Source organism: Selenomonas sp. oral taxon 478 (assembly GCF_001189555.1).
GTDB lineage: Bacteria > Bacillota > Negativicutes > Selenomonadales > Selenomonadaceae > Centipeda > Centipeda felix.
In genome coordinates, this window is record NZ_CP012071.1 from 1,950,036 (window position 1) to 2,007,706 (window position 57,671).

The following is a 57,671-nucleotide window of genomic DNA, read 5'->3' on the forward strand; positions in this document are numbered from 1 at the left end:
CTGATGCGGCATCCCGATGGACAGGCATTGATGGAGGGAGTCGAGGGCATCGAGCTGCGGGAATGGAGCGATGAGAAAGCGCGATTCGCCGTGCGGATTGAGAAAGTAGATGTACGCACATCACGCAGTGAGGAGGAGAGCGCGGCAGATGCCGAACTTTCTGCCATTCGCAGTGGAGAGCCGCTTCCGCCGGGAGTACGTGCACCGTATGTCGACTCTATTCTCAGTTGGACGTATGACAGCAGGGGAACGGAACAGATCCATGCAAAGACCAGCGTAACGGAACTCAAGCGTGAGAACTTCCCCGATGAGGAGGTTCTGCCGTCCTTTGCGCCTGCTGTTGGAGCGGGGGTAGGCGGGCAGGAATGGGAAGTGCCGCGTTTTTTGCGCACGGCAAAGCGTGCTGCCTTGAGTCCGATGGAACGCGGCACGGCCATGCATGCACTCATGCAGCATCTTGATTTTGCGGAGGTGCCTGACATTGCGGCCATTGAGCGTCAGGCACGATCCCTTTTCGATCAGGGAATCCTGACCGAAGAAGCATATCAGAGCCTCGATGTCCGCAATGTGTGGCGGTTCGTTTCCTCGGCGCTCGGACGCCGTCTGCGTGAGGCGAAGCGTGTATATCGTGAGCTGCCGTTCGGGCGGCTCCTGCCGGCGAAGAAATACTATAAGGAGGCACAGGACGACGCAGATCGCATTTTCCTGCAGGGTATCATCGACGTCCTCTTTGAGGAAGAAAACGGCGATTATATTCTTCTCGACTATAAGACGGATCGTCATATTTCCCCGCAGGATGCACGCACACGCTATCAGTTCCAGATTGACCTATACTGTGATGCCGTAGAGACGATCCTTGGGCGACCAGTGAAGGAATGCTACCTGTTTTTGCTGGATACAGGTCGTGAAGTACGCATGGAGCGTCAGGCGGCCAGTGCATAGGAGGAAAATTCTTCCTCGCGTCGAATCCTGTTGATATCAGCGATTCCTTGAAAGGAAGTGAATTACATGGCAGATTGTATTTTTTGCAAGATTGCACAGGGAGAGATTCCGTCGACCAAAGTCTATGAAGACGATACGGTGCTTGCATTTCGCGACCTAGACCCGCAGGCACCGGAGCATGTACTCATCATACCGAAGAAGCATATCCGCAGCGTTCTGGACTTTGGCGCGGAAGATGGAGCTCTGGCGGCACATATTCTTACAGAGGTCGTTCCGCAGCTTGCCCGCAGCCTTGGCGTGGATGGTGAAGGATTCCGTCTCGTCACTAATACAGGGGAAGACGGGGGACAGACTGTCGGGCATCTGCACTTTCACCTTCTCGGCGGACGTGCATTTGCATGGCCGCCCGGCTGAGAAGTGTATGTATTTTACCATTAAAGGGTATTATGGTTTCATAAATAATGAAACTGTAATGCCCTTTCTGTTTAAGGTTTACCTCGAAATGCCGATATTAAAGATGAGATCGTAAATAAGAATATAAGGAGGTGTCAGCAATGGTAGAACGAGTTGAACGTGTCATGCGCATTAAGCGCGTCCGCTTCAATAACGATGAGCTCTTTGAGCGCAGAAAAGGGTTTGAAGAGCGAGAAAAGGATGAATCCTTTTCCTCTATCTTTGAAGATGAGGTAGAAAAGAAGAAAAAGAGACAGATGAAGCAGGAGGATTCCGAGACGGCATATCATCTGGAGATCGGGCGTGCAACGCAGTCCCTGTTTTATCAGGGAAAGGCTGACATTTCCGATGCAAAGAGAAAACTGCCTCATGCCGGATGATCTTCATGGCATGCGCCTCGCCTTGGAAGAGGCGAAGCGTGCCTATCTATGCGGAGAGGTTCCCATCGGTGCTGTCATCCTTGATGATGCAGGCAGTGTCATTTCGAGCGGATACAATCTCCGTGAGACGGAGCACGATGCCACAGCACATGCAGAGCTGATCGCGATCCGCCGTGCCTGTAAGGCACTGGGACGGTGGCGACTGACGGGGCTGACGCTCTATGTCACCATCGAGCCGTGCCCCATGTGTGCTGGTGCGATTGTGATGAGCCGCATCAGCCGTGTCGTTTACGGGAGTGCAGACAGCAAAGCAGGGGCGTGTGAATCCCTGTTCAATATCACAGGCTGTTCGGGACTGAACCATCAGCCGGATGTGTGTGCCGGTGTACTGGCCGAGGAGTGTGCCGCTCTGCTCAAGAACTTCTTTCGAGAGCGGCGAATCAAAATCACCAGTTGAATTGGTGGCCTGAACAGGTCCTAATGCCCAGTTGTTACTGCCAATCGTTCAGATTCATTGTAAAATGAAATCGGACACATAACAAAGTAGAACGTACAGAATCGATTTGGTAAGATATCTTTGCCAAAACACCACTAGGATATTCTGTATGTTCTACGCACATTCTACCACAAAACGCCGTACCGCAAGAACTTCGTAAAGCCATTCAAGCTCAATGTAACACTGGATTTTATTTGATATGTAGAAGGCGAATTCTTAAAGGCAAGCACTCCTTGATGCGATCTGCGGACATACCAGACATACGCATATATTTGATGGTCAGGTTGCATGAAGACCAGCTGCAACTTCATTGCGATTGGACTGCTAAAGGTCAAAAACATTGATCTGTGTCAGAAGGTACACCTAAAGCACAAACAAGAGAAGAAGACCAGCGACATCAACAGAGTCTTGGTAAGAGTATCGATCAACGCGATCCGCTTCTTGATGAGCGCAGTACCTTTGGCAATTTGATCCTGCAACTTAGGACGCACTTTGCGCAGAGAAAGGGATACGGCTGAGAAGAGCAGCGCAGCAGAGCGCAGCCGATGCGGTGCACACTTGAAGTGCGAGACCGTCCACATAGGCGGCGGGAGAGCTGAGGGATGCACCGTCTCCCATGAGAAACTCACCTGCAAGCACAATCCCAAGCGCACCCGCAAGCTGCTGTCCCGTCGTCAGGATGGCACCGCCGACACCCGCGTCCTCCATCGGCAGATAGCGCAGGACAACACCCGTTGCAATGGGAATCACTGTGCCATTGCCGACACCGAGGACAAACAGCGCGAGGATGACAAAGGGAATCGTAGTGGCCAGCCCCGTGATCGAGCCGAGCAAGACGGCGAAGATGCCCGCGCTGGTACAGATTGTTCCGCAGATCAGTACGCGCGGCGGCGCGAATTTCCGCATGAGTGCAGGACCTGCGGACGAGGCGAGGACGAACCCCGTGCCGACCGCCATAAAGACGAGCCCCGCCGTCTGCGGTGTGAGTTCACAGATATTCTGCAGGTAGAGACCGAGCACGACAAAGAAGGGAACAATGGCGGCGTACAGGCATACGTTGAGAAAAATTCCGACCGTATATCCACGATAACGAAAGAGCCGAAGAGGATTTCCGAGCTGCTTTTGGTGTGCCCCATGTGCAGCGTTTGGGCATGTGGGCAGCGACCTGCAGCCAATGCCGGCGATTAGGCAGATCGGCATGTTGGCGAGGAAAATCATGCGCCAACCGAGTCCGAAGAAATCCCATGCGGGAATCCAGCCGCCGAGTACCTGCCCCATGATCTGTCCGAGTCCAATGGACACGCCAAATGCAGATAGTGCCTGCACACGTGCATTATCTTCGTATGAGACACGAATCAGAGCGAGTACCTGCGGCACCATGACCGCACCCGAAAGCCCCTGCAGAAGGCGTGCGACAACAAGCTGCGGTGCCGTCTGAGCAGTACCGCAGAGCACCGAGGTCACGGCAAAAAGAAAAAGCCCAAGACGGTAGATACGCCGCCGTCCGAAACGGTCGCCAAGGCGTCCGCCGACAATCAGCCCCACGCCGTAAACGAGCGCATAGCCGCTCATAATACCCTCGAATTCTGCCGCCGACGGATGTAAGGAGAAAATGATGGCGGGGGCGGCGACATTGATAACGAACTGGTCGAAGATGGACAGAAACGAGCCGACCAGGATAAAGGGCAGAATATAAAGTGAGGCGGATACCTTTGTGCTCGTTGAAGCAATGCTGTTTTTCCTATCCACGGTCATCTCTCCTGTGATATAATACATACAATTATTATGTTAGACTGCCTATTGTATGATTTCAACAGTAAAATTGTATGTATGACAATGTTGCAGGAGATGTTATATGCCCATCAATTCGTTCGATGATTATCCGATGACGTGGCGTCCCGTACGCGCGGGGCTTCATCCTCCGCTTTATCGTGCGCTTGCCGTTCAGCTTGAACGTGACATTCTGAGCGGACTCTTGCCACCGCATACAAAACTCCCGCCGCAGCGGGAGCTTGCCGACTACCTCGATCTCAATCTGAGCACGGTGACGCGTGCCTTTCGTATGTGCACGGACAAGGGGCTCGTCTATGCGGTCATTGGGCGCGGGACGTTCGTCTCGCCGAATGCAGCGTTGTCGAATACAACAGGAGATACGAAAAAGTCTCTTATTGAACTTGGCAGCATTCATCCGTACGATTCACTTAGCGAGATTCTTGCGGATACCGCGCGGAAGATCCTGCGCGGCAGGGATGCAGCGCGGCTCTTCACGCTTCTCGGTGCGCAGGATGAGGACCGTCATGCACGGACTGCGTGCCGCTGGCTCGCGCGTTTTTCTCTCACGGCAGAGCCGACGAATCTCCTCCTTACTGCCGGAGCGCAGAGTGCACTTGCAATCGTACTCACTGCGCTGTTCGATGCAGGGGATCGAATTGCAGTGGACGGATATACGTATGCGAATTTCATCAGCCTTGCAAAACAGCTGAACATCCGCCTCATCCCCATCGAGGGAGATGTGGACGGAATGCTGCCGGATGCGCTCGCACAGCAGCATCAGCAGATAAGCATCAAGGGTGTCTATCTTATGCCATCCTACACGAATCCGACCGGCATCGTCATGCCTGAGGAGCGGCGCAGGGATATTGCAGCAGTGCTTCGTAAGCACAACATCCTTTTGATTGAGGACGATGCCTACGGCTTTACGGCACGCGAGGACGCTGCGCCCATGACCGTGCTCCTCCCGCGGCAGTCCGTTTATCTGCACAGCCTGTCAAAACTTACCTGTCCCGGACTGCGTGTTGCATACATGCTTGTTCCATCGCATTTTAGGCAGCGCATTCGGAGAGCGGCGCGCAGCATCAGCATGGCGATCCCGCCGCTGAGTGCGGAGATCGCATCAGAGCTGATTGAAAGCGGCGCAGCGGAGCGTATAATGCGGGAGAAATGTCGGATGTCAGAGGAGCGCAATCACATCTTTCGAGGGATCTTCCCTGCACATACGGGGAATACACGCAGCTTCTTCCAATGGATGCCGCTGCCTGTGGGATGCGGTGGGGCGAATTTTGAGGCGCAGGCGCAGCATCGCGGTGTGCGTGTCCTCTCGTCGGATCACTTTGCCGTCGGCAGCGCGGCGGAGCATTCCTTTATCCGTCTTGCTCTCTGCTCGCCGCCAACGAATGAGGAGCTGGCGCGCGGACTGCGGATTGTTCATGATTTGATGGAGGAAAATACGATCCCGCCGCAGACGGAGACGTTGATCTTTTAGGCAGAATAAAGCAAGAGTGCAGTGAATTGTCCTCCCTACAATTTCTACCTTGTCATGACGGACGGGCGGTGCTATCGTAATGGAAGAGGTGATACAATGAAAACAATAGGGCTGATCGGTGGTATGAGCTGGGAAAGCACCGTGACATACTATCAGGTCATCAACGAAACGATAAAAAAGCAGCTGGGCGGTCTGCACTCTGCAAAATGTATTCTATACAGCGTCGATTTTGATGAAATCGAGAAATATCAAGCGAGCGGGGAATGGGATAAGAGCGCAGATGTTTTGTCTGAAGCCGCACAAGCATTAGAACGGGCGGGTGCGGATTATATCGTAATATGCACCAATACGATGCACAAGGTAGCGCCTGAAATCGGCAGGAGAATTCATATCCCCATCCTGCATATTGCGGACATGACCGCTGTACAGCTAAAGAAACATGGCATCCGAAAAGTCGGCCTGCTCGGCACGAAATATACCATGCAGCAGGATTTCTATAAGAACGTTCTGATCAGACAGGGGATTGAGGTCGTCATTCCAAATGATGATGTCGATGTCGTCAATCGCATTATTTACGATGAACTGTGCCTCGGAAAAATTTTTGAGAAGTCCAAAGCCGCATATCTGGACATTATTCATGAACTCGCACGAAACGGGGCGCAGGGCATCATCCTAGGATGTACTGAAATCGGACTTCTTATCCAGCAATCCGATACCGATATTCCACTCTTTGATACCACACGCATTCATGCGAAGCAAGCAGCACTCAAATCACTGGAACAATAAAAATGCGAATCAAAACCACCAGTTGAACTGGTGGTTTGAACAGGCCCTATAAGGGCCAAATGCTTGTGGTAGCACCTTAAAAGGTGCATCGAACGGGTTCTGACAACCACACTATTATCACGGGCAGCCCCCTACTCGGGGGCATTTTTATTTGCCTTTCTCACTCCTGCTACCCGTAAACGGGTCAACAAACTCTTTTAGACTTAGTTGGTCTGCCATAATATCCTCCTGTAACTGATTCTTGATATAATCCTTGATTGCATTTTCATATTTCCCAACGGTATCGACATAATATCCGCGACACCAAAAATGTCGATTTCCGTATTTGTACTTCAGGTTCGCGTGTCGATCAAACACCATCAAGCTGCTTTTACTTTTCAAGTAGCCCATAAACCCAGATACACTCATATGCGGCGGTATGGTTACCAGCATATGGATATGGTCCGGGCAACACTCTGCCTCCAAGATTTCCACACCTTTGCGTTCACACAGATCTCGTAGGATCTTTCCGATGTCGACCTTAATTTGGTTGTAGATTACTTGCCGTCGATATTTCGGGGCGAACACGATATTATATTTACATCTCCATTTACTGTGTGATAAACTTTTTACGTCATTCATTGACAAGCGCCTCCTATGCTATTCTTTATTTGTGGTTGTCAGGCCACTTCTAGTTTAGCATAGGAGGCGCATTCCTTTTCTATAAGATTTTTTCTCTACCCCCAGTTGAACTGGGGGTTTTATCATGCCTATTCGGCGACCAAAAAAGAGATTCCATTCGTCCGATTGACGTTTGGAATCTCTTTTTTTACAGGTACTGATGCAGTAGTTATAATATGCAATATCAACAAGAAAAAGAGCATCCGTTATGCGGAAATGGAAAGGAAATTACTATGCAGGAACCGAAACGCAGTCTGTCCTTTATGATGATCCTAAGTGCCTTTATGGCATTCGCCTCGCTGTCGACGGACATCTACCTACCCGCGATGCCCGCAATGCAGGATGACCTCGGCGGTGCAGTGGCTCTGACGATCACGAGCTTTCTCGTCGGCTTTGCCATTGCCCAGCTCGTCTGGGGACCGATCAGCGACCGTATCGGACGTCGGATTCCGCTTGCGTTGGGAGCACTCCTCTTCCTCGTCGGCTCGGTCGGCTGCGCGCTCGCTCCGTCGATGGAGATGGTCATTGTTTTCCGCGTGGTGCAGGCGGTCGGTGCATGCGTCGGCCCGATGCTCAGCCGCGCGATGGTGCGTGATCTCTGCACGAGCAGTCAGGCGGCAGCAATGCTCTCGACACTCGTCCTCATCATGGCGGCGGCGCCGATCGTGGGACCACTGCTCGGTGCATTTCTCATGGGCGCCGGTGGTTGGCGCATGGTTTTCTGGCTGATGGCTGCGATTGCCGTACTGCTCTTTTTCTCCGTGCATTTCCTGCCGGAGACGCTGCCGCACGAAAAACGCTCTGCCGAGAGCCTCGGTGCGGCATTCAAGAGCTATGGGAGGCTCGTACGGATGAAATTCTTCATGATGAATACCCTCAGCGTGACGTTCTTCTATGTGGCGGTGTATGCCTTCATTACGGAGTCGCCTGTCATCTACATCCGTCATTTCGGTATTGATCCGCAGTACTATGGGCTGTTCTTCGGTGTCAACATCATCGGCGTTGCGGCGGTGAGTTACTTCAACCGCATGTTTGTGACACGTTTCTCCCTCTCGCGGCTGCTCAAGGCAGCAACGAGCATTGCCGCACTCTTTTCTCTCTGGCTGCTCGCGGATGGACTGACGGGTATGCTCGGTCTGTGGGGGATCGCCATTCCCATGTTCTTGGTATGCAGTACAAATGGTATTATTACCGCCTGCTCCAATGCGGCGGCGCTCTCTAAAGTTCCGGATGAGATCACGGGTTCTGCGGCGGCACTCATCGGCGCACTCCAATACGGCAGCGGCATGATCTCCTCCGCTCTCCTCGCCGTGTTCTCGGACGGCACGCCCGTCGCCATGTGCTACATCATCACTGGCTTTGTTTTGCTCGCCGCTGTCTTTGCATTCGTGGCAGGAAAATTTGTGCGTGCATGATGGGGATAACACCATTCTCCGGTTAGGATAGAGATTTCCATTCGCCCTACCTAGCGTTTGGAATCTCTTTTCTACTTCATCGGATACGGTATTCTATTTGTAATTATTCCATCATGCGAGACAGTACATTGGCAACTATGGGGAGTGTTGTCACGCCGTCAGCGTCCAGATAGTGCCTGCCCGTCTTGGTCTCATAAAAGACTGCGTCGAATCGTTCGGCAAATGAACGGCTGAACTCGTGGGGGACAATCGGATCGTCTATGGCGGAAACAACAGCTCTGTTTGGGATTATTCTTGAAAGCATTTTATAGTTTGGGATTGTAGCGGTGAATTCATCGAGGAACGAAAAGTCTGGAATCGGCTGATCGAATCCGGAGACGAGCACAGTGCCGCCGATTGGTGCAGCAACTGTTTGTAAATATCGCAGCGTTGTAATGCATCCCAGACTATGGGCAACAAAATAGGTGTTTGATGTTACGCTCGTGAGATGCTCTGAGAGAAATGATATCCATGTTTTGCAGTTCGGCTGTGCCGGTGTCGGCATATCGATGGATTCAGTGGTAACACCTTTGTCTGCCAGAAATTTGTTCAGCCAGGGGAACCAGTGCCGCGTGGATGATGCGTCAAACCCGTGAATGATATATACATTCTTATCATGTGCCTGCTTACTCATTTCATTCTCCTTTGCAGTATTATATGTCGTAAAACGCTTGATTTATATTACTGCCTGTCGGAGACTGGCACAAGTAGGCACTTTTTAGTGAGTGCCGAATGAGCTGTTGCTGGGATACGCTTTTCCCCAATCGCACATTGCATTGATGATGGGGACGAATGTTTTTCCTTTATCGGACAGGGAGTATTCGACCTTTGGGGGAACCTGTGGATATTCCTTGCGGATAATCATGCCATCTTTTTCAAGCTCCTTCAGCTGCGTACTCAGCATTTTGTGCGTAATAGGAGCCAGATTTCGTTTCAGAGCGCCATATCGTAAAATGGAATCACATGAAAGCTCATAGAGGATGCGCATTTTCCACTTGCCCCCGATGACCGCTAAGGTTGATAAAAACGGAGCCTCTTTGCTGCGGCAGAGATTTTGAATCATGTAATTCTCTCCTTTTGGATAGTATCTTACAAATTAGTGCGTACTATATTGAATGGTATACAATGATTATAATGATGCTGACAAAAATAGCAAGATTTAGGAGGGAGTCATGTATGAGCAATATTTTTTCATCCTATCAGATCAAAAAAGTGATGTTCAAAAACAGAATCGTTATGGCGCCGATGGTACGGTTCGAATTTCCTTGCAGTGATGGGATTATGGGAGATATGCTTATCCGCGAATACCTTGAATATTGCGATCAAGAGATTGGGCTTCTCATCAGCCAGTCTCTGAGCGTATCAGCATCAGACGATCCCATGGCGAGTTCTGCCGGAACATCTGGTGGAGCAGGAGCGTATTCAAAGCGACATATTCCATATCTGCAGCAACTTGCAGATCGTTGTCATAGGTGCGGAAGCAGGTTCTTTGTACAGCTGGGCAAAGGTGGATATGATTTTTTGGCATTTGATTCCAAAGATGTCAACACGCTGACAATAGCAGATTTGGAGCGCATACGAGATGATTTTATAAATGCCGCATATATTTGTTTCTGTGCGGGAGCAGATGGTGTCGAACTACACGGCGCACATGGTTTTTTTCTGAATATGATGACCTCTGCCGAGGCGAACCGACGCAGCGACAAATATGGAGGAGATCTGTGTGGGCGGCTGACGCTTGCCCGAGAGATCGTGGGCGGTATTCAGAAATTCGCCGATGACCATTTCATCCTGTCCTATCGAATGGGCTGGACAAATTCACTGGAGGAGGATATTGCAGCAGCCCAGGCGTTCGAGGATATCGGCATCGAAATGCTACATGTCTCGCACGGGATACCGCAGACACGGAACTTCCATCTGCCTGCCGATTATGAATATAGCAGCATTGTATACGCAGGTTCTTCGATCAAGCCGCACATACACATCCCCGTCATCACCGTATGGGGGATTGACACGCTTGCACGAGGCAACGTTCTCGTGGAACATAATTCCTGTGATTTTGTTGCCTATGGCAGGGCGTTTCTTGCCGATCCATTATTTGTCGTGCGATCGATGGAGAATATGAATTATCGCCCATGTCTTGGCTGTAAAACATGCCGATGGTTCACCGATGGCAGGAAATGTCCCGCACGCATTATGCGGAAAAAGAATGGTTCCTTGTAAAATAAATTGACGCAAAAAGTTCCATTTTGCAAACGGTTCAGTTAAACTTTTAGTCACAACACAAAAAGAAACTGAAAGTGAGACTGCAAAATGGAACAGAATCATTGTACTACAAAAACAGGGAAATGGAAACAGCTGACGGAGCGGGATCGGTACAAAATCGAAGCCTATTTCCAGGCCGGGTTGAAGCCGCAGGAAATCGCCGCATACATCGGTTGCTCCAAGCGTACGATTGAGAGGGAGCGGCGTCTTGGAATGACAGCGCAGCTCAAACCTGTATAACTATATCGATCAGCAGCTATTTCTCGAAATCACGAACGACGACCTCCTCTACAAAAAGAATCGAGACAAACAGACAGAAAACAGCAGGCACGGCGTTGCGTGGAATAACCGGGACGGGAAAAGCATCGACGAGCGCCCTGAGCCGGTGAATCGGAGAGAGGCGTTCGGACATTGGGAGATTGACTTGGTCGTCGGTCGCAAAGGGACAAAGCCGGTGATTTTAACATTGGTCGAACGGCAGACGAGGAAATCACTCTATGTTCTGATAAAGAACAAGAGCCAAAAAGAAGTACTGCAAGCACTTCGTCGGTTGCAGCGGCGCGTCAAAGGAGACTTTACGCACGTATTCAAGAGTATCACGGCGGACAACGGGTCAGAGTTTTTGGATGGCGAAGGAATGAAGCGTGCCGCCAAATGCGGCGAGGTATATTACGCGCATCCGTACAGCAGCTGGGAGCGTGGAAGCAACGAAAACGGTAATCGCATGCTGCGCAGGTTTCTTCCCAAGGGAACGGACTTCAGCAAATTGAAGCCGAAGGAACTGCAGCGGATCGAAGATTGGGTTAACAACTATCCGCGCAAGATTTTCGGATATAAGTCAGCAAATGATATGTATGCTGCGATGATATAACTCGCTAAAAGTTTAACGAGACCTTGCGACAATTAAACTTGCAATTTGCCCTGGGGTGGAGAGGACAAAAATAATGCTTGCATTTTCCCACGAAACTTGCTAAAATACATATCGTTGTCGGGATGTGGCGCAGTTTGGTAGCGCGCATCGTTCGGGACGATGAGGCCGCAGGTTCGAACCCTGTCATCCCGACCATTTTTTGCTTAGTGAAGACCAGCCGGTGGGCGGGTCTTTTTCTGTTTATGGAGCGGAGGGCTTTCGCATGACCTACGAAGAGACGAAATGTGCCGAGGAATTGATTGACTTTATTGATTCGGCGACTTCGCCATATCATGTGGCAGGCAGGACGTGTAACGCACTGCTCGGAGCGCATCTGTTTCCTGAGGAAGGAATTTCTGCGGGGCACAGCTATTATTTTCCCCTGTTTGATACGGGCGGCGTTGTCGTTTCGATTGGCGAGAATGTGCACGGACCGCTTCGCATTGTCTGTGCTCATACGGATTTTCCATGTCTGCGCGTCAAGCCCCATGCGGTGATGCATGAGCACGGCTATGGCAAGCTCAATGTGGAGGTATACGGCGGAATGATCCGCAGTACGTGGATGGATCGTCCTCTCTCACTCGCCGGGGCTGTGGCCGTGCGCAGCGCAGATCCTCTTGCTCCGCAGATGCACTGTGTCGATTTTCGCCGCCCGCTGATGATCGTTCCGAATCTTGCGATACACATGAACCGTAAAGTGAATGAGGGGGTGGAGCTGAAGCCACAGAAAGATCTCCTGCCGCTGCTCTTCCTCGACGGTCGTGAAGAAGACACTGACGAGGATAGACTGACTGCACTCCTCGCTGAGGAGCTGAACGCTCCCCCAGAGGAGATCCTGTCCTATGATCTGAATGCCTATCCTTGTGAGTGCGGCTGCCTGCTGGGGGCAGACAATGCATTTCTGTCGGCGCCGCGCCTCGATAATTTGTCCTCGGTCAAGGCCTGTCTTGATGCCGTGAATGAATGGGATGGCACAGAGGGGATCCGTGTTGCAGCGCTCTTTGACAATGAGGAGGTCGGCAGCCGTACGAAGCAGGGCGCAGGCTCGGCTGTGCTGGGGATGATCTTGGAGCAGGTCTATACGGCACTCGGATGCTCGCGTGAGGAGTATCTTGAGACGATTCTGCAAGGGTTCTGTCTCTCGGTGGATGTTGCTCATGCACTTCATCCCAATGTACCGGAGAAGGCAGATCCGACGAATCAGCCCGTGCTGAATGGAGGCGTCGTCCTGAAAGTGGCGGCGAATCAATCCTATGCAGGGGATGCCTACGGGCGTGCCGTCATAAGGACACTGTGCGAGGACGAGGAGATCCCCTATCAGGTGTTTACGAATCATTCGGATGCGCCGGGCGGGGCGACACTTGGCTCGATTCTCTCGGCACAGCTGCCAATGCGGACGGTGGATATCGGCGTCCCTGTTCTTGGGATGCACTCTGCACGCGAGACCATGGGGGCAGAGGATCAGACGGCACTTACGCGGCTTCTTTCGGCTTTTTTCTCCGCATAGGAAAGACATCCGCGGCAAGGCGTGTTATAATAGAGCACATTATGTAAAGGAATCACTGATAAAACGAGGTGATGTGTTGCGAGCAGTAGTCACGCGTGTTAAGGAGGCATCCGTCCATATTGATGGGATGCTGCATGGCCAGATCGGAACGGGCTATCTCATTTTGCTCGGTATTGCGCCGGAGGATACGGACGCCGATGCAGCGCATCTGGCAGAAAAGATCATTCATCTGCGCGTGTTCTCCGATGATGCGGGAAAGATGAACCGTGGGCTCTCTGAGGTGAACGGTGCGGTATTGGTGATCTCGCAGTTTACGCTCTTTGCGGATCTCAAAAAACGACGTCCGGGTTTTTCCAAGGCGGCAAAGCCGGATGTGGCAATTCCTATGTATGAGGCGTTTATGACGCATCTAAGGGAACACGGCGTTTCTGTCGCACATGGAGAATTCGGTGCGGATATGCAGGTGGCATCGGTCAACGACGGTCCCGTGACACTCCTCTTTGATACGGATGAGGTATAGAATGAATACGCATTTGCTTCGTAAATATGCCGCTCTTGTGGTACGTGTCGGTGTGAATCTTCAGGAAGACCAACCGCTCGTTATTCATGCGCCGATTACCTGTGCTGATTTTGTCCATGCACTCGCGGAGGAAGCCTACTGTGCAGGTGCGCATGATGTTTCCGTGAACTGGAGTGATGAGGAGTTCTCACACATCCGCTTTCGTCAGGCGCCTGCGGCACGATTCCGTGAGTTCCCTGCGTGGCGAAAGACATTCTACGATGAAAGTGCGGCGCAGGGAGCGGCGTTTATCTCCATCGCGGCGGAGAACCCGGATCTCTTCTCCGATGTCGATCCGAAGCGTCTGACGGAGGCTGGGCAGACAGCAGGAAAGGCTCTGCAGGGCTATCGTGCGCGGCTGATGAGCAATCAGAATACGTGGTGCGTTGTGTCTGTCCCTACGTCTGCGTGGGCGTGCAAGGTGTTTCCGCACGAGACAGAAGAGACGGCGGTAGCGCGTCTCTGGACGGAGATTCTGCGTGCCGTGCGCGTGTCGGAGGAGTCTGATCCCGTTGTGGCATGGAAGGAGCACGTATCTGCTCTGCAGAAGACGGCAGATTTTCTGAATGCACATGATTTTTTGGAACTTCACTATCGGAACGGTCTTGGCACGGATCTCCATGTGGAACTGCCCAAGGGGCATATCTGGATGGGCGGTGCGGAACGGGCGGCATCGGGGACGATGTTCGTCGCGAACATTCCCACGGAGGAAGTCTATACCCTGCCGAAGCGAGACGGTGTGAATGGTGTTGTTGTCGCGTCGAAACCCCTGCACTATAATGGGAATCTGATCGCTAGTTTTTCGCTGACATTCCGTGCGGGGAAGGTGACGGACTACCACGCGGAGAGCGGGGAGGAGCATCTGCGCGAGCTCTTGCAGACGGATGAGGGGGCATCCTTCCTTGGCGAGGTGGCTCTCGTGCCGCACGCGTCGCCCATCTCTGCGAGCGGGATCCTGTTCTACAATACACTATTTGATGAGAATGCGTCCTGTCATTTGGCCTTGGGTAAGGCGTATCCGACGTGCATCAGGGGCGGAGATGGCATGACGGAGGAGGAGCTTCTCCGTCATGGAGTCAATCATTCTCTTGTTCACGAGGACTTTATGATCGGAACGGCAGATCTGTCCGTCATTGGCAGGACGCGGGCGGGAGAGGAGATCACTATTATGGAGCACGGCAGCTTTTCTTTTTGAGAATGCCCATATCTGATAGCTTCCGATGGTTGAGGTGAAGAATATGCGGAACGATATGCAGTGTGTCCTCTTTTTTCTTTCCTGTATGCTGGCATTCTGTGTTCTCTTTGCAAGAGGAGAAGCGGCGGGGCAAATACAGGACACGGACTTTTCCTATCGCGGCATTTCCCTCGGGGATACAGAGCAGTCACTCAGACAGGCGTGGGGCGAGGAGGATACAGAGGGGACGCAGATAGTTCATGGGATTCATCTGCGCACGTTCACATACGGGGATATTGTTGTCTCGACCACTGTCGCAGGAAAGAAGGTGGTGGACATCAGCCTCATGGGAGAAGCGTACCGTCTGCGGCAAGATGTGCGCTATGGTGCGACGAGCAGCTATATCTTTCGGGTGTTTGGAAAAGCACAGCGGCAGTTCATGGATGATCATACCTGCTATGTTTATGACGATCCGATGAATGTGCACCGCCATCTCGTATTGAATTTGGATGCCGAGCACGGAGCACTGCTTTCCACGCGGATGACCATGCTGCCGCTGACCGAGGAGGAGACAGAGGAACTCTCACGTTCTCCATACAGTCCGTTTGGTGTGCAGGATCTTGCGCGTGATTTCATCGAACAGAAGGAAATTGACGTGACTGCGCTGCCGTCTGCTGCTCCTGTTCGTCTGGGAGGATACGGAACATGACGCATCATCTGCACATGCGTATGCTGGGGCATCGCGTCATGCGTTATGCCGGTATCACGCTGGGATGTCTCATCGCGAGCAGCGCGATCAATCTATTTCTCGTTCCGGCGCATTTGCTCACGGGCGGTGCAACCGGAATTGCGATGATTGTCTACTATCTGTTCGGACTGCCGATCGGTTTGCAGACGTTCGTCTATAACATTCCGCTGCTCTTTATGGCGTGGAAGCTGATGGGACGTGCGTATACAGTCGATATTATCATCGGTACAGCGATTTTTTCCTTTCTGCTCGATCTCACACGTCCACTCAATGCCTATGCACCAGTGAACGATATGATGCTGACAACAGTGTACGGCGGTGTATTTGCAGGACTCGGCTACGGCTTGGTGTTCCGCATGAACGGCAGTACGGGCGGATTCGACATCCTTGCAGCGATCGTGCGAAAGTACTATGATCTGCACATGGGCGGCGTGCTTTTCTCGCTCAACTGTCTCATCATGCTGATTGCCGCATTCCTCTTTGGCATGGCGCCGGCGATGTTTACGCTGATCTATATGTTCATCAATGCGACGATGGTGGATAAGATCGTCGCTGGCTTCAATCAGCGCAAGGCCGTGCTGATTGTCTCCGATCGCCATCGGGAAATTGCGGAGAGTATCATCGACAACATGCACCGTGGTGTCACATTCCTGCATGGACAGGGAGCATATACGCGCCGTGAGCGTAACGTTGTCTTCGTTTGCGTTGGGACAACGCAGGTCGGAAAACTGAAATTCATCGTCCATAATGTCGATCCACATGCCTTCGTCATCATTATGTCGGCAAATGAGGTTATGGGGCGTGGATTCGGGCGGATCAATCAAAACGATGCCGCTGCATCCGATGAAAATGCAGAAGATGAAAACGAAAGAAGATGAGTGCTCATGGAAGCGACCTATTTGCTGAACAGCGGCTTTCTCGTCCGTGTGGGAGAGATTCTGCTCGTGTTCGATGCGTTTGATGATCCTGCCGGCGTACTGCCCAAGGAGATTGGGGCGCATGGGGATGCCCCCTTGTATTTTTTCGCGTCACATGCACATTTTGACCACTTTAATCCGATGATTGCCGATTTTTCGGCACACACCACACGGTATATCCTCAGTGAGGACATTCGTGAGCATGCAGGAGCAGCACGGATTCCGCAGGATAAGACCACGTGGATCGGTTGCTATGATGCATGGAAGGATGAGTGCATATTCGTGACATCGTTCTCCTCTACGGATGAGGGAACATCGTTCCTCGTCGAGGTGGATGGAAAGCGTATCTTCCATGCCGGTGATTTCAACTGGTGGGATTGGACAGGGGACACTGAGGTGAACCGTAAGTTTGCCGAGAACGGCTTTCGGAAACAGATGAAACGGTTGGCAGGGCTTTCGTGTGACGTCGCCTTTTTCCCTGTTGACGGGCGTCTCGGGCCATCCATGGAACGCGGTGCGAAGGTGTTCTGCGCCGAGACGAATCCGCGTGCACTCGTTGCGATGCATTCCGTTGGCTATCCCGCATGGCAGCCCTCCGCAGATTTCTTTGCCAAGGGGCGAGAAATTCCTGTGTGGTCGCCCTGCACGGCAGGGGAGCGGCATAAATTTTCCAATTTTGGTTGAAATATAGGAGGGCATTCGGTAGAATGGGAAAGAAATTTTCTGTCCTTGCGCTCGTTGTTGCCGTTCTGGCTGCCGTGCTTTGCATCGCGCACAGCGGGAACGCAGGGATGTCACTCAACAAGCTGTTACAGAATCAAAAAGGAGAACAACACACCGTGGCAAATCGCATCGTAATTTTTACAACGAATAAGGGAACATTTGAGGTCGAGCTGTTTGAGGACAAGGCACCGATCACGACGAAGAATTTCATCGATCTCGCGGAGACGGGGTTCTATGACGGGCTGATTTTCCATCGCGTCATTGACGGATTCATGATTCAGGGCGGAGATCCGAACGGGAATGGCACGGGTGGTCCGGGCTACACCATTCCCGATGAGTTTGACCCGTCACTCCGTCACGATGATGAGGGTATCCTTTCCATGGCAAATGCGGGCCCCAATACGGGCGGAAGTCAGTTCTTCATCACGCTCGCTGCGACGCCGTGGCTGGACGATCATCATGCCGTTTTCGGAAAGGTGATCGAGGGGATGGATGTCGTACGTGACATTGGACACACACAGACCGGTTATGCAGACCGACCCGTGCATGATGTTGTGATCGAGAAGATCACGATCAAGTCCGCGGACGAATGAACTACACCTACCTCCTGCGGTGCGCGGACGGGAGCCTTTACGCGGGCTGGACGAACGACCTTGAGCGACGTCTTCGTGCGCATAACGACGGCAGCGGGGCAAAGTACACGCGTGCGCACCGCCCCGTTTTCCTCGCCTATGTCGAGTCCTTTGCGACGAAGGAGGAGGCGCAGCGGAGAGAATGTCAGATCAAAAAACTCCGGCATGCACAAAGAGAAGCATTAGTCCTGTCAGGCGGTGAGGAGCTCACCGCTCTGCTGGATGAAATCAATAAAAAAGTACACATAGAGTGAAGGAGATCATTTCATGGCAGAGAAAAAGGTCATGCTGACCGAAGATGGGTACAACAAGCTCGTTGAGAAACTCAACTATCTCAAAAGCGTTCGACGCATTGAGATTGCAGAGCGCCTGAAGGCCGCCATTGCTCTCGGTGACCTCTCCGAGAACTCTGAATACGATGATGCAAAGAATGAGCAGGCATTTCTCGAGGGCGAGATTCAGGAACTCGAGAACAAGATTCGCAACTCCGACATCATCAAGGCGGGTGACGGAAAGACTGTGACGATGGGGAGCCGCGTGACGGTTAAGGATTTGGAGTTTGACGAGGAGGAGACGTTCCTCATCGTCGGCTCGACAGAGGCGGATCCCGATGATGGGAAGATCTCGAACGAGTCCCCGCTCGGCGAGGCACTCCTCGGGCAGAAAATCGGGCGCACCATCAATGTGAATGCTCCCGCGGGTGTCATCCAGTACAAGATTATCGATATCAAGAAGTGAAAGGAACATTGATGGCTGAAGAACATGCATCTGCTTTGCAGGAACAGGATCTGAATGAAATGATGCGCGTCCGTCGGGAAAAGATGGATGCGTTCCGCGCCATGGGGATTGCCCCGTTTGGACATCGCTATGAGGTCACGGACTATGCGGCGGATCTGAAAAAGGAATACGATCATCTCGCCGAGGATGAAGAAGGGAAGGAAGTCCGCATCGCTGGACGCCTGATGGCGATTCGCGGGCATGGCAAGGCGTCCTTCTCCACGCTGAATGACCGCACGGGGAACATTCAGGTGTACTTTAAGCTTGACGTGCTCGGCGAACAGAAGTACAAGGAAGAGTTCAAGCGTCTCGACATTGGCGATATCATCGGCATTCGCGGTGTCGTCTTTAAGACGCGGCGCGGCGAGGTGACCGTGCGTGTCGAGGACTTTGACCTCCTCGCCAAAGCACTTCGTCCTCTGCCTGAGAAGTTCCATGGACTGAAGGACGTAGATACGCGCTATCGTCAGCGCTATCTTGATCTCATGGTCAATCAGGAGGTGCGCGAGACATTCCGCAAGCGCACGGCAATCCTTCAGTCGATTCGCCGCTATCTCGATGCGCGTGACTTCCTTGAGGTTGAGACGCCCGTGCTCTCCACGCTCGCAGGCGGGGCAGCAGCGCGTCCCTTTATCACGCATCATAACGCGCTCGACATCGACCTCTATTTGCGTATTGCGACGGAGCTCAGTCTAAAGCGCCTGATCGTCGGCGGACTGGATCGCGTCTACGAGATGGGGCGCATCTTCCGCAACGAGGGAATGGACGTACGGCATAACCCTGAGTTTACCTCCATTGAGATCTATCAGGCCTTTGCCGACCATCGCGATCTCATGGCGATCACGGAGGGCATTGTCCGTCAGGCCGCAGAGGATGTACTGGGGACGACGAAGATCACGTATCAGGGTGTCGAGATTGACCTTGGGCAGGTGCGCACCATCAGCATGAACGATGCCGTTCGTGAGGCGACGGGGAAGGACTTCCTCTCCTGCCATACGGTTGAAGAGGCACGCGCCATGGCGCGCGAGATTCACGTCCCGTTCGAGGAGCGTCATGGCATCGGTGGAATTCTCAATGCGGCATTTGAGGAGAAGGTCGAGGAGTCTCTGATGCAGCCGACCTTCATCACGGGACATCCGACGGAAATCTCGCCGCTCGCCAAGCGGAATGCGGACGACCCGCGCATTACGGATCGCTTTGAGTTCTTCATCTATGGGCGTGAGCTCGCCAATGGCTTTACGGAGCTGAACGACCCCATCGATCAGGAGCAGCGTTTCCTAGATCAGCTCGCACAGCGCGAGGCAGGGGATGCCGAGGCACATGTCATGGATCGCGACTACGTGACGGCTCTTGAGTATGGACTTCCGCCGACGGGCGGACTGGGCATCGGCATCGACCGCCTCGTCATGCTCCTGACAGACAGCCCGTCCATCCGCGATGTGCTGCTTTTCCCGACGATGAAACCACTTGCCGAATAGCGGTAAAAACTCCTTGACAAAGGAGTACTTCATCGCATATACTTGACAAGGTTTTTGGGTAGGTGGCCGAGTGGTTAAAGGCAACAGACTGTAAATCTGTCATCTTCGGATTACGATGGTTCGAATCCATCCCTGCCCACCATCATCGGCGGCATAGCTCAGTTGGCTAGAGCATGCGGTTCATACCCGCAGTGTCCGGAGTTCAAATCTCTGTGCCGCCACCAAATGAACGATATATCCTCTCGTCCGATGATTTCCGGATGAGGGGATTTTTTGATGTCACGATGCTGCATATTTGGATACTAAAATTTCTAATTATAATAAATAATTGAAGGAATTGATAAAATAAAATAGAATTATAACCTTGGGAGTGAGATGAAGATGAAAGCGTATTTTGCGCATATTAGGCGCGATGGCTCGAAAGAACAGACGATGGGGGCTCATCTTCTTCGTGTGGGCAACTTGATGAAAGAAGATGCGGCGAGGATCGGACTCTCGTCGCTTGCTTATCTGATCGGCGTACTGCATGATCTTGGGAAATGTTCGGAGGAGTTTGCGGACTATCTCGATTGGTGTCATAAGCATCCAGAGGACAATAGCCGCAAGGGGACGGTAGATCACTCGTCAGCAGGCGGGCAATTCTTGATGCAGCGCTATGGCAGAAGAGGGGATTCTGCTCTTCTTACTGTACATATAGCAGCACTTGTCATTTTTTCTCATCATACTGGTCTCATGAACTATCTGGGAGAGGACGGTGTATCGGATTTTCTGCGGCGCATGGAGAAAATAGATGTGCCGAATGTCGTTCTTTCCTATTATTATGATACAGTTATCTCGGAGTCAGAGCTTGATTTGCTTTTTGAGCATGCTGTCCATGAATTTACTGTGCTTGACGCAAAAATTACGGCGCTTGCCCCGGAGAGTGGCGAGAAGTATCATTTTTACTGGGGCATGATCCATAAGCTGCTGCTCAGTATGCTCGTTGATGCTGATCGTCTGGATAGTGCGGAGTTCGAACTCGGGGAAGCACGGGAACGTGTGTGGGATACGTCAGCCATTTGGAAGGATTTTTCCGACAAGCTGGAACAAAAATTGGCAGACTTTACGCTTCCATCGGAGCCAAAGGCGAAGGAGATAGCGCATCTTCGTCAGAAGATCAGTGAGGACTGTCTAAAATCAGCGGAAGCATTACCGGGAATCTATCGGCTCTGCGTACCAACTGGTGGAGGAAAGACCCTTGCGAGTATGCGTTTTGCGCTGCAGCATGCCCAAATCTATCAGAAGAAGCGTATTATTGTCGTCATTCCTTATACGTCGATCATCGATCAGAACGTCAAGGAGATTCGTGATATTTTCCACATGGATGACGCGATCTTGGAACATCATTCCAATGTCATCACGGAGGACGATGGGGAAGATACGGAGCGTATGGACTTTCGACGCATCCTTACGGAGCGATGGGATGTTCCGGTTATCTTTACGACGCAGGTACAATTTCTCAATACATTATTTGCAGGAGATAATTCCTCACTCCGACGTCTGCGTGCATTGGAGGACAGCATCGTTATCTTTGATGAGATTCAGACGTTGCCTGTACGCTGTACATATCTCTTCAATGCAGCGATGAACTTTCTCAAGACATTTTCTCGTGTTACTGCCGTTCTATGCACGGCAACACAGCCGCCATTGGAACAGCTGAAATTTCCCATTGAGATAAGTAACCATGCCGATCTTACCAGTGATACGGCAGAGGTGTTTGAGGGGTTCCGACGTGTGCAGGTTGAGAACCATTGTGAGGATGGAGGCTCTTCCGTTGATGAGATTGCTGGTGAGATCGTACACGCTGCAGAGGAGATTGGTGATGTCCTTTGCATTGTGAACCTCACGGCACAGGCGAGGAGTCTCTGCGAGGCAGTCTCTGAACGCACGCAGATTTCGGAACGAGATATTCATGTTGTGCATCTCAGTACGAAAATGTGTCCTGCCCACCGTAAGGCGGTACTGCGTACTGTACGGGAGGAGCTTGATGCTCGCCGGAAATATTCGGAACAGCGGCTGATTTGTATCAGCACGCAGCTCATTGAGGCGGGGGTTGATGTATCCTTTCCTGTGGTCTATCGTGCTCTTGCCGGATTCTCCTCCATCGCGCAGGCGGCAGGGCGCTGCAATCGTCATGGAGAGATGGAGCGCGGGATCGTTCGCCTGTTTTCATTCGCCAATGAAAATATCAGCCGCTTGGTGGATATCCAGCAGGGGAAAAAGATCGCACTCGATATCCTCTATCATGCCGAAGCGGATACCGTTCTCTCACCGCATACGATGGAGCTTTACTTCCGTAAATTTTATAAAGGATATACGGAAAGAGATATGCGTTTTCCCATGAAAAATACAAATACCATCTTCGATCTTCTATCGAGAAATGATGCAGGTTTTCAGCGTGTAGAGGAGAATGGTGACGATCCTAATCTGTGGTTCTCCCATGCATTTCGTGATGCGGGATATGCATTTGAAGTGATCGATTTACACACGGAATCCGTCCTTGTCCCCTATGCCGGTGGCAAGTCGATGATTCTTGCATTTAACGATAGATATTTTGACAGGAAGAAAATCGGTGAACAGATGAGAACGGCACAGCAATACATGGTCAATTTGTTCTCCTATGAGCTCAAGAAGCTTTCTTCACTTGGAGCACTTCGTCAAACGGAGAGCGGAGTGATGGCTCTGCGGGAGGAATACTATAATGACACGTTTGGTGTTCAGATGGAAGAACAGAGTAATGAATGTTGCATGATTTGAGGATGTGGACGTATGAGAAATGCAATTGAGTTTAAAGTCTATGGGAGGATGGCGCTCTTTACCGATCCGATCACGAAGATCGGCGGTGAGCGCTCCTCGTACTCTGTGCCGACCTATCAGGCACTCAAAGGGATTACAGAAAGCATATACTGGAAACCTACGTTCTATTGGGTGGTCGATGAAGTGCGCGTTATGAACAGAATCGCTACACAGTCGCGCGGTGTCAAGCCGTTGAAGTATAGCGGCGGTGGAAATGATCTTTCTATTTACACATACCTGAGTGATGTCTGCTATCAGGTGCGTGCACATTTTGAGTTCAACCTGCACCGTAAGGAGCTTGCAGGAGACAGAGATGAGAATAAACATCACAATATCGCAAAGAGAATGGTAGAGCGCGGCGGACGACGCGATATTTTCCTCGGCACGCGGGAGTGTCAGGGCTATGTGGAGCCTGTGAACTATGGCGAGGGTACAGGATACTATGACGATGCTGGCGAGATGCCGCTTGGGACAATGTTCCATGGATTTAACTATGTTGATGAAACAGGCGGCGATATGTTGCAAGTTCGTCTTTGGCAGCCTGTGATGGACGGAGGCGTGATTCGCTTCCTACGACCTGAGGAGTGTACGCTCGTGCGAGATATCCGAAGGGTTAAGAGCAAGCTATTTGACAAGAACAGCGTTACCTTTGCCGCTGAGGAAGATAAACTTCTGGGAGAGGAGGGGCGCTCATGAGTTGGATGGAACAGCTGGTACAGACGTATGATGAAAATGAACGCTTTGCCGGCAGGGATGGTATCGATGGGATGAAAGCTATGCTTCCTCCTGTTGGGCATATTATCCAAAATGCGCAGATCGAGTTGACGCTGAGTGCGGATGGAGAGCTGATTCGAGCAGAGGTAATCCCAAAGGAATGTCGAGCAACACTGATTCCGTGTACGCCGGACTCGGCGTCGCGTACGTCGAGTCCTTCACCACATCCCTTGCATGATAACCTCTCCTACATCGCAAGAGACTACTATGACTATGTGAAGAAGCCACCGCGCGGAGAGACAATGCCCTATCTCTTGTATAAAAAACTCATTGGTTCTTGGGCAGCAATGGGTGGAAATACAAAGGTGCAGGCTGTCTATCACTATATCAGTACCCATGATGTCATTCACGACTTAATTGAGAAAAAAATACTATATGCGGACAATGCAGGAAAAATACTCGAAAAATGGGGGAATAAGGAGATCGAGAGACCACCCATATATAGTGTTGTTGCAGGGGATATTCTAAAATCGATGGTACGGTTTCGCGTTATTGTGGATGGAGATGATTGTCCTGAACTATGGAAGGATACAAGACTTCAGAAAGAATATCAACGCTTCTTGCAGGAGTGGGGGGCAAGCGACGCAGAGAGACTCTGCTATGCAACAGGAAAATACCTCACACCAACGGACAAGCATGGAAAAGGGATTCGATTTCCGGGGGATGGAGCAAAGATTATCTCGTCTAACGACATGAGTGGATTCACTTTTCGTGGGCGATTTGTCGATGGGGATGAATGTCTCTCCATTGGTTATGAAACATCGCAGAAGGCTATGAATGCACTGATGTGGCTAACACGGAATCAAGGCTATGTGATCGATGGTCGTGTCTTCCTTTCTTGGGGACGTTGTGGGCAAATGCCGCCGCCTGTATTTGACGATACAGCACGTCTGACACGCAGGCGACGCTCTGCAGAAGATGCGCGCCCCTCGTCTCTCAAAGGTTGGGCTGAATCGCTGACAAAGGCACTTGAGGGGTATCGGCACGAGTTCAAGCAAGCAGAGATGAGCCAAGTCAATGTCATGATTCTCGATGCTGCGACGAAAGGGCGCCTTTCCATCTGTTACTACAGCGAGATGGCGGGGGAGGATTTCATCGAGCGGATCGAACGCTGGCACCGTCTTGGACGTTGGCGTCAACATAGCTATGACAGTGAAAAAGACGAGTCGTTTGTTTATTTCGGTGTACCGACTCCGAAGCGGCTTGTCGAAGCTTGTCACGGGGAGAACGTCGGCGACAGCCAGATGAAACTTGAACTGGAGCGTATATTCTATGCTATTCTTCAGGGAAATCCCCTGCCTGTGGATATGGAACGCATGGTGATGGGACGTGCAGTAAAGAGGGCTGCCTGTGATAATTACTACGATTGGCGAAGAAAAATTTTAGAGCCGGCGTGCTCCATCATCGTTCGTCGGCTCAATCAAACGAAGGAGGAATACATCGTGGCACTTGATGAAACGAAGGATGACCGATCATATCTGTTTGGCAGGTTGATTGCTGTAGCAGATCAGATGGAGCGGGCAACATTCTCAGCAGAGGAAAAGGGGAACCGTACAACGAATGCCATGCGCTATATGGAGATTTTCTCCTCCCGTCCTGCATCTACATGGAGGACGCTTCAAAAGAAACTGCTTCCATATCAGCAAAAGAGAGAAATGTATGGAGGAAAGGAGCGTAAATTAATTAGTCGGATTGGCAGTATGTTCAATGAGGAAGATTTTCTCTCGAATCGTCCGTTAGATGGGAAGTTTTTACTCGGCTACTACTGTCAGCAGTATGCAATGGAATTGGAACGGGAAGAAAACCGTAAGAAAAAAGAAGCAATGAAAGAGGAGGACGCATGATGGCTGCATTGACAAAGAAAATTGATTTTATTGGATTTATCATGGTGGAGCGCTCGAACCCGAATGGTGATCCGCTGAATGGAAATCAGCCGCGCACAGATTATAACGGCTATGGAGAGATTTCTGATGTATGTCTTAAGCGGAAAGTGCGCAATCGTTTGCAGGATGTAGGAGAAAAGATTCTTGTCCAGTCGAATGAACGAGTTGATGATGGCTGCGACAGCATTCGCTCACGCGTTGAGGCAAATCCCGCGATGGAAAAACCATTAAAAATGAAGGATAAGGAGCAGGGGCGTACACGAATCTTTGCAGAAGAGGCATGTAAAGCATGGATAGATGTTCGTTCGTTCGGACAGGTGTTTGCGCTCAAAGAGGCGAAAAAGCAGGGCGTCGATTCCGTCTCAGTTGGTGTACGCGGTCCCGTATCGATTCATACGGCAGTCAGTCTAGACCCTGTGACTATCACGAGTGTACAAATCACAAAGAGCGTCAACAATGAGCCGGGCGACAAGAAAGGCTCTGATACGATGGGCATGAAGCATCGCGTAGACTTTGGTGTGTACAAGTTCCAGGGCAGCATCAATGTTCAGCTAGCGGAAAAGACGGGCTTCAGCGACGAAGATGCTGTGAAAATCAAGGATGCTCTCTGTACAATTTTCGAGAATGACGCCTCGTCCGCCCGTCCCGAGGGTAGTATGGAGATGAGCCGTTTCTATTGGATTGAACATTCAAACAAGACCGGCTGTGCACCGAGTGCGAAGATCCATCGCAGCGTTTTTGCACAGAAAAAGGATGGGGTAGAGACACCATCGCATTTGGATGACTACATCATCGACGACAGTGCGCTTTATGCTATTGACGGCGTTCACATTGAGAAATATGTTGAGGGAAGCTTGGTCGAGTAATATGAGTTATGCTGAGGAAGAGTATCTGATGCTCTCGGAGATTCAGCATTATGTCTTTTGTCCTCGTCAATGGGGGCTGATTCATCTTGAGCAGCATTGGCAGGAAAATGTTCTGACCGTCGAGGGGAATGCCCTGCATGAGAGAGCACACGATGAGAACATCAAGGAAAAACGCGGAAATAAAATTATCGTACGTGGAATGCGTGTAGCATCCCCGCGCATTGGAATTTCTGGCGCCTGCGATGTTGTCGAATTCCACGCGGATCCCGCGGGAGTATCTATTCCCTCCTATCAGGGTAGTTATCGCGTCGTCCCAATCGAGTATAAGCGAGGAAGGCCCAAGGAGGGGGACGAGGATGTACTCCAACTGACACTGCAGGCACTCTGTCTTGAGGATATGCTCATGACAGACATTCCTTTCGGATATTTGTATTATGGGGAGATTCGACGTCGGGTTAAGGTTACATTTTCCGATGAGCTAAAGGATGAGATCCCAATTCTGGTGCAAGAAATGAGGCAATATATTCGGAGCGGCCATACCCCGCGTGTAAAGAGGCGAAAAGGCTGTACGAACTGCTCTCTGAACAATGTCTGTGTACCAAGGCTGAATCATCTCGGATCTGCAAAGAATTATCTTGAGAGGAGGCTGGCAGAAGGATGAAGCCTCTTTTGAATACGCTTTTTATCAATCAAGATGAAGCATATCTTGCGTTGGATGGCGGGAATGTCGTGGTCTTGCGTGATGATCGTGAACTGGCCCGCTTTCCACTGCATAATTTTGAGCAGATTACAACCTTTGGCTATACAGGAGCAAGCCCTGCCCTCATGCGGAAATGTGCGGAGGATAATATTGCCATGACCTTTATGAGTCCGGAGGGGAAATTTCAGGCTCGCGTGATCGGCAAAATGAATGGCAACGTACTTCTGCGCAGGGAACAGTATCGGAGAGCAGATGATGCATCTTCCAGCCTCGCCATTGCGAAGAGCTTTATCCTCGGTAAGATTTATAATGCCCGTTGGATAGTTGAGCGAACACGCAGAGACTATGCCATGCGAATTGATGCGGAGAAATTCCAGACAGTCAGTGAATTCCTTCAAATCTCTTGCCATGAGGCAATGTGTACATCTGACTTGGAGGAACTTCGCGGGATTGAGGGAAAGGCTGCCGTCAGCTATTTCTCTGTGTTCGATGATATGATTCTCAAACAGAAGGAGGACTTCTTTTTCACTGAGCGTAACCGCAGACCACCGCTCGACAACATGAACTGTCTCCTCTCATTTCTCTATGCGCTCTTGATGAATGATATGGGGGCGGCGCTTGAAGGGGTAGGATTGGACTCCTATGTCGGTTTCCTCCACCGAGATCGTCCTGGCAGACAGTCACTCGCACTGGATCTCATGGAGGAACTGCGTCCAATGGCGGATCGCACAGCATTTTCCATGGTTAATAAAAAAAAGATCAACGGCAAGGACTTTCGGTTAGAAGAAGGGGGGGCTGTATATCTGACCGATGATGGGCGAAAAAAGATTTTAGAAGCATGGCATTCGCACAAAGAGGGGATGATCACACATCCTTTTCTCGAGGAAAAAATCAAATGGGGGCTTGTACCTCATGTGCAGGCAACCCTGCTTGCTCGTCACCTGCGCGGTGACCTTGATGCCTATCCGTCGTTTCTGTGGAAGTAGGGACTTGCAATGTACGTCTTGATCACCTATGATATTCGTACTGTTGATGCTGATGGGCGTAGAAGGCTGCGGCAGGTCGCCCGCAAATGCAGAGCTTATGGACAGCGTGTGCAGAACTCTGTCTTCGAATGTAAGGTCGACCCGACCCAGTGTAAGCAGCTGGAACTGGCGTTGCTTGATATCATTGATCTGCAGGAAGACAGCCTTCGGTTTTACTACCTTGGTAAAGACAAAGGGCCGAAAGTGACGCATTATGGCGTGAAAGAATCCTACGATTTGGAAGCAGCTATTATCATCTGAGCATTTTATATGAGTGCGAAGGTGAAGTGAACAGAAAATGATATAAAAAAACCTAGGTGCTAGCAGCACACGATAGGAGCGTTTGCTGCTCAGGCATCGAGAAAATCATATTTGTGGCGAGTAATACCCATAAATATGTGGCAAAAGAGGGAAGTCGTAACTTCTTTTGCTGTCGCGCCCCGCACGGGGCGCGTGGATTGAAACGACATTCGCCGCGATATGACTCAACGTCATATCAGTCGCGCCCCGCACGGGGCGCGTGGATTGAAACAAAATAGGCATAAGAAGTATTTTGACAGGAAGGGTCGCGCCCCGCACGGGGCGCGTGGATTGAAACAAGGCGTGGTAGGTAGTGATATACCTACCACATGGTCGCGCCCCGCACGGGGCGCGTGGATTGAAACCGAAAAGATGTCCTATGGTATCGCTACACTGAGGTCGCGCCCCGCACGGGGCGCGTGGATTGAAACATGAGATGATGCACGGAATCCGATACCGCGACCAGTCGCGCCCCGCACGGGGCGCGTGGATTGAAACCTAGGTGGTAGGTATATCACTACCTACCACGCCTGTCGCGCCCCGCACGGGGCGCGTGGATTGAAACCATTATATAGGGAATTTCTGAAACATGAGATTGAGTCGCGCCCCGCACGGGGCGCGTGGATTGAAACACGTCTGCCGATTGTGACATGACCAAGATGATGAGTCGCGCCCCGCACGGGGCGCGTGGATTGAAACATAAAGAAAAGGAGAAAAACATCATGCAGAACAAGTCGCGCCCCGCACGGGGCGCGTGGATTGAAACATTAACTGGATTAACGAGTGTGATATGAACTACGTCGCGCCCCGCACGGGGCGCGTGGATTGAAACATAGTATAATTTTCCCTTCTTTTTTTTGCCGCTGTCGCGCCCCGCACGGGGCGCGTGGATTGAAACCACGTGAAACATTAAAACAATATTAGAGGTATCGTCGCGCCCCGCACGGGGCGCGTGGATTGAAACGCAGGATTTAACGGCGGGCGAAAAAAGAGAGGAGTCGCGCCCCGCACGGGGCGCGTGGATTGAAACATGAAAACCATATCCCTCATCAACAAAAAGGGCGGGTCGCGCCCCGCACGGGGCGCGTGGATTGAAACCCCCACGCCGCACGGCTTCCGTGTTCTTGCAAAAGTCGCGCCCCGCACGGGGCGCGTGGATTGAAACGATTCCCAACAAGCCCTCCATAATTGGAGCAGTGGTCGCGCCCCGCACGGGGCGCGTGGATTGAAACCAATATTCATCATCTATGTTGCGCACTCTCATATGTCGCGCCCCGCACGGGGCGCGTGGATTGAAACAAGGAGAGGGAACGTACAACAGAACCCGTCAATGAGTCGCGCCCCGCACGGGGCGCGTGGATTGAAACAGTTATTGATAATTGTAGCATTCGATTCTCAAAAGTCGCGCCCCGCACGGGGCGCGTGGATTGAAACCGAGGTGAGGAAAGGCACGTCATATAAACCTTTGTCGCGCCCCGCACGGGGCGCGTGGATTGAAACACGAAAGACTATGTAACAAAAGCGGAATTGATCGTCGCGCCCCGCACGGGGCGCGTGGATTGAAACTTCGTTGTCGATAAGGATAAAAACAAAAATCTGGTCGCGCCCCGCACGGGGCGCGTGGATTGAAACGACCTCCCGAAGATTGGTAACTTCGGCGTAGATGTCGCGCCCCGCACGGGGCGCGTGGATTGAAACATCAAATAACTTTCTCCTTTCAATCCCCCCATTGGTCGCGCCCCGCACGGGGCGCGTGGATTGAAACCGCCTCGAGGCGTGTCATGGCAACGGCGAGACAGGTCGCGCCCCGCACGGGGCGCGTGGATTGAAACGCTTTGCCCTCGACCTTCGCCTCCTCGATCGCCGTCGCGCCCCGCACGGGGCGCGTGGATTGAAACACCGTCGAGCAGTCGAATCTGAGCCTTGGCGCTGTCGCGCCCCGCACGGGGCGCGTGGATTGAAACTTTTGTAACGTCAAATATTTTTGCTGATTTCTCGTCGCGCCCCGCACGGGGCGCGTGGATTGAAACTAAGGACCTCTGGGACTACGAAAACGTTATGAGGTCGCGCCCCGCACGGGGCGCGTGGATTGAAACGCGCCCATCTTGAGCGCAAGAATGACCTCTGGAGTCGCGCCCCGCACGGGGCGCGTGGATTGAAACTCCTGCCATTCGCAAGACAGGCAGCTATAAAAGCGTCGCGCCCCGCACGGGGCGCGTGGATTGAAACGCTCACTATACCTTGTTTAGATGCCAAAAAGCCGTCGCGCCCCGCACGGGGCGCGTGGATTGAAACAAGAAAGTAACTATGGATGAACTGGTTGAAAAGGGTCGCGCCCCGCACGGGGCGCGTGGATTGAAACTCGAATATTGAGCAGCAGTCCCTCGAATTCGTGAGTCGCGCCCCGCACGGGGCGCGTGGATTGAAACTGCGAAAGCGTATGGGAAAGCCCCGCCGCCGCCGTCGCGCCCCGCACGGGGCGCGTGGATTGAAACAAAAAATACGAGGTTTGGAGTGCGAAGGTGGACGAGGTCGCGCCCCGCACGGAGCGCGTGGATTGAAACTATGAGCCAATCGGGATGGACATCGAAACCAAGCGTCGCGCCCCGCACGGGGCGCGTGGATTGAAACCGATTGACCGCGCGCACATCGTCGGCCACGGAGAGTCGCGCCCCGCACGGGGCGCGTGGATTGAAACTGCGTCCATACGGTCTTACGGTGCTTGATGTCAAAGTCGCGCCCCGCACGGGGCGCGTGGATTGAAACCGCCTCGGAGCAGACGGCGGCGGAAAAGCCCGCGTCGCGCCCCGCACGGGGCGCGTGGATTGAAACGATACGCCCTCAAGCCCTCCTGGAAGCCCCAGCGGTCGCGCCCCGCACGGGGCGCGTGGATTGAAACGAAAATATTGGACGGCGATCAACCAATAACGGTGTCGCGCCCCGCACGGGGCGCGTGGATTGAAACACTATCACGCGTTGCATACTCAATGCACCCCGCAGTCGCGCCCCGCACGGGGCGCGTGGATTGAAACACGTGAAACATTAAGCAATCATGTTGCGCATATGTCGCGCCCCGCACGGGGCGCGTGGATTGAAACTTGAGATAGAAGAATCCGTCTCCTCCGCGCTTGTAGTCGCGCCCCGCACGGGGCGCGTGGATTGAAACAAATTCTCGGCGTCCAATCGTGACGTGACCGAGAGTCGCGCCCCGCACGGGGCGCGTGGATTGAAACAATGCTCTTTTGCGTTGTCTGTACTCTCATTTTGTGTCGCGCCCCGCACGGGGCGCGTGGATTGAAACTCAAGCGTCACAAGACCGCCCTGCACCTCGCTACAGTCGCGCCCCGCACGGGGCGCGTGGATTGAAACTCCCGCGAGGACGGCACGCGTTGCTACATCTACGTCGCGCCCCGCACGGGGCGCGTGGATTGAAACCCTTCCATATATAAGGAATTTCGGAAAATGAAGAGTCGCGCCCCGCACGGGGCGCGTGGATTGAAACATCCCGCCCGTGCCCTTGAGCACGAGATAAGCGGTCGCGCCCCGCACGGGGCGCGTGGATTGAAACACTCAGACCGTTACATGGGGCATCGACTATCAGGGTCGCGCCCCGCACGGGGCGCGTGGATTGAAACTGCTATATAATGGTAGGTTTTTGATCAATTTTTGGTCGCGCCCCGCACGGGGCGCGTGGATTGAAACATCAGACCGCAGCGGATAAACAAGAGAGCCGTCGTCGCGCCCCGCACGGGGCGCGTGGATTGAAACTGCGTATTTGAGCGCATCTCATGCGGCGATACTCGTCGCGCCCCGCACGGGGCGCGTGGATTGAAACAACCTGCATCCGATACGTCGTGTTCGGCTGCAGAGTCGCGCCCCGCACGGGGCGCGTGGATTGAAACGTGTCAAAGAGCATGGAAAACGCCCCCGACATGCGTCGCGCCCCGCACGGGGCGCGTGGATTGAAACAGCCCCTTTTCGTCAACCGCAAGATGAAGTGTGGTCGCGCCCCGCACGGGGCGCGTGGATTGAAACAGGAATACAAAGAGGTATGCAATGCGAAAGCAGCGTCGCGCCCCGCACGGGGCGCGTGGATTGAAACATGGAGGAAATTCTGACGGCAAGAAAGGAGCATCTGTCGCGCCCCGCACGGGGCGCGTGGATTGAAACTTGTGTATTTTTGAGGTATCATCTCAAGTACACGGTCGCGCCCCGCACGGGGCGCGTGGATTGAAACTGCGGTTTTGCGCCCATATTTCGCTAGATTACGGGTCGCGCCCCGCACGGGGCGCGTGGATTGAAACAGCTTGCGGATCTCCTCGAACGGAACACCCATCGGTCGCGCCCCGCACGGGGCGCGTGGATTGAAACTATCCCCGTGGAGGACATTGAGTCGATGGTTAGCGTCGCGCCCCGCACGGGGCGCGTGGATTGAAACTTACCAAACAAGAAGCAGATAATTTAAGACTAGGTCGCGCCCCGCACGGGGCGCGTGGATTGAAACGCCGAAAATGCGGCGATAGGTCTGCCCGTCATCAGTCGCGCCCCGCACGGGGCGCGTGGATTGAAACATGAGTGACTCGCCTTCGATTTTGTCCTCTGAAGTCGCGCCCCGCACGGGGCGCGTGGATTGAAACTATCATTTTCCCGCATGGTATCATTATCGCCGAGGTCGCGCCCCGCACGGGGCGCGTGGATTGAAACATCATCATCTCGGTCACATCACAATCGGGAGGCGTCGCGCCCCGCACGGGGCGCGTGGATTGAAACGGCTGGAACGCCGACTTCTACGCCCTTCCCCGTGGTCGCGCCCCGCACGGGGCGCGTGGATTGAAACGTCATAGCAAGGTGCAGGAGAGCAAGAATGGGAAGTCGCGCCCCGCACGGGGCGCGTGGATTGAAACACGCCCTTCCAACGGTGCGGGGCTTGTGCGTCACGTCGCGCCCCGCACGGGGCGCGTGGATTGAAACTCATCATACTCCTCAGGGCTGCACTGCTCCAAGAGTCGCGCCCCGCATGGGGCGCGTGGATTGAAACTACGCGAGTGAGTGGGGGCTTTTTGCAAAAGACCGTCGCGCCCCGCATGGGGCGCGTGGATTGAAACAGATTCTCCAGCACCGAGATGTATTTGGCAGGAGTCGCGCCCCGCATGGGGCGCGTGGATTGAAACTTCTCCCGCGCCGCATGAGGTAACGCAGGATCGTGTCGCGCCCCGCATGGGGCGCGTGGATTGAAACGCCCGCATGGCGCGGATGCATCAGGCTCTTCCTCGTCGCGCCCCGCATGGGGCGCGTGGATTGAAACAGAAGAGCACAGGCAAATAAGGAGGACATGAACCGTCGCGCCCCGCATGGGGCGCGTAGATTGAAACATGAGCGTTTGGACGTAGTGGATCGCTACATCGGGTCGCGCCCCGCATGGGGCGCGTGGATTGAAACCCGGCATCGGCGCGGCGAGTTGCATCCGTGCGTGGTCGCGCCCCGCATGGGGCGCGTGGATTGAAACGTAGTTGACGCTGTAATGAGGCTCTGCAGTCGGGTCGCGCCCCGCATGGGGCGCGTGGATTGAAACATCGCCTCCTTGGCGCAATCAGGGCAATACCGCTGGTCGCGCCCCGCATGGGGCGCGTGGATTGAAACATGTATTTTGCGTAGGTACTCTTATTGATCTGCAGTCGCGCCCCGCACGGGGCGCGTGGATTGAAACTTCCGGTAGTCAACGTTATATCGATTCCGTACAGTCGCGCCCCGCACGGGGCGCGTGGATTGAAACGGGTAACGTCTGGCTGTGGTCACGCGTCAAGGGGCGCGCCCCGCACGGGGCGCGTGGATTGAAACTCCTCAATGCGCTGGATGAAAAATCCGTCGCTGGTCGCGCCCCACACGGGGCGCGTGGATTGAAACGCCAACGGAACAAAAATCTGGGTGGAGTGAGATCATGTCGCGCCCCGCATGGGGCGCGTGGATTGAAACTACGAGAAGGGCATCACGGCAATCCAGCGGGCACAGTCGCGCCCCACACGGGGCGCGTGGATTGAAACTGCTCGAGCGTCAGTTCATTTTGCAGCGCAAACTGTCGCGCCCCGCACGAGGCGCGTGGATTGAAACTGAAAAATTAGGGGAGCGAATTGTCAAGTCAAGTGCAACTTTTCCTTATAGGATACTTTTTTCACTTGGAATTGAAAAAACTACTGCCTTGTGTCAAAATTGGGTGAGAGTATAGCAATGCAGGGAGGAGTGCAGCAATGACAAATTGGGGTCGGTTAGAGGAAATCGAGGAATAAGCTATGGCAAACTGACTGGTGGGAGGTGTCTGCATGAATTCGGCAGAGAAAGATCTTATTGAATTTCGTTTAACAAGTTACTGCTACGGACCGGATAAATTTCCCACACTAACTGTGGAAATATATATTAATGGCGAGAATTTTCGTGATAAAGTCCGTGACGTAGAACGTCCTTTTGCTGAGGCTGAAGGTAATCCAGGCATAGCAGGTCATGCCACAATAACCCCAAAAGAACTATATGAATCCTTGCATAATGACTATTTGGAATTTGACAGCGTATCTATTTTTGGATGCGGCTGCGGAGTCGTTGACTGTTGGCCGCTTGATGTAGCAGTAGATGTTGGGATAAAGACGGTTACATGGTATGGTTTTAATATGTACCATCGAGAAAAATGGGACTACGCCGAATTAGGAAAATTTGTTTTTGATAAACAGCAATATTTCCGAGAAGTAGATAAGCTATTGATTTTTGAAAAACAAGGCTTGGATATATACAAAAATTTTCAAGTGGCATTTGAGCCCCAAAAATATGGTTGGATCAAGATGTATATGAGTTTGGAAGGAACAAGATGTGTCGCTAACTTATCTTACTTATTTTCGCCATTTGATGGATTATTGAATTTGCTAAACGTCTGGAATCGGGCAATTCCTCCGAGGAACTTAACATTGACGAAGAAGGTAGCTGTACGAACATAAAGATCGAAACAACTGAAGCGAATGATATATTGAATGTAATGGTCATACAGGAAAACGCTGATGATACGCCAGGAGAATGTTATAGTTGTCAATCGTCAAGAGCAAACTTCATACAAGCATTTAAAATGGCTTTTCGGATATTAGAGGATGAAGGTTTTGATCCGAATTTCTGGGATGAACATGAACCTGATTACATTTACGATGATGAAGATGACGTCAATCCTCATGATGTAATGGAATCATTTTGGAATGATCCTTGGTTTCAATTTTTGCGTGAGCAATAAAAGCCACGGAAGTTCTTTGAAAAAACTTTGTATATATGAGCGTCCATGTTATCATGATCGGCCCGTCGCCGTGATTTATGACCAAATTCTTCCAAAAATGAAGAAAGTATTATCCAACAATAGAATTTTGTATTTATTTTCCATAACTGTGACATTGAGTACGGAAAAGTAATTGATTTTTCTGAATGGAGATGTTATAATGATTTCATAGTTCAGATCTATTGGTATACCTTGTTTTAATTGTGTTGTTTATTGTGAAACAAGCAGCACAAGAGCTTTACTAAGGAGGAAATACGTATGAAGGTAACTGTTGTTGGTGCAGGTAACGTAGGTGCTACCGTAGCAAACGTCGTTGCGCTCAAGAAGTTTGCGAGTGAGGTTGTCCTTATCGACATCAAAGAGGGTGTCTCCGAGGGCAAGGCAATGGACATGATGCAGTGCTCGCATGCGCTCGGCTTTGACACGACGGTCAAGGGTGTTACGAATGACTACGCTGCGACGGCAAATTCCGATGTTATCGTCGTTACCTCCGGTCTTCCGCGTAAGCCGGGCATGACGCGTGAGGAGCTTGTCGGCGTCAATGCAAAGATCGTCAAGAGTGTTGTGGAGCAGGCGCTGAAGCATTCCCCGAATGCGATCTTCATCATCATCTCCAACCCGATGGATGCGATGACCTATCTTGCACTCAAGTCCACGGGACTTCCGCGCAACCGCATCATCGGCATGGGCGGCATGCTCGACAGCAGCCGTTTCCGTTATTATCTCTCCGAGGCACTCAACAAGGCAGGTCATCCTGCAACCCCGACCGATGTGGACGGTATGGTCATTGGCGGACACAATGACAAGACGATGGTTCCGCTCGTCAGCATTGCAACGCTCCGCGGCATTCCTGTCACGCAGCTCCTCTCGAAGGATGTCCTTGCTGATGTTGTCCAGAAGACGAAGGTCGGCGGCGCAACGCTGACGGGGCTTCTTGGTACGTCTGCGTGGTATGCGCCGGGCGCATCTGCCGCAACGCTGGTTGAGGCGATTGCGCTCGATTCGAAGAAGGTTATTCCTTGCTGCGTCTACCTCGAAGGCGAGTATGGCGAGAAGGAACTCTGCGTCGGTGTTCCTATTGTTCTCGGCAAGGGCGGCTTTGAGAAAGTTGTCGATGTCAAGCTCGAGGGCGAGGAGAAGGTGAAGTTCGAGGAGAGTGTCGAGGCTGCACGTGCTGTCAATGCACAGCTCGCTGATGCACTGAAGTAATCTTTTCTCCGTGAAGGAATAAAAAAGGATCTCTTCGGAGATCCTTTTTTGTACGCGTGATTATGGAAAACACGCGAAGGGGATTGACAGGCATGTATTGTTCCTCTATAATAGCTATGCACCGCAAGGTGCAGACGACTCACTAGCTCAACTGGCAGAGCAACTGACTCTTAATCAGTAGGTTCACGGTTCGATTCCGTGGTGGGTCACCATGAATGTTGGCCGCATATGCGGTTTTAGGCAGGTTGGCATACCAACCTGCCTTTCGTGTATCAAGCAAATGAGAGGAAGATGCCTTTGAATATCCTGATATCAAATGACGATGGGATTGCTGCAGAGGGGATTCATGTACTTGCGCGCCGCCTGTCCGGAGCACATCATGTGACGGTTGCGGCTCCTATGCATCAGCAGAGTGGTACGTCTCACGCGCTGACGATCGGGCGTGCGATTGAGGTGCGTGAGGATGAGAATTTCGATGCAGAGTGTCATGTCGCGGCGTGGGCGATCGACGGCACACCGACGGACTGTGCAAAGCTCTACATGGATGCGATTGCAGAGGAACGTCCAAATGTTGTGCTTTCAGGGATCAACCACGGGTCAAATCTCGGTACGGATGTGATCTACTCGGGAACGGTTGGTGCCGCTTTTGAGGGATATTTCCACGGAATTTCATCGTTTGCACTCTCGCTTCTTGATGGCAGCAGTCTTTCATTTGCCGATGCGGCAGATTATTTTGTCCCATTCATGGAACAAGTTCTTGCTGCTGCAGATCAGCCATTTTTGTTGAACATCAACTTCCCGAAGGAGCTGGCGGGGGATGAGCCGCGATTTGTGTTCTGCCGCCAGGGTGGACGCGATTACGTGAATGCATTTAAGCGCATTGAGATGGAAGAGGGGCGTGTGCATTACAAGGTAGCAGGCGAGGTGTCTGATACGGATAAGGGAATTGGAACGGATATCTATGCGGTGGAGCATGGGCTGATCGCGGTGACTCCACTGGGCGTGGATATGACGGACTATCCGCTGCTGCGCCAACTGGGTGATGCGCTATAACCACATTGATAATCACTATAAAGAGAGGAGATTCGGCCTTCTCCTCTTTTTTTCATTCCTGTATGCGGTATAATATTGAATATGAATGGGGTTCATGTTTCTTTAGTTAAAATTCGCGCGGTGAAGAGGAGTGAGTTGTGTGCTGTATCCGCTGAATGTCGATCTGAGCGGACGTTCTCTTATCCTTGTCGGCGGCGGCAGGGTGGCAGAGCGTAAAGCATGCAGCATTCTCTCTGCTGGGACGGAGGCATCCATCTGTGTTATCGCACCAAAAGTCACTTCTGTGCTGCAGGAGCATGCCGCGGCAGGCAGGCTGTGCTGGAAGCAGACATGCTATGCGGACGGAATGCTCGAAGGTGCGTTTCTCGCCTATGCGGCGACGAATCTGCGCGAGGTCAATGCGGCCGTGGCGTCGGAGGCAAAACGCAGAGGGATTCCCGTCAATGTCATTGATGATCCTGCGGCATCTACTTTTCAGGTACCTGCCTCGATACGCCGCGGCGAGCTGATGCTGTCCGTCTCGACCGCAGGCGGCAGTCCGGCGCTCTCGCGTGCGATACGGATGGAACTGGAGGAGATGTATCCGCCCGCCTTCGGAGTGTGGCTGGAGCGTGTATCATCCCTGCGGGTGGAACTACAGGAGAGTGTCTCATCGAGCAGTGCACGCACGCGCTTTTGGCATACGGCACTGCGCCCTGATATTTTGACCATGGTTCGTCATGGTGCGATGGAGAAAGCAGAGGTTGAACTACGGAATGCGGCTCTTGACTTTGGGGCTCAATCATCGGACTGCACCGATTGATGTACGTGAGCGGGTTTCGTTCTCGCGCGAGGAACTGCGCACGGGGCTCCAGAACCTAGGCGACTATGACGGAGTGAGCGGGCTTGTGGTTCTGTCTACCTGCAACCGAACGGAGCTTTACGCTGCTGTGGAGGAGCTCGCGGAGGGGGAGCGCTCCGTGCGGCAGTTCCTGTGCGATCTGGCGCAGGGCGGCGATGATCTGGATGCATATCTCTATACGTACACTGACGGTGCGGCGATTGAGCATCTCTTCCGCGTGGCGTCGAGTCTCGACTCGCTTGTACTCGGTGAGGGGCAGATTCTCTCACAGGTGAAGGGGGCGTATGCGTTGGCACGAGAGGCAGGCGTGACCGGGACGATCCTCAATTTGCTCTTTCACCGTGCTATTGCTACGGGAAAACGCGTACGGACGGAAACGCGCATCGCTTACCGTTCTGTGTCAGTAAGCTATGCTGCTGTCGAGCTTGCTGCTGCGTCTCTGGGAGGGCTTGGCGGCTGCGGAGCATTGATCTTCGGTGCAGGGAAGATGGCGGAATTGACGGCAGAACATCTGCGTGCGCATGGGATTGAGACGATCTATGTTGCCAACCGTCATATTGAGCGCGCGCGGGGGCTTGCCGAGCGGATCGGCGGAGAGGCCATTCCGTTTGATCGTGCCATGGACTATGCGACAAATGTTGATGTTGTCGTTACATCGACTGGGGCACCGCATTATGTAATCAAGGCGTGGGAGGCGCGCCGCCTCATGACGCGTCGTCAGGGACGCAAAATCTTCTTTATCGATATTGCCGTTCCGCGTGATGTTGACCCCGATGTTGCGGGGATCAAGGGAATTGAGCTCTATAATATTGACGCACTCGAGGCAGTGGTGGATGAGCACCTGGGAGAACGGCAGGCGGAGGCGGTCAAGGCACAGAAAATTGTGGAGGAGGAAGTTGCTGCCCTTCAGGAACGCTTCAAGTATCTTTCTTTTCAGCCGCTTATGGCACTGCTCTCAGGACGATGTGAGCGCATTCGCGCGCGTGAGATCAAGCGTGTGAGCGCGAAGCTGCCCGATCTCTCGGAAGAGGAAGGCCGTCAGGTTGAGCACATGAGCCGCATGATTGTACGAAAGATACTGCGCATCCCGATGATGAAGCTGCGGTCATCTGCGGGAACCAAGGATGAGGCATTTTACATCGAAGCAATGCGTTCTCTTTTTAAGTTAGATGCGATGGGAGAGACAGGAACCAGTGAACAGCGGCACAATCACTATCGGTACACGAGCGAGCAAGTTGGCTCTGTGGCAGGCGAACTATGTGGCGGAGGCCATTAAAAAGGAGCATCCGTCCTGCTGCGTGGAGCTGCGTGAGCTGACGACGAAGGGAGATCGCATCCTGGATGCACCGCTCGCTAAAATCGGTGGCAAGGGGCTCTTTACGAAGGAACTTGAGCAGGCGATGCTGGATGATGCGGTCGATCTTGCCGTGCATAGTCTGAAGGATATGCCGACGGAGGTTCCCGACGGACTGGTCATCGGTGCGATTACAACACGGCTCGACCCCGGTGATGCCTTTGTCAGTGCACACTACGCTGCAGTGGAGGATCTTCCTATCGGGGCACGCGTGGGTACGTCGAGTCTGCGCCGCCGCGCACAGCTTCTCGCCGTGCGTCCCGATTTAACGATCTGTGATCTGCGCGGAAATGTCAATACGCGTCTTGCCAAGCTCGACGCAGGGGAGTTCGATGCGATTGTGCTTGCAGCGGCAGGACTAAAGCGACTCGGTTTTGAACGTCGTATCCGCACCATTTTGCCGCGCTCTGTGATGCTTCCTGCGGTTGGGCAGGGAGCTCTTGCCATTGAATGCCGTGCTGGGGATGCCGCAATTCTTTCCGCCATTGAGTTTCTGCGTGATGCGGGTATGACGACGGCGGCACAGGCAGAGCGCGCTTTCCTGCGTCGTGTTGAGGGCGGCTGTCAGATCCCTGTCGGGGTTTATGCTGAGGTCGATGCTAACGGTCAGATTTCCATTGATGCTATGATTGCTTCGGTCGATGGACAGCGTATCTGCCGTTCTAATGCACACGGAGCAGGCGAGCAGGCTGAGGCTCTTGGAACTGCTCTTGCCGAGGAGCTCCTCGATGCCGGCGGACGTGAGATTTTGAAAGAGATTGGAATTACAGCATGAAGAACGGAATGGTGTTTCTTGTTGGCGCGGGTCCCGGAGATCCGCGCCTTTTGACCGTGGGGGCAATGCAGTGCCTGAAACGGGCGGATGTTGTTGTCTATGACCATCTTGCCGATGAGAGTATTCTCTCCTATGTGCCTGAGGCAGCAGAGCGGATTTATGTCGGCAAGCAGTCCTGCCATCATACAATGCGGCAGGAGGAGATCAATGTCCTGCTCGCAGACAAGGCGGAGGAGGGAAAGACGGTCGTTCGTCTGAAGGGCGGAGATCCGTTCGTCTTTGGCCGCGGTGGGGAAGAGGCTCTTGTTTTGCTGGAACGTGGAGTTCCTTTTGAGATCCTGCCCGGTGTCACCTCTGCGATCAGCGTGCCGGCCTATGCCGGTATTCCTGTGACACATCGAGGTATGGCGGTTTCCTTTGCCGTGGTCACGGGACACGAGGATCCGACGAAACCCGAGTCTCACATCCGCTGGCAGCATCTCGCGACAGGTGTGGATACACTGATCTTTCTGATGGGCGTGGCAAATCTGCCTGAGATCACGAAGAATTTGATCGAGAATGGGCGTCCTGCAGATACCCCGGCAGCACTTATCCGATGGGGGACGCGTGCCGATCAGGAGACGTACGTGACGACGGTCGGTGAGGCGGCTGAGATGGTACGTTGTGATGGGATACGCCCGCCCGCGATTTTTATTGTGGGAGATGTGGTGCGCCTGCGAGATCGTCTGCGCTGGTTCGACCGCAGAGAGTTCCGCCCTCTTTTTGGGAAGCGCATTCTTGTCACACGCGCGCGTGCCCAAGCATCGGCATTGACGGAGAAACTGACGGCACTTGGTGCATCCTGCGTCGAGGCACCGGTGATTCGCATTGTTCCGCCGTCTGATTCGTACGCAGGACTGGATTCTGCCATCGGAAAACTGCAGGACTATCACTGGGTGATCTTTACCAGTGTCAACGGCGTGGAGCATTTCTTTGCACGGCTTCATCACGCAGGAAAGGATGCACGAGCACTCGGCTATGCTAAAATTGCTGTCATCGGTACGGCGACACGGGATCGTCTGCGCACCTACGGGATCGAGGCAGATCTTGTGCCGCAGGAGTTCCGCGCAGAGGCAGTCGTGGATGCGTTCCGTCCGATTCTGCCGCCGCGTGCCCATATCCTCCTGCCGCGCGCACAGGAGGCACGCGACGTTCTTCCTGAGTCCTTGAGTGCACATGGGGCGACTGTGGATGTTGCCGCAGCCTATGAGACGGTACCCGAGACAGAACATGGGGAAGAGCTCGCTACCCAGATGATGGACGGTGCGTTTGACTACGTTACCTTTACCAGTTCCTCCACCGTCAAGAACCTCGTGCGCATGCTCGGCAATATTACGCCGCTGCAGCATACGAAGATTGCCTGCATTGGACCGGTAACAGCGGAGACCGTAAAGAGTTATGCGCTGGTGCCTGCCATGACTGCCATGACCTATACGATTGATGGACTGGTAGACTGTATAAGGGAGAGTGTAGAATGAGTATGATCCAGCGTCCGCGCCGTCTGCGCATCTCGTCCGGGATGCGCGATCTTGTGCGTGAGACAGAACTGTCGGTGCGCGATTTTGTCTATCCGATCTTTGTTGTTCCCGGGGAGAAGATCAAAGAAGAGATCCCGAGCATGCCGGGGTGTTTCCACTACTCTGTAGATCAGGTCGCAGCGCTCGCACATGAGATCGCAGCGCGTGGAATTCGCGCCGTCGAGGTGTTCGGCCTTCCTGCTTATAAGGATGAGGATGGCAGCTCTGCATGGGATATGGAGAGCCCTGTCCAGCGCGCGATCGCTGCGATCAAGGATGCTGTTCCTGACCTGCTGGTCGTCGGTGATGTGTGCCTTTGCCAGTATACGACACATGGACACTGTGGGCATCTCACGGGACACTATGTCGATAATGACAGGACACTCGCACTCCTGCAGAAGGTTGCCGTAAGTCAGGCGAAGGCGGGGGCAGACATCGTTGCACCGTCTGATATGATGGATGGACGCATCGCCGCCATCCGCGAGGCCCTTGACGAAAATAAATTTGAGAACACCTCCATCATGAGCTACGCAGTAAAGTATGCCTCGGGATACTATGGACCTTTTCGCGATGCGGCAGACAGCACGCCCGCCTTCGGTGACCGCAGGCAGTATCAGATGGATCCGGCGAATGTTCGCGAGGCACTGAAAGAGACTGCATTGGATGTGGAAGAGGGCGCTGACATCATCATGGTAAAGCCGGCTCTTGCCTATCTCGATGTGGTACGCCGTGTCTATGAGGTGACAGATCGCCCCATTGCCGTCTACAATGTCAGCGGCGAGTACGCCATGGTCAAGGCGGCGGCAGCAAATGGCTGGATTGATGAGCAGCGGATTGTTCTGGAGACACTGACAGGCATGAAGCGTGCCGGTGCAAAGATCATCATCACCTATCATGCCTTGGATGCTGCTGACTGGATGAACGGATAAGGAGGGAACTATATGCGCCACACCGAAAAATCAAGGTCTGCCTTTGACGAGGCAAAACAGTATATGCCCGGCGGGGTCAACAGTCCCGTCCGTTCGTTTGCCAATGTGGGAGGTAATCCGCTCTTTATTGCACGTGCAGAGGGGGCGTATATCTACGATATTGACGGGAACTCCTACATCGACTACGTGGGATCATGGGGTCCGATGATCGTCGGGCATGCACACCCACAGGTGGTGAAGGCTCTGCAGGAGGCTGTGACGCGCGGGACAAGCTATGGTGCACCGACGCTTATGGAGACGGAGCTGGCTAAGCTTGTCCAGTCGGTCTATCCAACCATTGAATGCATCCGCATGGTCAACTCAGGAACCGAAGCGACGATGAGTGCACTGCGACTGGCACGCGGCTATACCGGACGGGATAAAATCGTCAAGTTCATCGGATGCTACCACGGGCATAACGACAGCCTTCTCGTCAGCGCAGGTTCAGGAATGGCGACCTTCGGCGTCCCGAGTTCTCCCGGTGTGACGAAGGGGACAGCGGCGGACACGATTGCTGTTCCGTACAACGATGAGGCTGCCGTCCGCGATGTGATGGAGCGTGAGGGCGATCATATTGCCGCCGTCATCGTTGAGCCGGTTGCGGGAAATATGGGGCTGGTGCTTCCGCGTCAGGGCTATCTCTCCCTGCTGCGTGAGCTGACCGAGCAGCACGGCACGCTTCTCATCTTTGATGAGGTGATGTGCGGCTTCCGTGCGTCCTTGGGCGGTGCACAGGCTGCCTATGATATTCGCCCCGATCTCACCTGTCTCGGCAAGATCATCGGCGGCGGTCTGCCCGTTGCGGCATACGGCGGACGCCGTGAGATCATGGAGCAGATTTCCCCCTCGGGTCCCGTCTATCAGGCGGGCACACTCTCGGGCAATCCGCTCGCCATGACGGCGGGCATTGAGACGCTGAAGATCATCACGGCAGATCCTGAAGAAGGGAAGGCGGATTACAGCCGTGAGCTGACCATCAAGACGAAGAATCTCCTGCTTGGCTGGCAGTGTACGGCGAAGGAGGCAGGAGTGCCTATATGTGCGCATCAGGCGGGTTCGATGTTCGGCATCTTCTTTATTGATCGCGATGTCTATGACTATGAGGATGCCGCTGCCGCTGATCAGGATGCCTTCCGCATCTGGTTCGAGACGATGCTCGACGAGGGTGTGTATCTTGCCCCGTCCCAGTTTGAAACGGTATTCATGTCGGGAGCGCATACAGACAAAGACATTGAGCATACGATTGCCGCATCGGAGAAGGCGTTTGCCGCAGTCAAAAAAGCACGAAAATAATTTTCCTCAAAGACCTCATGCGACTGTATCGTGTGAGGTTTTTTTGTGATTTGAAACATTTGTCCGTGTGAGTGAAGTCCATTGATAGTGGAGGCAGTTCATGATATAATTCAATCGATATTATTCTCATAATTAGCAGTTGAGGCGGTGTTTCTCATTAGTGAGATGAATGTTGCGGAAGGGAAGAATAGCAAAGGAGAATCCTTTCTCAAGGGGACTTTTGTTCTGACCATCGCAGGTTTTGTGGTTAAGGTAATCGGGTCGCTGAACTGGATCTTCGTCTCCCGTATTCTGGGCGGCGAAGGTATTGGTCTCTACCAGATGGCGTTCCCCATTTATTTTTTTGCCATGACGGTCTCGCAGGCCGGTGTCCCGGTAGCGATTTCGATTATTACGGCGGAACGTGTCGCACTCAAGGATATCTACGGTGCGAAGCGTGTGTTTCGCATCTCTATGATGCTCATGGTGCTGACAGGACTGCTCTTTTCGATTTTGACCTATTTGGCGGCAGACTGGCTGATCGAGTGGCAGCTGATTCGTGATGCGCGTGCCTACAAGGCTGTGGTGGTGCTTGCCCCGACGGTCTTTTTTGTGACCCTGCTCGCCAGTTCCCGCGGGTATTTGCAGGGCTGGCAGCGCATGACGCCGACGGCGGTGTCGCAGATCGTAGAGCAGATTTTCCGCGTGGTGACCATGATTGTCCTCGCGAGTCTTCTCATGCCCTGGGGGCTGGACTACGCAGCCGCCGGCGCGTCACTCGGGGCTTTCGCAGGAGCAGTGACGGGGCTCATTGTTCTCGTCTACTTCCATATCAAACTGGAGCGGGATATTGCTCGTGATTACGGGACGGAGCTGAAACCTCTGCCGAATGTTCCTTACGAGACGCGGCTTTCGATCATTCATCGTATTTTTAAGCTGGCACTTCCGGTCTCGGCGGCGAGCATTATGCTGCCCGTGGTCTCGAATCTGGATCTGATGATTGTTCCGCAGCGTCTTGAGGCAGCAGGCTACAGCATCAGTGAGGCGACGGAGCTTTTCGGTTATCTGAACGGCATGGCCGTTCCGCTCGTCAATCTGGCGACGATCCTGACCGCATCCATGGCGATGAGTATTGTGCCCGCCATCTCAGAGTCACGCGTGCTTGGCGATCAGGCGCGCGTCTACGACCAGACGGCGGCGTCCGTACGCATTTCAAATTTCGTCTGTTTTCCCGCCTTTGTCATTGTGTTTATTTTGGCGACGCCAATTTCTTCGCTGATCTACAATGCACCGGGAGCGGGGCCTGCGGTCATGATCTCAGCGGTGAGCATCATTCTGCTCGGTCTGCATCAGGTCTCAACGGGGATTTTGCAGGGACTTGGTCATCCGACCATACCTATGGTGAACATGGTGCTCGCAGCGGCGGCAAAGATTTTTCTAAACTGGCATCTGACGGCGATCCCGTGGCTCGGCATCATGGGGGCGGCATGGGCGACGGCGGCAGATATGGGTGTCGCGGCGATCATCAATCTTTACTTTATCTACCGTTTTATCGGCTATCGTATCGAGCTCCTCCAGCTCATCAAGACGATATGTTCTGCCGGGATTATGGCATGTGCTGTCCACTTCTTCTACGCATGGACACTGGCATGGTGGGGGATTGCTGCGATCTCTACCTTTGGTGCGGTGTTCTTCGGCTGCTTCGTCTATGTGGCAGCGATGATCCTGCTGCGCGGCCTGATCGAGGAGGATCTGCGTCGTCTGCCGATGGTCGGTACGGTCGGCATCCGATTTTTACAGCGGATTGGAGTGTATAAGGCATGAAGAAAATGGCATTGATCTACAATCCGGTCTCGGGACATGCTCTCTTCAAGGGTAAGCTGGATATGCTGATCGAGCTTTTTCAGCATCACGATATCATGCTTTGCCCCTATCGCACGCGTGGGAATGGGCAGGATCAGCTCAGCCAGTTCCTCTGTGAGATTGCCCCTGCTGGCGTACTGGCGGCAGGCGGTGATGGAACGGTGCACGCAGTAGTGAATGCACTGCAGGATGCAAAGATCGACCTACCACTCGGTATCTTAGGCAGCGGAACATCAAATGATTTTGCTACGCACCTTGGGATCGGCGGAGATTGGGAGTCCTATGTGGAGCGCATCGCGGCGGATGAGTCGCGGCGCGTCGATCTGGGAGTTCTGGAAGGGCAGGGACGCTATTTTGTCAACGTCCTCAGTGCCGGTGTTCTGACAGGGATCGCCCATGAGGTGAAGTCGGCCTACAAGAATGCACTTGGCAGAATCGCCTACTATCTGAAGGGGATCGGGGAGCTTCCGCGCCTGCATTCATTTCCGGTGCGCATCACGGCGGATGGTGAGCACTATGAGGAAGAAATTTTTCTGTTCGTCATCGCCAACAGCCCTGTGGTGGCCGGGATGAAGCAGATCGGCAGCGGTATTGCGATCAATGACGGGATGCTCGATCTCCTTGCCGTAAAAAAAACAGGCCTGCCGCAGTTTATGTCTGTGGCGGCAGACCTGTTTGCCGGAAAACCGGTATCGGAGCGGGACAACATCCTGCATATACGTGCGCGGACGTTTGAGCTTGCAACGGGTGCGCAGCTCTTTAGCGATGTGGACGGGGAATGCGGACCGCGTCTTCCACTGTGTGTGAAGACCGTCCCACTCGCACTCTCCGTGTATTGCTGATCCTCTTCCTATTATTCGTTGTTTCCTAAATAGTAGGCGACAAATTGCTGCGCCGTGCGTCCACTGCGCCCACTGTGCGTCATCTCCCAACGAAGTCCCGCGATGCGCAGCTCCTCGGGTGTCAAGTGGATGCCTTTTTGTGTGAGCATGTGGTCGATGATTGCCAGGTATTCCTCTTGATCCGGCGTATGGTACTGGATGATGAGACCGAATCGATCCGATAGAGAAATCGTTTCGTTAATGCTGTCGTCACGATAGACCTCATCCTGCTCGCGCTCACGCCATGTTTCACGGATGAGATGACGACGATTGGACGTCGCGTAGATGCGTACATTGGACGGGCAGGACGATACGCTTCCTTCGATGGCAGATTTGACCGCCTTGAACTCCGTGTCAGAGTCTTCGAAGGACAGATCGTCCAAAAAGATGATAAACTTTCGTCCTGCGTAGCGACGCAGTTCGTTCATGATTGCGGGCAGATCACGCAGCTGATATTTGGTCACCTGTACGAGACGTATACTGTCTTCGTATTCACTGACCAGAGCCTTGACCGCAGAGGATTTTCCTGTCCCGCGTGCCCCAACGAGGAGTACGTGGTTGGATGGCTTGCCGAGCACGAAGGCGCGTGTGTTGCGGATGAGCAGCTCCTTCTGGTGCTGATACCCGATGATGTCCTTCATACGCGGACGCTCAAAGTGATCTACGCCGCAGATGTGATGCGCCGCACTATCCCAGCGGAATACGGAATAGGACGCTATATCTCCGCAGCCATAGCGGGCATAGAATGTTAATAATGCCTCGGCGTAGTCCTCCGTCGTCTTTGCCGCATCGAGCAGCGGCAGAATGAAGTCCTCTGTCTTATCATAGACATTTTTCGTTGGCTCGTAGTCATCCAGCGCCTCAGTCCTCAAAAATGCACTGGTCGGAAGTGTGAAGATCGGATACAGCAAAGCAATATCCTGATGGAAGATATGGCGCAGGCTGTTTCCGGGCGGCAGTCCCGTCCGCTCCATTGTTTCCGAGACAATATTTGGTGTGTGGGTAATGCTGTGGAGGAGGTAACGCGGCAGCAGATTTCCACGCAGACCGAGATTCTCTGCCGCGGCGATCAGTGCGGCGCAGCATTCACTGCGCTCCTCTTCGCCCTCATCTCCGTACATCATGGCATCTTCCAGTGCGGCGAGGACAGGATCCATGCGTAAATTATGCAGGGTGAGCAGGCTGGAAAGATTGACTTGTGGTGCCATAGAACATAGTCCTTTCTGTAACTCATTCATGATAGATCGGCGAGGAGAGAAAATCTGTGCCGCACACACTGCCGTGTTGCTGCGGCAGTGTCAACGTACGCAGCTCTGTGGCGCGTGTATCGAAGGAAAGCATTTGCTGCAGCAGAGACAACTTTGCTGGAGAGCGCGCACGCGCATCACTCGACAAAACTTCTGCCGTACGCGTGATGATCGGAAGTGGAGAGAATTTTTTGATGCGCCGTAGGAGCATCCTGCCTCTTCCATTAAATGCCAATGACCGAATGTAGAGACAGCCGGCGTGGTCAAAGTCCTCTGCCTGCGCTTTTTGCAGCCGGAGCAGGAGGTGGATGGCGAGACGTCCGATGCGGCTCTTTGGATAGCGCTTGGATGATGCATGTGTCAGCAGCTCTTCGTAGGTCTCTGCCATACGCAGTGCACGCACCAGATGGTTTTCGATCCCCTCGGATATACCGTAGATGCTGCGGAGCTCTGTGTCCGTCATGGTGAGGATCTCATAGCGCAGGAGACGCAGGAGTTCTCCGTGAGAGGGGAGTGCGTGCGGATGGGTACGGCGCAGATCACCAAGTACGTTTGGCAGGACACACGCTGCGATATGCTCCCATGGGGGAACATCCTGCCCCAGTGCTGTGCGGATGGAGGATGCACTGGTGATGCCGCTGCGCAGTCGTGTCTCTCCGTGCGCCGCTGTTTTGCGCAGCAGGGCAAGCGGAGTGATGTCTGCATCCTTGGCGTGGAGTGCGCGCAGGTACTCCATGCCGAGGATATTGTTCGGCGTACGCAGGATGCGTTCTTCGATGCCAAGCTGCTCCGCTAGGGCAGAGGAGAGTGCCGCTGCGTAGGACAGTCCCATGGAGAGTCCATGCGCAATCCTGTGCTGGATTTTTTCTGTGTCGATCTCCCGTGCAGCTCTTTCGAGCGGGGCAATGTCCGCAGCCTCTGTGCCGAAGGCAAGGTGACTGACGACGCCGAGCTGCATGAGGAGGGAGACGCCGCCGCGTGCAAAGTCCTGTGCACTACGGCAGGCAAAGACAAAAGGGAGCTCAAGTACGAGGTCAGCACCACCGTCGACAGCGTGACCTGCCCGTGTCCACTTGTCAAGAACGGCGGGCGTTCCGCGCTGCGTTATGCTGCCGCTCATGACGACGATGACGCCGTCCGTAGAGGGGAATCTTCGGCGCAGTTCACGAAGCTGCCAGGCATGACCGTGATGGAATGGATTGTATTCGGCGATTACCCCGATGACGTCCATAGTTCACCTCCCCTTTTTTCTTTTTAATTTTATCAAAAAAGAATACGTTTGTGTAGTCCTTCGTTCACAAATACAATATCTTGTATTTTCGGAATGCGAATGCTATACTAAATTCACATTTGATTGAATTTCATAGTGGAGCAAAGGATGGAGAAACAACGTGTTGTCGTCGCGATGAGTGGAGGTGTGGACAGCTCGGTCACGGCGGCACTTCTTCAGGAGCAGGGATATGAAGTCGTCGGTGTGACGATGCGTCTCTCGGAGGAGGCGCGCGACGCCGACCTCGATGGGCGCAGCTGTTGCTCTCTCTCGAGTGTGGACGATGCGCGCCGTGTCGCAGATATCTTGGGGATTCCACACTATGTGATGGACTTCACCGAGCCATTTCAGCGGCTGGTGATTGACTATTTTACGCAGGAGTACGCGCGTGGGCGCACGCCGAATCCGTGTATTGCGTGCAACCGCTATATTAAGTTTGAAGGGCTGCTGGAGAAAACACGGGCGCTTGGTGCACAGTATATTGCCACAGGGCATTATGCTCGGATCACGCATACGGAAGATGGAATCTACCATCTGCGAAAGGGCATTGATGCGGCGAAGGATCAGTCCTACGTGCTCTATCATCTGACACAGGAGATGATGGATCATGTTCTCTTTCCGCTCGGGGATTATCGCAAGGACGAGATTCGGCGTATGGCGGAGGACTATGGGCTTCCCGTTGCCCACAAGGCGGAGAGTCAAGAGCTCTGCTTTGTTCCCCGTGACGACTATAAGTCCTACCTGCGTACGCACGCACCACAGACGATGCAGACGGGGGCGATCACGGATCGTACGGGACATGTCCTCGGCACACATGAAGGCATTGCCTTTTATACCATTGGGCAGCGCAGGGGGCTCGGGATTGCGGCAGAGCATCCGCTCTACGTGACGGCATTGGATGCGTCTGAAAACCGTGTGATTGTCGGTGCATCTGATGAGGTCTTTGCACGCGCACTGACGGCGTCCGATCTGAGTTGGACACTGTCGCGACCACCACACAAACCTCGTCGTGTGCGGGCAAAAATACGCTATGGAAAACGCGAGGCAGATGCGTGGATGGAGCCACAGGGCGATGGTACTGTGGCGGTACATTTTTCCGAGCCACAGCGTGCTGTGACACCGGGGCAGTCCATTGTATTCTATGAGGGCGATGCCGTACTGGGCGGCGGCAGCATCGACCATGTGATACCATGAGCCGCTATGATGGAGAGAGGGAACAGCGATGATGAGCCATGCCATGAAAATAAAGGCCGCATGTGCCGCACTGCTCTGTGTGCTGCTGGTGCTTGCAGGGCTCTTTTGGTATTTTCGCGTTTATACGAAGACGCCGGAGTATGCGCTTCGCTCAATTGAGCGCGCCTTTGAGACGCGGGATGAGACGCTTTTTTTGCGTTATGTGCGTCTGGATGATGTCCTTGACATGGGCTATGATGACTTCATGGCCGGGACGATGGATACGGAGTTCGGTGGAGCGCATGATACGTCTGCGGCTCTGGCGGATTTTTCAAAGATGCTCAAGCCGGCGTTTATCAAAATGCTGAATGATGCGGTTCATACGTACCTGACGGAGGGCGATTGGCCGCCGGCGGATGCTGCAAAGGACGGTTCGGACGCAGAGAATATCCTGTCCCGTATCGGCCTGCGTGACCTTTCGTTCCGTGAGACGACAAATCTGACGGTGGATCAGGCAGCACATACGGCGGTGGTCGATGTCGTCGCGCATCAGGATGAAGCGGATGCGGATTTCACGTTTCAGGTTTGCCTTGCTCCTTCGGATGATGGGGATTGGCAGGTCGTATCAATACGGAATCTGTATGATTATGCAGCCTTCTTGGGCAATGCGCGCCGCCTGCGGGTTCAGCAGTATCTTGAGGAGACGGATGCCATTATTCGGCGGCATGATCAGAGCGTCAGTGCGGCACAGATGCGTCTCTATCGTGTGCTCGGCGCAGGAGCACTGGGGAATCAGACAACACGGGACATGGCACGCCAGATCATGGAGCAGGATGTCCTCGCGGACTGGCAAGGACGGCGCGAAGAGCTGAGCGCAGTTTCCGTTCCACGTACGATGCAGAGCCTCCAACAGCTGCGCCTCAAGATCTGCGATCTCCATATCGCCTACGCGGAGGGATATGCAGCGTGGATGACGGATAAGAACGCAGCGACGATCCGCTCTGCCGAGACGAATCTGCGGCAGGCAGATGTGCTCGAGGGAGAGGCAACCTTCCTGGCGCAGCGCGCACGGCGTCTGTTTTCCGATGCGGAAGAGTGAGGAGAGATAGGATGCTCGATTCGAGCAATGATACCGTGGCGATCCTCTACGACATAGAGAATGCGCCGATTGAAATGCTTCAGTATACCATTGACATCGCACAGCGTTACCAGCCATGCCGCATGATCGTCGTCTCGGATTGGGAGGCACATCCCGATCAGAAGCGTTGGGATCGGCTCATGGAGTCCCCGGACTTTACCTTTCGACAGATCAGCCGTACGTTTCTGGGAAAAAATTCCCTGGATTCTGCCCTCTATGACTCGGCGCAGATCCTCTATCAAGAGGGGGTGCGCAAGTACTTTATCATTACGACGGATTCCGACTTTGTACGTATTGCTGAGTCACTGAATTCCGAGGATCCATCGTACATCATCGGTATTGGAACAAAGCAGGCAAGTGAGGACTTGCGCAACGCATACAACGAGTTCTTTGTATATCCGCCGCCAACCGAGAAGGAGCAGAAGGCAGCACGGAAAAAGAAGGAGAAGAAAACGGAGGAAAACGTGGCAAAGAAGAAAGCAGCAGAAGAAAAGACGACGAAGAATAATGCAAAAGTAAACGCAGAAACAGCGGGGAAGGCACGCGAGCAGAAAAAACGCACGACAGCTGCGGCGAAGAAGAAAGACGCGGCAGAACACACGGCAGAGGCACCAACACAAAAGGCACCTGCGCCCAAGGAGACAAAGAAGACGACATCCAAGGCAAAAGCGGCGCCTGCGGCAAAGGAAGCAACGCCGAAGAATGAGGCGGGCAACGCTTTCATGAATGGATTTCTCACTGTTCGTCTGCCCAAGAGCCTGCGTGCATCCCTCGACCGCAAGGTGCTTGAAGAGGAAGTCTCTCTGGACGAACTTGTGACGTATCTCCTCATGCGCGGTCTCTCAGCAAAATGATGGAGGGCTTGCCATGGCGAACAGCAAGGAGCGTGTTCTGCTTTATCAGTTTCCCGCAGATCAGGCGGAGTTGATTACGGGTGTACTGCGTCCGATGGGAGTGGGCGTTCAGATCCTTTCGCCGGATGCATGGCGTGAGAAGGTCGGCTATCTCCTTGGCCGCAAAGGTTTTTTGAAGCAAACGGCGCAGGAGGGGGATGTGTTCTCATTTCCGCATCGTGTGATGCTGCTGGATGGGGTGAAGGGGAAGCGCCTGACACAGGTTCTCCGTGCCGTGGAGGATGCGGGCGTTCCACATATCACTTACAAATCATCCATTACACCGTACAATACGCTGTGGACACTGCGCTATCTGTGTGAGCACATGGCGAAGGAACACGGCGGCAGAGTGCCTATAGAAGGGAATATAGAATGAGGAAAATTCTTGCCTGCCTATTTTGTCTGACGTTGTTCCTTGTGGGAGGCTGTGGGGCTCCTGTGCAGGAGAAAAGTGAGCCGCTCCCGAAGCTGACCATCGGACTGATGCCCGATACGGACTCAATTCCGTTCATTATTGCAGCGGAACGCGGCTACTTTGCCGAGGAAGGCGTTGAGGTAGAGCTGCAGCCGTTCAAGAGTGCAATGGATCGTGATGCGGCACTGCAAAGCGGAAATCTCGATGGAGCAGTGTCTGACCTTCTGGCTGTGATTTTCGCCCGTTCCGGCGGGTTCGATGTCCGCGCCGTTTCCTATACAGACGGCAATTACAATCTCGTTGCATCCGATGGAGCGGGGATTACATTCCCTGCCGATCTGCGCGGCAAGGAGATCGCCGTTTCCAAGAACACGATCATCGAGTATGTGACGGATGAGATTCTCGCTGCCAACGGGATGCGTGAAGAGGATGTCGCAAAGGTTGTCATTCCGCAGATTCCGGTACGTCTTGAGATGCTCCGCAGCGGAAATCTCGGAGCGGCAGTTCTGCCTGAGCCGATGGCGAGCGTCGCGGCGGCATCGGGCAGCCACTATGTGATCGGCTCGGGTGATCTCGGTATCAATCCGGGGGTAATCGTCTTTTCCAAATCCGCCCTTCAGGATGAGGAGAAATCCATTCGGGCGATGTATCGTGCCTACAATAAAGCAGTCGACGATCTGAACAATACGCCGCAGTCCGAGTATCTGGACCTCGTCGTGGAGCGGAGTGGATTCCCGCCTGCGGCGAAGGATGTTCTCGTGCTGCCGTCCTATCGTCATGCGGGAAGTCCGGCAGAGTCGGATGTGACGGAGGCTGTGCGTTGGGTGACGAGTAAGGGAAATGCAGCCGCCTACGGCTATGATGATCTGGTCTCTCGCCTCCTGTCGGAGGAGAAGTAATGCCCTATCTCTCCCAGACGAATGCGCCCATTGAGGAGGCACTTGTGCGGATGAAGCGGGCACGCCTCGTTCCGTTCGATGTACCGGGGCACAAACGCGGCCGCGGCAATCCGGAGCTGGCTGCGTTCCTCGGGGCTGCCTGTCTTGATGTCGATGTAAACTCGATGAAGATGCTCGACAATCTCTGCCATCCCGTCTCCGTGATTCGTGATGCAGAGCATCTGGCGGCAGAAGCATTCCGTGCCGCCCATGCTTTTTTCATGGTCAGCGGGACGACGGGCTCAGTGCAGGCAATGATCCTATCGACGGTAGGACGCGGTGACAAGATCATCATGCCGCGCAATGTCCATCGCAGTGCCATCAATGCACTGATTCTCTGCGGCGCTGTGCCGATCTATGTCAATCCCGGCATCGAGGATACACTTGGGATTGCGCTCGGGATGCGCACGGACGATGTCGCAGCAGCAATGGAGCGCCATCCGGACGCCAAGGCGGTATTTGTCAACAATCCGACCTATTACGGCATCTGCTCGGATTTGCGTGCCATTACGGAAAAAGCGCATGCCCGCGGGATGAAGGTATTGGTCGATGAGGCACACGGTACGCACCTCTATTTCAGTGATCGACTTCCAACGGCGGCGATGGATGCGGGCGCGGATATGGCCGCGATCAGCATGCACAAGTCCGGCGGCTCGCTGACGCAGAGCTCCATTCTTCTCTGTGCGGATACGATGCCGCTCGGATATGTCCATCAGATCATCAATATCACACAGACGACGAGTGCCTCGTATCTGCTTCTCGCGAGTCTTGATATCAGCCGCCGCAATTTGGCACTGCGCGGCCGTGAAGTGATCGACCGCATCATCGGACTTGTCGCCTATGCTCGTGATGAGATCAACGCCATCGGAGACTACTATGCCTATGGGCGTGAGTTGATCGACGGCGATGCCGTGTATGACTTCGATACGACGAAGCTGTCCATCTTTACGCGTGCAACGGGGCTCGCCGGCATCGAGGTCTATGACATCCTGCGCGATGATTATGACATCCAGACCGAGTTCGGGGATATCGCAAACTTGCTTGCCTATGTTTCCGTCGGCGACCGTCCGAAGGATATTGAACGGCTTGTCGCGGCACTGGCGGAGATCCGTCGGAACTATCGCAAGGATCCCTCCAAGACGCTCAAGATGGAGTATATCGATCCCGTGGTGGTCTGCGGCCCGCAGGATGCGTTCTATGCGGAGAAGGAGTCCCTGCCCATCCAAGAGACGAAGGGACGTATCTGTGCCGAGTTTGTCATGTGCTATCCTCCCGGTATCCCGATCCTTGCACCGGGGGAGGAGATCACGGACGAGATTCTGACGTATATCCGCTATGCGAAGAAAAAGGGCTGTCAGATCACAGGACCGGAGGATATGAGTATACAGCGTCTCAATGTAATGACGGAGAGATAGGCCATGGAATTTTGGTATACGGAAGAACATACACCGAATGTGCGGTTCTCCATCCGCGTAGATCGTCAGCTCTACAGTGGACAGAGTGAGTTCCAGCGCATTGACGTATTCGAGTCGCCCGAGTTCGGGCGATTTTTGACGCTTGACGGCTATATGATGCTCACAGAGAAGGATGAGTTCATCTATCATGAGATGATCACTCATGTACCGATGTGTGTGCATCCGGAGGCAGAGAACATTCTCGTGATCGGCGGCGGGGACGGGGGGACGGTACGAGAGCTGCTGCGCTACCCGTCGGTGCGGCATATTGATCTCGTGGAGATCGATGAGATGGTGATCGATGTCTGCCGTGAATATCTTCCGTCGACGGCGGCAGGGCTGGATGATCCGCGCGTGAGCATCCACTGTGAAGACGGGCTGCGCTTTGTGCGCCGACCGGTCGATGTCTATGATCTCATTATTGTGGATTCGACGGATCCTTTTGGGCCGGGAGAGGGACTGTTCACCAAGGAGTTTTATGGCAACTGCTTCAAGGCTCTCAAAGCTGACGGCATCATGATCAACCAGCACGAAAGCCCCTTTTACGAGCAGGACGCCTATGCCATGCAGCGGATGCACAAGCGCATTGTTCATTCGTTCCCATACAGCCGCGTCTATCAGGTGCATATTCCGACGTATCCGTCGGGCCATTGGCTGTTTGGCTTCTCATCCAAGAACCGCCGCCCCGTGGAGGGCGTCGATTTTGCACGATGGAAGGCACTCGGCATTCGGACGCGCTACTACAATACGCAGCTTCATGCAGCAGCATTTGCTCTGCCGAACTATGTGGAGGAGATACTCGAAGATGTGGAACCGCAACGTTGAAACATTTCTCGGCTGCGATAACACCTATGAGGAGAGCCATATCGTCCTCGTTGGTGCGCCGTTTGACTCGACGACCTCCTATCGTCCGGGCACGCGATTTGCTGCGCGCACGATGCGGGCGGAGTCATATGGACTGGAGACGTACAGCCCATATCAGGAACTCGATCTTGAGGACGCACGCGTCTTTGACGGGGGGGATTTGGAGCTGCCCTTTGGCGATACCGAACGAGCATTAGCGATGATTGGGGAGCGCGCAGAGACGATCCTGCACAGCGGAAAGCTGCCCTTTCTGATCGGCGGGGAGCATCTGGTCAGCCTCCCCGCAATCGAAGCTGCGGCAAAGCGGTACCCCGATCTCTCCATCATTCACTTCGATGCACATACTGATCTGCGCGTAGAATATCTCGGCAACAAACTTTCCCATGCGACCGTTATCCGCCGTGCGTGGGATCTGCTCGGCGATGGGCGCATCCATCAGTTTGGGATACGCAGCGGCGAACGTGCGGAATGGCAGTGGGCACGGGCAGGGCATACGGATCTCCATCCATTTACCTTTGCAGGCCTCTCGGATGTGATTGCCGGCCTCCACGGACGTCCTGTCTATCTGACGATTGACCTCGACGTCCTCGATCCCTCTGTCTTCCCCGGTACGGGAACGCCGGAGGCAGGTGGTGTCACGTTCATCGAACTGATGAAGGCGGCACTCTCCGTTGTGCGTGGATGCAGGGTTGTCGCAT

The 57,671-nt window shown here is 53.4% G+C and carries 53 protein-coding genes, 4 tRNA genes and 1 CRISPR repeat array (2 of these 58 cut by a window edge); of the genes, 51 read left to right on the plus strand and 6 right to left on the minus strand.

Annotation, left to right across the window (positions count from 1 at the left end; genetic code table 11):
• The 4 genes from addA to tadA form a co-directional block, all read left to right on the plus strand.
• Positions 1-942, plus strand: partial view of a helicase-exonuclease AddAB subunit AddA gene (gene addA / locus ADJ74_RS09000; protein ID WP_050343634.1) — the end only. Its footprint begins 2,841 nt before the window's first position; 942 of the gene's 3,783 nt are visible here — the last part of the coding sequence; the start codon falls outside the window, past its left edge; the stop codon is at positions 940-942.
• Between the two features lie 66 nt (positions 943-1,008).
• Positions 1,009-1,356 (plus strand): histidine triad nucleotide-binding protein, encoded by a 348-nt coding sequence (locus ADJ74_RS09005; protein ID WP_050343636.1) that lies wholly within the window; start codon positions 1,009-1,011, stop codon positions 1,354-1,356.
• A 140-nt stretch (positions 1,357-1,496) separates the two neighbouring features.
• Entirely contained in the window at positions 1,497-1,775 is a 279-nt protein-coding gene (locus ADJ74_RS09010; protein ID WP_009442475.1) for a hypothetical protein, read from the plus strand.
• Complete coding sequence (tadA, locus tag ADJ74_RS09015; RefSeq protein WP_050343637.1) at positions 1,765-2,232, plus strand: tRNA adenosine(34) deaminase TadA; 468 nt, start codon at positions 1,765-1,767, stop codon at positions 2,230-2,232. Before ADJ74_RS09010 ends, tadA begins: the two co-directional genes overlap by 11 nt.
• A 519-nt stretch (positions 2,233-2,751) precedes the next feature.
• Here tadA and ADJ74_RS09025 read toward each other — a convergent pair.
• Positions 2,752-4,026 (minus strand): MFS transporter, encoded by a 1,275-nt coding sequence (locus ADJ74_RS09025; RefSeq protein WP_253271691.1) that lies wholly within the window; start codon positions 4,024-4,026, stop codon positions 2,752-2,754.
• A 100-nt stretch (positions 4,027-4,126) separates the two neighbouring features.
• Here ADJ74_RS09025 and ADJ74_RS09030 point away from each other — a divergent pair, with 100 nt between their 5' ends.
• Complete coding sequence (locus tag ADJ74_RS09030) at positions 4,127-5,533, plus strand: PLP-dependent aminotransferase family protein (RefSeq protein ID WP_050343643.1); 1,407 nt, start codon at positions 4,127-4,129, stop codon at positions 5,531-5,533.
• Between the two features lie 96 nt (positions 5,534-5,629).
• Positions 5,630-6,319 carry an aspartate/glutamate racemase family protein gene (locus ADJ74_RS09035; protein ID WP_050343645.1) on the plus strand — a complete coding sequence of 230 codons (690 nt, stop codon included), beginning with the start codon at positions 5,630-5,632 and terminating at the stop codon, positions 6,317-6,319.
• A gap of 147 nt (positions 6,320-6,466) precedes the next feature.
• On the opposite strand, the gene tnpA is transcribed toward ADJ74_RS09035, so the two are convergent.
• Positions 6,467-6,940, minus strand: coding sequence for an IS200/IS605 family transposase (gene tnpA / locus ADJ74_RS09040; RefSeq protein WP_050343646.1), 474 nt, complete (start codon positions 6,938-6,940; stop codon positions 6,467-6,469).
• Between the two features lie 272 nt (positions 6,941-7,212).
• Between tnpA and ADJ74_RS09045 the strand changes: the two genes are divergently transcribed.
• Entirely contained in the window at positions 7,213-8,394 is a 1,182-nt protein-coding gene (locus tag ADJ74_RS09045) for a multidrug effflux MFS transporter (RefSeq protein ID WP_050343648.1), read from the plus strand.
• 103 nt (positions 8,395-8,497) lie between these two features.
• Here the strand turns inward: ADJ74_RS09045 and ADJ74_RS09050 are convergent, their stop codons facing one another.
• Both ADJ74_RS09050 and ADJ74_RS09055 read right to left on the minus strand, forming a co-directional pair.
• Complete coding sequence (locus ADJ74_RS09050; RefSeq protein WP_050343650.1) at positions 8,498-9,067, minus strand: alpha/beta hydrolase; 570 nt, start codon at positions 9,065-9,067, stop codon at positions 8,498-8,500.
• A gap of 84 nt (positions 9,068-9,151) precedes the next feature.
• Complete coding sequence (locus ADJ74_RS09055; protein ID WP_050343652.1) at positions 9,152-9,496, minus strand: helix-turn-helix domain-containing protein; 345 nt, start codon at positions 9,494-9,496, stop codon at positions 9,152-9,154.
• Between the two features lie 113 nt (positions 9,497-9,609).
• On the opposite strand from ADJ74_RS09055, the gene ADJ74_RS09060 reads away from it, so the two are divergent.
• The 36 genes from ADJ74_RS09060 to ADJ74_RS09230 all read left to right on the plus strand — a co-directional run bounded on the left by ADJ74_RS09060 (position 9,610) and on the right by ADJ74_RS09230 (position 47,542).
• Entirely contained in the window at positions 9,610-10,656 is a 1,047-nt protein-coding gene (locus ADJ74_RS09060) for a tRNA-dihydrouridine synthase (RefSeq protein ID WP_050343653.1), read from the plus strand.
• 90 nt (positions 10,657-10,746) lie between these two features.
• Positions 10,747-10,938 (plus strand): helix-turn-helix domain-containing protein, encoded by a 192-nt coding sequence (locus tag ADJ74_RS09065; protein WP_050343655.1) that lies wholly within the window; start codon positions 10,747-10,749, stop codon positions 10,936-10,938.
• 28 nt (positions 10,939-10,966) lie between these two features.
• On the plus strand, positions 10,967-11,569 hold the full coding sequence (locus ADJ74_RS09070) for an IS30 family transposase (protein WP_253271741.1): 603 nt from the start codon (positions 10,967-10,969) through the stop codon (positions 11,567-11,569).
• 118 nt (positions 11,570-11,687) lie between these two features.
• Positions 11,688-11,764, plus strand: a tRNA-Pro gene (locus ADJ74_RS09075).
• Between the two features lie 67 nt (positions 11,765-11,831).
• On the plus strand, positions 11,832-13,115 hold the full coding sequence (locus tag ADJ74_RS09080; protein ID WP_050343659.1) for a M18 family aminopeptidase: 1,284 nt from the start codon (positions 11,832-11,834) through the stop codon (positions 13,113-13,115).
• A 76-nt stretch (positions 13,116-13,191) separates the two neighbouring features.
• Entirely contained in the window at positions 13,192-13,635 is a 444-nt protein-coding gene (gene dtd, locus ADJ74_RS09085) for a D-aminoacyl-tRNA deacylase (RefSeq protein ID WP_050343660.1), read from the plus strand.
• Position 13,636: 1 nt separating this feature from the next.
• Positions 13,637-14,869: an aminopeptidase gene (locus tag ADJ74_RS09090; protein WP_050343661.1), complete on the plus strand. Its 1,233-nt coding sequence runs from the start codon at positions 13,637-13,639 to the stop codon at positions 14,867-14,869.
• A 25-nt stretch (positions 14,870-14,894) separates the two neighbouring features.
• Complete coding sequence (locus ADJ74_RS09095) at positions 14,895-15,557, plus strand: hypothetical protein (RefSeq protein ID WP_084708977.1); 663 nt, start codon at positions 14,895-14,897, stop codon at positions 15,555-15,557.
• A complete protein-coding gene (locus ADJ74_RS09100) occupies positions 15,554-16,474 on the plus strand; it encodes a YitT family protein (protein ID WP_050343662.1) in 921 nt (306 codons plus the stop codon). The genes ADJ74_RS09095 and ADJ74_RS09100 overlap by 4 nt, the downstream gene beginning before the upstream one ends.
• Before the next feature lie 6 nt (positions 16,475-16,480).
• The gene (locus ADJ74_RS09105) at positions 16,481-17,197 is read left to right on the plus strand and encodes an MBL fold metallo-hydrolase (protein WP_050343664.1); all 717 of its coding nucleotides are present in this window, start codon (positions 16,481-16,483) and stop codon (positions 17,195-17,197) included.
• A gap of 23 nt (positions 17,198-17,220) precedes the next feature.
• Positions 17,221-17,829 carry a peptidylprolyl isomerase gene (locus ADJ74_RS09110; protein ID WP_050343665.1) on the plus strand — a complete coding sequence of 203 codons (609 nt, stop codon included), beginning with the start codon at positions 17,221-17,223 and terminating at the stop codon, positions 17,827-17,829.
• Complete coding sequence (locus tag ADJ74_RS09115) at positions 17,826-18,122, plus strand: GIY-YIG nuclease family protein (RefSeq protein WP_050343667.1); 297 nt, start codon at positions 17,826-17,828, stop codon at positions 18,120-18,122. The genes ADJ74_RS09110 and ADJ74_RS09115 overlap by 4 nt, the downstream gene beginning before the upstream one ends.
• A 13-nt stretch (positions 18,123-18,135) precedes the next feature.
• Positions 18,136-18,606, plus strand: coding sequence for a transcription elongation factor GreA (greA, locus tag ADJ74_RS09120; RefSeq protein WP_050343669.1), 471 nt, complete (start codon positions 18,136-18,138; stop codon positions 18,604-18,606).
• An 11-nt stretch (positions 18,607-18,617) separates the two neighbouring features.
• On the plus strand, positions 18,618-20,123 hold the full coding sequence (gene lysS, locus ADJ74_RS09125) for a lysine--tRNA ligase (protein ID WP_050343671.1): 1,506 nt from the start codon (positions 18,618-18,620) through the stop codon (positions 20,121-20,123).
• Positions 20,124-20,179: 56 nt separating this feature from the next.
• Positions 20,180-20,265: transfer RNA gene (locus ADJ74_RS09130), tRNA-Tyr, on the plus strand.
• A 5-nt stretch (positions 20,266-20,270) separates the two neighbouring features.
• Positions 20,271-20,347: transfer RNA gene (locus ADJ74_RS09135), tRNA-Met, on the plus strand.
• A 157-nt stretch (positions 20,348-20,504) separates the two neighbouring features.
• The gene (locus tag ADJ74_RS09140; RefSeq protein ID WP_050344272.1) at positions 20,505-22,919 is read left to right on the plus strand and encodes a CRISPR-associated helicase/endonuclease Cas3; all 2,415 of its coding nucleotides are present in this window, start codon (positions 20,505-20,507) and stop codon (positions 22,917-22,919) included.
• Positions 22,920-22,931: 12 nt separating this feature from the next.
• Complete coding sequence (gene cas5c / locus ADJ74_RS09145) at positions 22,932-23,654, plus strand: type I-C CRISPR-associated protein Cas5c (protein ID WP_050343673.1); 723 nt, start codon at positions 22,932-22,934, stop codon at positions 23,652-23,654.
• On the plus strand, positions 23,651-25,576 hold the full coding sequence (gene cas8c / locus ADJ74_RS09150) for a type I-C CRISPR-associated protein Cas8c/Csd1 (protein ID WP_050343674.1): 1,926 nt from the start codon (positions 23,651-23,653) through the stop codon (positions 25,574-25,576). Before cas5c ends, cas8c begins: the two co-directional genes overlap by 4 nt.
• Positions 25,576-26,481 (plus strand): type I-C CRISPR-associated protein Cas7/Csd2, encoded by a 906-nt coding sequence (gene cas7c, locus ADJ74_RS09155; RefSeq protein ID WP_050343676.1) that lies wholly within the window; start codon positions 25,576-25,578, stop codon positions 26,479-26,481. The genes cas8c and cas7c overlap by 1 nt, the downstream gene beginning before the upstream one ends.
• Position 26,482: 1 nt before the next feature.
• Complete coding sequence (gene cas4 / locus ADJ74_RS09160; protein ID WP_050343678.1) at positions 26,483-27,142, plus strand: CRISPR-associated protein Cas4; 660 nt, start codon at positions 26,483-26,485, stop codon at positions 27,140-27,142.
• Positions 27,139-28,167 (plus strand): type I-C CRISPR-associated endonuclease Cas1c, encoded by a 1,029-nt coding sequence (gene cas1c, locus ADJ74_RS09165; protein ID WP_050343680.1) that lies wholly within the window; start codon positions 27,139-27,141, stop codon positions 28,165-28,167. Before cas4 ends, cas1c begins: the two co-directional genes overlap by 4 nt.
• A gap of 9 nt (positions 28,168-28,176) precedes the next feature.
• Positions 28,177-28,467, plus strand: coding sequence for a CRISPR-associated endonuclease Cas2 (cas2, locus tag ADJ74_RS09170; protein ID WP_050343682.1), 291 nt, complete (start codon positions 28,177-28,179; stop codon positions 28,465-28,467).
• 171 nt (positions 28,468-28,638) lie between these two features.
• A CRISPR array of direct repeats spans positions 28,639-34,614; the repeat unit is 33 nt; unit sequence GTCGCGCCCCGCACGGGGCGCGTGGATTGAAAC.
• A 209-nt stretch (positions 34,615-34,823) separates the two neighbouring features.
• The gene (locus ADJ74_RS09175) at positions 34,824-35,486 is read left to right on the plus strand and encodes a hypothetical protein (RefSeq protein WP_050343684.1); all 663 of its coding nucleotides are present in this window, start codon (positions 34,824-34,826) and stop codon (positions 35,484-35,486) included.
• 29 nt (positions 35,487-35,515) lie between these two features.
• Entirely contained in the window at positions 35,516-35,770 is a 255-nt protein-coding gene (locus ADJ74_RS11305) for a hypothetical protein (RefSeq protein ID WP_172664527.1), read from the plus strand.
• A gap of 297 nt (positions 35,771-36,067) precedes the next feature.
• Positions 36,068-37,018: a malate dehydrogenase gene (locus ADJ74_RS09180; protein ID WP_009441983.1), complete on the plus strand. Its 951-nt coding sequence runs from the start codon at positions 36,068-36,070 to the stop codon at positions 37,016-37,018.
• Between the two features lie 136 nt (positions 37,019-37,154).
• A tRNA-Lys gene (locus ADJ74_RS09185) sits at positions 37,155-37,230 on the plus strand.
• A gap of 79 nt (positions 37,231-37,309) precedes the next feature.
• Complete coding sequence (gene surE / locus ADJ74_RS09190; protein WP_050343687.1) at positions 37,310-38,071, plus strand: 5'/3'-nucleotidase SurE; 762 nt, start codon at positions 37,310-37,312, stop codon at positions 38,069-38,071.
• Between the two features lie 139 nt (positions 38,072-38,210).
• Positions 38,211-38,873, plus strand: coding sequence for a bifunctional precorrin-2 dehydrogenase/sirohydrochlorin ferrochelatase (locus tag ADJ74_RS09195; RefSeq protein WP_006689389.1), 663 nt, complete (start codon positions 38,211-38,213; stop codon positions 38,871-38,873).
• Complete coding sequence (gene hemA, locus ADJ74_RS09200; RefSeq protein ID WP_050343690.1) at positions 38,827-40,188, plus strand: glutamyl-tRNA reductase; 1,362 nt, start codon at positions 38,827-38,829, stop codon at positions 40,186-40,188. The genes ADJ74_RS09195 and hemA overlap by 47 nt, the downstream gene beginning before the upstream one ends.
• Positions 40,106-41,041 carry a hydroxymethylbilane synthase gene (gene hemC, locus ADJ74_RS09205; RefSeq protein ID WP_050343692.1) on the plus strand — a complete coding sequence of 312 codons (936 nt, stop codon included), beginning with the start codon at positions 40,106-40,108 and terminating at the stop codon, positions 41,039-41,041. The genes hemA and hemC overlap by 83 nt, the downstream gene beginning before the upstream one ends.
• On the plus strand, positions 41,038-42,558 hold the full coding sequence (gene cobA, locus ADJ74_RS09210) for a uroporphyrinogen-III C-methyltransferase (RefSeq protein WP_050343694.1): 1,521 nt from the start codon (positions 41,038-41,040) through the stop codon (positions 42,556-42,558). The genes hemC and cobA overlap by 4 nt, the downstream gene beginning before the upstream one ends.
• A complete protein-coding gene (gene hemB / locus ADJ74_RS09215) occupies positions 42,555-43,526 on the plus strand; it encodes a porphobilinogen synthase (protein WP_050343696.1) in 972 nt (323 codons plus the stop codon). The genes cobA and hemB overlap by 4 nt, the downstream gene beginning before the upstream one ends.
• A 12-nt stretch (positions 43,527-43,538) precedes the next feature.
• Positions 43,539-44,858 carry a glutamate-1-semialdehyde 2,1-aminomutase gene (gene hemL / locus ADJ74_RS09220; RefSeq protein WP_050343697.1) on the plus strand — a complete coding sequence of 440 codons (1,320 nt, stop codon included), beginning with the start codon at positions 43,539-43,541 and terminating at the stop codon, positions 44,856-44,858.
• Between the two features lie 147 nt (positions 44,859-45,005).
• The gene (locus tag ADJ74_RS09225; protein WP_050343699.1) at positions 45,006-46,661 is read left to right on the plus strand and encodes a polysaccharide biosynthesis protein; all 1,656 of its coding nucleotides are present in this window, start codon (positions 45,006-45,008) and stop codon (positions 46,659-46,661) included.
• Positions 46,658-47,542 (plus strand): diacylglycerol kinase family protein, encoded by an 885-nt coding sequence (locus tag ADJ74_RS09230; protein ID WP_050343701.1) that lies wholly within the window; start codon positions 46,658-46,660, stop codon positions 47,540-47,542. Before ADJ74_RS09225 ends, ADJ74_RS09230 begins: the two co-directional genes overlap by 4 nt.
• 11 nt (positions 47,543-47,553) lie before the next feature.
• On the opposite strand, the gene ADJ74_RS09235 is transcribed toward ADJ74_RS09230, so the two are convergent.
• Both ADJ74_RS09235 and ADJ74_RS09240 read right to left on the minus strand, forming a co-directional pair.
• Entirely contained in the window at positions 47,554-48,789 is a 1,236-nt protein-coding gene (locus tag ADJ74_RS09235) for an ATP-binding protein (RefSeq protein WP_172664528.1), read from the minus strand.
• 22 nt (positions 48,790-48,811) lie between these two features.
• Entirely contained in the window at positions 48,812-50,059 is a 1,248-nt protein-coding gene (locus ADJ74_RS09240; RefSeq protein ID WP_050343703.1) for a nucleotidyltransferase family protein, read from the minus strand.
• 147 nt (positions 50,060-50,206) lie between these two features.
• Between ADJ74_RS09240 and mnmA the strand changes: the two genes are divergently transcribed.
• The 8 genes in view from mnmA to speB are tightly spaced (at most 28 nt apart) and all read left to right on the plus strand, a layout consistent with a single transcriptional unit that may run on beyond the window.
• The gene (gene mnmA / locus ADJ74_RS09245; protein ID WP_172664529.1) at positions 50,207-51,292 is read left to right on the plus strand and encodes a tRNA 2-thiouridine(34) synthase MnmA; all 1,086 of its coding nucleotides are present in this window, start codon (positions 50,207-50,209) and stop codon (positions 51,290-51,292) included.
• Between the two features lie 28 nt (positions 51,293-51,320).
• Positions 51,321-52,370: a hypothetical protein gene (locus tag ADJ74_RS09250; protein WP_050343706.1), complete on the plus strand. Its 1,050-nt coding sequence runs from the start codon at positions 51,321-51,323 to the stop codon at positions 52,368-52,370.
• A gap of 11 nt (positions 52,371-52,381) precedes the next feature.
• Positions 52,382-53,263 (plus strand): NYN domain-containing protein, encoded by an 882-nt coding sequence (locus ADJ74_RS09255; RefSeq protein ID WP_050343708.1) that lies wholly within the window; start codon positions 52,382-52,384, stop codon positions 53,261-53,263.
• Positions 53,264-53,276: 13 nt separating this feature from the next.
• Entirely contained in the window at positions 53,277-53,678 is a 402-nt protein-coding gene (locus ADJ74_RS09260; protein WP_050343710.1) for a DUF3783 domain-containing protein, read from the plus strand.
• Entirely contained in the window at positions 53,675-54,616 is a 942-nt protein-coding gene (locus ADJ74_RS09265) for an ABC transporter substrate-binding protein (RefSeq protein WP_050343711.1), read from the plus strand. The genes ADJ74_RS09260 and ADJ74_RS09265 overlap by 4 nt, the downstream gene beginning before the upstream one ends.
• Positions 54,616-56,070, plus strand: coding sequence for an aminotransferase class I/II-fold pyridoxal phosphate-dependent enzyme (locus ADJ74_RS09270; protein ID WP_050343713.1), 1,455 nt, complete (start codon positions 54,616-54,618; stop codon positions 56,068-56,070). The genes ADJ74_RS09265 and ADJ74_RS09270 overlap by 1 nt, the downstream gene beginning before the upstream one ends.
• 3 nt (positions 56,071-56,073) lie before the next feature.
• Positions 56,074-56,934, plus strand: coding sequence for a polyamine aminopropyltransferase (gene speE, locus ADJ74_RS09275; protein WP_050343715.1), 861 nt, complete (start codon positions 56,074-56,076; stop codon positions 56,932-56,934).
• A protein-coding gene (gene speB, locus ADJ74_RS09280; RefSeq protein WP_050343717.1) for an agmatinase crosses the window boundary here: on the plus strand, positions 56,915-57,671 show its 5' portion. It continues 125 nt past the right edge of the window; only the first 757 of its 882 coding nucleotides appear in the window; the start codon lies at positions 56,915-56,917; its stop codon lies beyond the right edge, outside the window. The genes speE and speB overlap by 20 nt, the downstream gene beginning before the upstream one ends.

What these genes read in the sequence shown, in the direction of transcription:
- ADJ74_RS09005 (WP_050343636.1), top strand. Translation starts at nt 1,009, where the DNA reads ATGGCAGATTGTATTTTTTGCAAGATTGCACAGGGAGAGATTCCGTCG.
- ADJ74_RS09010 (WP_009442475.1), top strand. Translation starts at nt 1,497, where the DNA reads ATGGTAGAACGAGTTGAACGTGTCATGCGCATTAAGCGCGTCCGCTTC.
- tadA (WP_050343637.1), top strand. Translation starts at nt 1,765, where the DNA reads ATGCCGGATGATCTTCATGGCATGCGCCTCGCCTTGGAAGAGGCGAAG.
- ADJ74_RS09025 (WP_253271691.1), bottom strand. Translation starts at nt 4,026, where the DNA reads ATGACCGTGGATAGGAAAAACAGCATTGCTTCAACGAGCACAAAGGTA.
- ADJ74_RS09030 (WP_050343643.1), top strand. Translation starts at nt 4,127, where the DNA reads ATGCCCATCAATTCGTTCGATGATTATCCGATGACGTGGCGTCCCGTA.
- ADJ74_RS09035 (WP_050343645.1), top strand. Translation starts at nt 5,630, where the DNA reads ATGAAAACAATAGGGCTGATCGGTGGTATGAGCTGGGAAAGCACCGTG.
- tnpA (WP_050343646.1), bottom strand. Translation starts at nt 6,940, where the DNA reads ATGAATGACGTAAAAAGTTTATCACACAGTAAATGGAGATGTAAATAT.
- ADJ74_RS09045 (WP_050343648.1), top strand. Translation starts at nt 7,213, where the DNA reads ATGCAGGAACCGAAACGCAGTCTGTCCTTTATGATGATCCTAAGTGCC.
- ADJ74_RS09050 (WP_050343650.1), bottom strand. Translation starts at nt 9,067, where the DNA reads ATGAGTAAGCAGGCACATGATAAGAATGTATATATCATTCACGGGTTT.
- ADJ74_RS09055 (WP_050343652.1), bottom strand. Translation starts at nt 9,496, where the DNA reads ATGATTCAAAATCTCTGCCGCAGCAAAGAGGCTCCGTTTTTATCAACC.
- ADJ74_RS09060 (WP_050343653.1), top strand. Translation starts at nt 9,610, where the DNA reads ATGAGCAATATTTTTTCATCCTATCAGATCAAAAAAGTGATGTTCAAA.
- ADJ74_RS09065 (WP_050343655.1), top strand. Translation starts at nt 10,747, where the DNA reads ATGGAACAGAATCATTGTACTACAAAAACAGGGAAATGGAAACAGCTG.
- ADJ74_RS09080 (WP_050343659.1), top strand. Translation starts at nt 11,832, where the DNA reads ATGACCTACGAAGAGACGAAATGTGCCGAGGAATTGATTGACTTTATT.
- ADJ74_RS09090 (WP_050343661.1), top strand. Translation starts at nt 13,637, where the DNA reads ATGAATACGCATTTGCTTCGTAAATATGCCGCTCTTGTGGTACGTGTC.
- ADJ74_RS09095 (WP_084708977.1), top strand. Translation starts at nt 14,895, where the DNA reads ATGGTTGAGGTGAAGAATATGCGGAACGATATGCAGTGTGTCCTCTTT.
- ADJ74_RS09100 (WP_050343662.1), top strand. Translation starts at nt 15,554, where the DNA reads ATGACGCATCATCTGCACATGCGTATGCTGGGGCATCGCGTCATGCGT.
- ADJ74_RS09105 (WP_050343664.1), top strand. Translation starts at nt 16,481, where the DNA reads ATGGAAGCGACCTATTTGCTGAACAGCGGCTTTCTCGTCCGTGTGGGA.
- ADJ74_RS09110 (WP_050343665.1), top strand. Translation starts at nt 17,221, where the DNA reads ATGGGAAAGAAATTTTCTGTCCTTGCGCTCGTTGTTGCCGTTCTGGCT.
- ADJ74_RS09115 (WP_050343667.1), top strand. Translation starts at nt 17,826, where the DNA reads ATGAACTACACCTACCTCCTGCGGTGCGCGGACGGGAGCCTTTACGCG.
- greA (WP_050343669.1), top strand. Translation starts at nt 18,136, where the DNA reads ATGGCAGAGAAAAAGGTCATGCTGACCGAAGATGGGTACAACAAGCTC.
- lysS (WP_050343671.1), top strand. Translation starts at nt 18,618, where the DNA reads ATGGCTGAAGAACATGCATCTGCTTTGCAGGAACAGGATCTGAATGAA.
- ADJ74_RS09140 (WP_050344272.1), top strand. Translation starts at nt 20,505, where the DNA reads ATGAAAGCGTATTTTGCGCATATTAGGCGCGATGGCTCGAAAGAACAG.
- cas5c (WP_050343673.1), top strand. Translation starts at nt 22,932, where the DNA reads ATGAGAAATGCAATTGAGTTTAAAGTCTATGGGAGGATGGCGCTCTTT.
- cas8c (WP_050343674.1), top strand. Translation starts at nt 23,651, where the DNA reads ATGAGTTGGATGGAACAGCTGGTACAGACGTATGATGAAAATGAACGC.
- cas7c (WP_050343676.1), top strand. Translation starts at nt 25,576, where the DNA reads ATGGCTGCATTGACAAAGAAAATTGATTTTATTGGATTTATCATGGTG.
- cas4 (WP_050343678.1), top strand. Translation starts at nt 26,483, where the DNA reads ATGAGTTATGCTGAGGAAGAGTATCTGATGCTCTCGGAGATTCAGCAT.
- cas1c (WP_050343680.1), top strand. Translation starts at nt 27,139, where the DNA reads ATGAAGCCTCTTTTGAATACGCTTTTTATCAATCAAGATGAAGCATAT.
- cas2 (WP_050343682.1), top strand. Translation starts at nt 28,177, where the DNA reads ATGTACGTCTTGATCACCTATGATATTCGTACTGTTGATGCTGATGGG.
- ADJ74_RS09175 (WP_050343684.1), top strand. Translation starts at nt 34,824, where the DNA reads ATGAATTCGGCAGAGAAAGATCTTATTGAATTTCGTTTAACAAGTTAC.
- ADJ74_RS09180 (WP_009441983.1), top strand. Translation starts at nt 36,068, where the DNA reads ATGAAGGTAACTGTTGTTGGTGCAGGTAACGTAGGTGCTACCGTAGCA.
- surE (WP_050343687.1), top strand. Translation starts at nt 37,310, where the DNA reads ATGCCTTTGAATATCCTGATATCAAATGACGATGGGATTGCTGCAGAG.
- hemA (WP_050343690.1), top strand. Translation starts at nt 38,827, where the DNA reads ATGCGGCTCTTGACTTTGGGGCTCAATCATCGGACTGCACCGATTGAT.
- cobA (WP_050343694.1), top strand. Translation starts at nt 41,038, where the DNA reads ATGAAGAACGGAATGGTGTTTCTTGTTGGCGCGGGTCCCGGAGATCCG.
- hemB (WP_050343696.1), top strand. Translation starts at nt 42,555, where the DNA reads ATGAGTATGATCCAGCGTCCGCGCCGTCTGCGCATCTCGTCCGGGATG.
- hemL (WP_050343697.1), top strand. Translation starts at nt 43,539, where the DNA reads ATGCGCCACACCGAAAAATCAAGGTCTGCCTTTGACGAGGCAAAACAG.
- ADJ74_RS09230 (WP_050343701.1), top strand. Translation starts at nt 46,658, where the DNA reads ATGAAGAAAATGGCATTGATCTACAATCCGGTCTCGGGACATGCTCTC.
- ADJ74_RS09235 (WP_172664528.1), bottom strand. Translation starts at nt 48,789, where the DNA reads ATGGCACCACAAGTCAATCTTTCCAGCCTGCTCACCCTGCATAATTTA.
- ADJ74_RS09240 (WP_050343703.1), bottom strand. Translation starts at nt 50,059, where the DNA reads ATGGACGTCATCGGGGTAATCGCCGAATACAATCCATTCCATCACGGT.
- mnmA (WP_172664529.1), top strand. Translation starts at nt 50,207, where the DNA reads ATGGAGAAACAACGTGTTGTCGTCGCGATGAGTGGAGGTGTGGACAGC.
- ADJ74_RS09250 (WP_050343706.1), top strand. Translation starts at nt 51,321, where the DNA reads ATGATGAGCCATGCCATGAAAATAAAGGCCGCATGTGCCGCACTGCTC.
- ADJ74_RS09255 (WP_050343708.1), top strand. Translation starts at nt 52,382, where the DNA reads ATGCTCGATTCGAGCAATGATACCGTGGCGATCCTCTACGACATAGAG.
- ADJ74_RS09260 (WP_050343710.1), top strand. Translation starts at nt 53,277, where the DNA reads ATGGCGAACAGCAAGGAGCGTGTTCTGCTTTATCAGTTTCCCGCAGAT.
- ADJ74_RS09265 (WP_050343711.1), top strand. Translation starts at nt 53,675, where the DNA reads ATGAGGAAAATTCTTGCCTGCCTATTTTGTCTGACGTTGTTCCTTGTG.
- ADJ74_RS09270 (WP_050343713.1), top strand. Translation starts at nt 54,616, where the DNA reads ATGCCCTATCTCTCCCAGACGAATGCGCCCATTGAGGAGGCACTTGTG.
- speE (WP_050343715.1), top strand. Translation starts at nt 56,074, where the DNA reads ATGGAATTTTGGTATACGGAAGAACATACACCGAATGTGCGGTTCTCC.